58 protein-coding genes and 1 pseudogene (1 of these 59 only partly in view) are annotated in these 56379 nt (G+C 63.8%); 23 read left to right on the top strand and 36 right to left on the bottom strand.

What is annotated here, in order from left to right; all coding sequences use genetic code 11:
- The 3 genes from CQ14_RS35685 to CQ14_RS35675 form a co-directional block, all read left to right on the top strand.
- On the top strand, positions 1-367 hold the 3' portion of the coding sequence (locus CQ14_RS35685) for an outer membrane protein (protein WP_057862431.1). 359 nt of this gene lie to the left of the window's left edge; the window shows 367 of its 726 coding nt (coding positions 360-726); its start codon lies beyond the left edge, outside the window; it ends in the stop codon at positions 365-367.
- A gap of 222 nt (positions 368-589) precedes the next feature.
- Positions 590-2716 carry a methyl-accepting chemotaxis protein gene (locus tag CQ14_RS35680; protein WP_057862430.1) on the top strand — a complete coding sequence of 709 codons (2127 nt, stop codon included), beginning with the start codon at positions 590-592 and terminating at the stop codon, positions 2714-2716.
- A gap of 147 nt (positions 2717-2863) precedes the next feature.
- On the top strand, positions 2864-3925 hold the full coding sequence (locus CQ14_RS35675; RefSeq protein WP_057862429.1) for an MBL fold metallo-hydrolase: 1062 nt from the start codon (positions 2864-2866) through the stop codon (positions 3923-3925).
- Positions 3926-3941: 16 nt separating this feature from the next.
- On the opposite strand, the gene CQ14_RS35670 is transcribed toward CQ14_RS35675, so the two are convergent.
- Positions 3942-5258: a heterodisulfide reductase-related iron-sulfur binding cluster gene (locus CQ14_RS35670; protein WP_245320771.1), complete on the bottom strand. Its 1317-nt coding sequence runs from the start codon at positions 5256-5258 to the stop codon at positions 3942-3944.
- Positions 5259-5621: 363 nt separating this feature from the next.
- Between CQ14_RS35670 and hemA the strand changes: the two genes are divergently transcribed.
- Together hemA and CQ14_RS35660 are read left to right on the top strand one after the other, a co-directional pair.
- Complete coding sequence (hemA, locus tag CQ14_RS35665; RefSeq protein ID WP_057862427.1) at positions 5622-6851, top strand: 5-aminolevulinate synthase; 1230 nt, start codon at positions 5622-5624, stop codon at positions 6849-6851.
- Positions 6852-6970: 119 nt separating this feature from the next.
- Positions 6971-10475, top strand: a 3505-nt coding sequence (locus tag CQ14_RS35660; protein WP_156435808.1) for a PAS domain-containing hybrid sensor histidine kinase/response regulator, incomplete at its 5' end; no start/stop codon positions are given.
- Between the two features lie 28 nt (positions 10476-10503).
- On the opposite strand, the gene CQ14_RS35655 is transcribed toward CQ14_RS35660, so the two are convergent.
- From CQ14_RS35655 to CQ14_RS35635, 6 genes are all read right to left on the bottom strand, one after another.
- Positions 10504-12528, bottom strand: coding sequence for a DUF3857 domain-containing transglutaminase family protein (locus tag CQ14_RS35655; RefSeq protein ID WP_199805699.1), 2025 nt, complete (start codon positions 12526-12528; stop codon positions 10504-10506).
- Entirely contained in the window at positions 12525-12728 is a 204-nt protein-coding gene (locus tag CQ14_RS45020; RefSeq protein WP_199805698.1) for a hypothetical protein, read from the bottom strand. Before CQ14_RS45020 ends, CQ14_RS35655 begins: the two co-directional genes overlap by 4 nt.
- Positions 12729-13400 carry an HAD family hydrolase gene (locus CQ14_RS35650; RefSeq protein ID WP_057862424.1) on the bottom strand — a complete coding sequence of 224 codons (672 nt, stop codon included), beginning with the start codon at positions 13398-13400 and terminating at the stop codon, positions 12729-12731.
- 7 nt (positions 13401-13407) lie between these two features.
- Positions 13408-14082 (bottom strand): response regulator, encoded by a 675-nt coding sequence (locus CQ14_RS35645; protein ID WP_057862598.1) that lies wholly within the window; start codon positions 14080-14082, stop codon positions 13408-13410.
- Positions 14083-14317: 235 nt separating this feature from the next.
- Positions 14318-16501: a DUF294 nucleotidyltransferase-like domain-containing protein gene (locus CQ14_RS35640; protein ID WP_057862423.1), complete on the bottom strand. Its 2184-nt coding sequence runs from the start codon at positions 16499-16501 to the stop codon at positions 14318-14320.
- A 9-nt stretch (positions 16502-16510) separates the two neighbouring features.
- Complete coding sequence (locus CQ14_RS35635; protein ID WP_057862422.1) at positions 16511-17119, bottom strand: hypothetical protein; 609 nt, start codon at positions 17117-17119, stop codon at positions 16511-16513.
- A 343-nt stretch (positions 17120-17462) separates the two neighbouring features.
- Here CQ14_RS35635 and CQ14_RS35630 point away from each other — a divergent pair, with 343 nt between their 5' ends.
- The 6 genes from CQ14_RS35630 (at position 17463) to CQ14_RS35605 (ending at position 22859) form a co-directional block, all read left to right on the top strand.
- Positions 17463-17741, top strand: a complete 279-nt coding sequence (locus CQ14_RS35630) for a DUF4212 domain-containing protein (protein ID WP_057862421.1) — start codon at positions 17463-17465, stop codon at positions 17739-17741.
- A gap of 12 nt (positions 17742-17753) precedes the next feature.
- The gene (locus CQ14_RS35625; RefSeq protein WP_057862420.1) at positions 17754-19733 is read left to right on the top strand and encodes a sodium:solute symporter family protein; all 1980 of its coding nucleotides are present in this window, start codon (positions 17754-17756) and stop codon (positions 19731-19733) included.
- A gap of 170 nt (positions 19734-19903) precedes the next feature.
- Entirely contained in the window at positions 19904-20224 is a 321-nt protein-coding gene (locus CQ14_RS35620; protein WP_057862419.1) for a hypothetical protein, read from the top strand.
- Positions 20221-20544, top strand: a complete 324-nt coding sequence (locus CQ14_RS35615; protein WP_057862418.1) for a hypothetical protein — start codon at positions 20221-20223, stop codon at positions 20542-20544. Before CQ14_RS35620 ends, CQ14_RS35615 begins: the two co-directional genes overlap by 4 nt.
- A 95-nt stretch (positions 20545-20639) precedes the next feature.
- A complete protein-coding gene (locus tag CQ14_RS35610; RefSeq protein ID WP_156435788.1) occupies positions 20640-21008 on the top strand; it encodes a hypothetical protein in 369 nt (122 codons plus the stop codon).
- Between the two features lie 186 nt (positions 21009-21194).
- Complete coding sequence (locus CQ14_RS35605) at positions 21195-22859, top strand: MFS transporter (RefSeq protein WP_057862416.1); 1665 nt, start codon at positions 21195-21197, stop codon at positions 22857-22859.
- Between the two features lie 75 nt (positions 22860-22934).
- Here the strand turns inward: CQ14_RS35605 and CQ14_RS35600 are convergent, their stop codons facing one another.
- From CQ14_RS35600 to CQ14_RS35590, 3 genes are all read right to left on the bottom strand, one after another.
- The gene (locus tag CQ14_RS35600) at positions 22935-23408 is read right to left on the bottom strand and encodes a secondary thiamine-phosphate synthase enzyme YjbQ (RefSeq protein WP_057862415.1); all 474 of its coding nucleotides are present in this window, start codon (positions 23406-23408) and stop codon (positions 22935-22937) included.
- A 171-nt stretch (positions 23409-23579) separates the two neighbouring features.
- Positions 23580-24113, bottom strand: coding sequence for a hypothetical protein (locus tag CQ14_RS35595; protein ID WP_057862414.1), 534 nt, complete (start codon positions 24111-24113; stop codon positions 23580-23582).
- A gap of 65 nt (positions 24114-24178) precedes the next feature.
- A complete protein-coding gene (locus CQ14_RS35590) occupies positions 24179-24802 on the bottom strand; it encodes a 2-hydroxychromene-2-carboxylate isomerase (RefSeq protein WP_057862413.1) in 624 nt (207 codons plus the stop codon).
- A 275-nt stretch (positions 24803-25077) separates the two neighbouring features.
- Between CQ14_RS35590 and CQ14_RS35585 the strand changes: the two genes are divergently transcribed.
- The 5 genes from CQ14_RS35585 (at position 25078) to CQ14_RS35565 (ending at position 27671) form a co-directional block, all read left to right on the top strand.
- Complete coding sequence (locus CQ14_RS35585) at positions 25078-25449, top strand: AtpZ/AtpI family protein (protein ID WP_057862597.1); 372 nt, start codon at positions 25078-25080, stop codon at positions 25447-25449.
- A 69-nt stretch (positions 25450-25518) separates the two neighbouring features.
- A complete protein-coding gene (locus CQ14_RS35580; RefSeq protein ID WP_057862412.1) occupies positions 25519-26274 on the top strand; it encodes a F0F1 ATP synthase subunit A in 756 nt (251 codons plus the stop codon).
- A gap of 55 nt (positions 26275-26329) precedes the next feature.
- Positions 26330-26560, top strand: a complete 231-nt coding sequence (locus CQ14_RS35575) for a F0F1 ATP synthase subunit C (RefSeq protein ID WP_016847054.1) — start codon at positions 26330-26332, stop codon at positions 26558-26560.
- A gap of 57 nt (positions 26561-26617) precedes the next feature.
- Positions 26618-27181, top strand: coding sequence for a F0F1 ATP synthase subunit B family protein (locus CQ14_RS35570; RefSeq protein ID WP_057862411.1), 564 nt, complete (start codon positions 26618-26620; stop codon positions 27179-27181).
- A 4-nt stretch (positions 27182-27185) separates the two neighbouring features.
- Positions 27186-27671, top strand: coding sequence for a F0F1 ATP synthase subunit B family protein (locus tag CQ14_RS35565; protein WP_057862410.1), 486 nt, complete (start codon positions 27186-27188; stop codon positions 27669-27671).
- Positions 27672-27726: 55 nt separating this feature from the next.
- On the opposite strand, the gene CQ14_RS35560 is transcribed toward CQ14_RS35565, so the two are convergent.
- The 9 genes from CQ14_RS35560 to paoA form a co-directional block, all read right to left on the bottom strand.
- Positions 27727-28359, bottom strand: coding sequence for a hypothetical protein (locus CQ14_RS35560; protein ID WP_430650243.1), 633 nt, complete (start codon positions 28357-28359; stop codon positions 27727-27729).
- Between the two features lie 111 nt (positions 28360-28470).
- Positions 28471-29058, bottom strand: a complete 588-nt coding sequence (locus CQ14_RS35555; protein WP_057862409.1) for a GNAT family N-acetyltransferase — start codon at positions 29056-29058, stop codon at positions 28471-28473.
- A 60-nt stretch (positions 29059-29118) separates the two neighbouring features.
- Positions 29119-30408: a M16 family metallopeptidase gene (locus CQ14_RS35550; protein WP_057862408.1), complete on the bottom strand. Its 1290-nt coding sequence runs from the start codon at positions 30406-30408 to the stop codon at positions 29119-29121.
- Entirely contained in the window at positions 30405-31823 is a 1419-nt protein-coding gene (gene thrC, locus CQ14_RS35545; protein ID WP_057862407.1) for a threonine synthase, read from the bottom strand. The genes CQ14_RS35550 and thrC overlap by 4 nt, the downstream gene beginning before the upstream one ends.
- Positions 31824-32285: 462 nt before the next feature.
- A complete protein-coding gene (locus CQ14_RS35540; RefSeq protein ID WP_057862406.1) occupies positions 32286-33557 on the bottom strand; it encodes a lipoprotein-releasing ABC transporter permease subunit in 1272 nt (423 codons plus the stop codon).
- 129 nt (positions 33558-33686) lie between these two features.
- Complete coding sequence (locus CQ14_RS35535; RefSeq protein WP_057862405.1) at positions 33687-34082, bottom strand: (R)-mandelonitrile lyase; 396 nt, start codon at positions 34080-34082, stop codon at positions 33687-33689.
- A 140-nt stretch (positions 34083-34222) separates the two neighbouring features.
- Positions 34223-36427 carry an aldehyde oxidoreductase molybdenum-binding subunit PaoC gene (gene paoC / locus CQ14_RS35530; RefSeq protein ID WP_057862404.1) on the bottom strand — a complete coding sequence of 735 codons (2205 nt, stop codon included), beginning with the start codon at positions 36425-36427 and terminating at the stop codon, positions 34223-34225.
- A gap of 4 nt (positions 36428-36431) precedes the next feature.
- Complete coding sequence (locus CQ14_RS35525; RefSeq protein WP_057862403.1) at positions 36432-37382, bottom strand: FAD binding domain-containing protein; 951 nt, start codon at positions 37380-37382, stop codon at positions 36432-36434.
- Positions 37379-38032 (bottom strand): aldehyde dehydrogenase iron-sulfur subunit PaoA, encoded by a 654-nt coding sequence (paoA, locus tag CQ14_RS35520; protein ID WP_057862402.1) that lies wholly within the window; start codon positions 38030-38032, stop codon positions 37379-37381. The genes CQ14_RS35525 and paoA overlap by 4 nt, the downstream gene beginning before the upstream one ends.
- 226 nt (positions 38033-38258) lie before the next feature.
- Here paoA and CQ14_RS35515 point away from each other — a divergent pair, with 226 nt between their 5' ends.
- Entirely contained in the window at positions 38259-39152 is an 894-nt protein-coding gene (locus tag CQ14_RS35515) for a LysR family transcriptional regulator (protein ID WP_057862401.1), read from the top strand.
- A 63-nt stretch (positions 39153-39215) separates the two neighbouring features.
- Here the strand turns inward: CQ14_RS35515 and CQ14_RS35510 are convergent, their stop codons facing one another.
- The 3 genes from CQ14_RS35510 to CQ14_RS35495 form a co-directional block, all read right to left on the bottom strand.
- Positions 39216-39431, bottom strand: coding sequence for a hypothetical protein (locus CQ14_RS35510; RefSeq protein ID WP_156435807.1), 216 nt, complete (start codon positions 39429-39431; stop codon positions 39216-39218).
- Between the two features lie 116 nt (positions 39432-39547).
- A complete protein-coding gene (locus tag CQ14_RS35505) occupies positions 39548-39760 on the bottom strand; it encodes a hypothetical protein (protein ID WP_156435786.1) in 213 nt (70 codons plus the stop codon).
- 575 nt (positions 39761-40335) lie between these two features.
- The gene (locus tag CQ14_RS35495; protein ID WP_057862594.1) at positions 40336-40980 is read right to left on the bottom strand and encodes a response regulator transcription factor; all 645 of its coding nucleotides are present in this window, start codon (positions 40978-40980) and stop codon (positions 40336-40338) included.
- A gap of 84 nt (positions 40981-41064) precedes the next feature.
- Here CQ14_RS35495 and CQ14_RS35490 point away from each other — a divergent pair, with 84 nt between their 5' ends.
- Entirely contained in the window at positions 41065-42417 is a 1353-nt protein-coding gene (locus CQ14_RS35490) for a histidine kinase (protein ID WP_057862398.1), read from the top strand.
- Positions 42418-42603: 186 nt separating this feature from the next.
- On the opposite strand, the gene CQ14_RS35485 is transcribed toward CQ14_RS35490, so the two are convergent.
- From CQ14_RS35485 to coxB, 9 genes are all read right to left on the bottom strand, one after another.
- Complete coding sequence (locus tag CQ14_RS35485; protein WP_245320769.1) at positions 42604-42957, bottom strand: nuclear transport factor 2 family protein; 354 nt, start codon at positions 42955-42957, stop codon at positions 42604-42606.
- Positions 42958-43168: 211 nt separating this feature from the next.
- Positions 43169-43936, bottom strand: coding sequence for an SURF1 family protein (locus CQ14_RS35480; RefSeq protein WP_057862396.1), 768 nt, complete (start codon positions 43934-43936; stop codon positions 43169-43171).
- The gene (locus CQ14_RS35475; protein WP_057862395.1) at positions 43933-44322 is read right to left on the bottom strand and encodes a DUF983 domain-containing protein; all 390 of its coding nucleotides are present in this window, start codon (positions 44320-44322) and stop codon (positions 43933-43935) included. Before CQ14_RS35475 ends, CQ14_RS35480 begins: the two co-directional genes overlap by 4 nt.
- Positions 44323-44525: 203 nt before the next feature.
- A complete protein-coding gene (locus tag CQ14_RS35470; RefSeq protein WP_057862394.1) occupies positions 44526-45416 on the bottom strand; it encodes a cytochrome c oxidase subunit 3 in 891 nt (296 codons plus the stop codon).
- Between the two features lie 120 nt (positions 45417-45536).
- Positions 45537-46181, bottom strand: a complete 645-nt coding sequence (locus CQ14_RS35465) for a cytochrome c oxidase assembly protein (RefSeq protein ID WP_057862393.1) — start codon at positions 46179-46181, stop codon at positions 45537-45539.
- 5 nt (positions 46182-46186) lie between these two features.
- Positions 46187-46351, bottom strand: a complete 165-nt coding sequence (locus CQ14_RS35460) for a hypothetical protein (RefSeq protein WP_057862392.1) — start codon at positions 46349-46351, stop codon at positions 46187-46189.
- An 18-nt stretch (positions 46352-46369) separates the two neighbouring features.
- Positions 46370-47332 carry a heme o synthase gene (locus CQ14_RS35455; RefSeq protein WP_057862391.1) on the bottom strand — a complete coding sequence of 321 codons (963 nt, stop codon included), beginning with the start codon at positions 47330-47332 and terminating at the stop codon, positions 46370-46372.
- 59 nt (positions 47333-47391) lie between these two features.
- Positions 47392-49011 carry a cytochrome c oxidase subunit I gene (gene ctaD / locus CQ14_RS35450; RefSeq protein WP_057862390.1) on the bottom strand — a complete coding sequence of 540 codons (1620 nt, stop codon included), beginning with the start codon at positions 49009-49011 and terminating at the stop codon, positions 47392-47394.
- Positions 49012-49094: 83 nt separating this feature from the next.
- Positions 49095-49931, bottom strand: a complete 837-nt coding sequence (gene coxB, locus CQ14_RS35445) for a cytochrome c oxidase subunit II (protein ID WP_057862389.1) — start codon at positions 49929-49931, stop codon at positions 49095-49097.
- 511 nt (positions 49932-50442) lie between these two features.
- Between coxB and CQ14_RS35440 the strand changes: the two genes are divergently transcribed.
- Positions 50443-50982, top strand: a complete 540-nt coding sequence (locus tag CQ14_RS35440) for an invasion associated locus B family protein (RefSeq protein ID WP_057862388.1) — start codon at positions 50443-50445, stop codon at positions 50980-50982.
- A 20-nt stretch (positions 50983-51002) separates the two neighbouring features.
- Here the strand turns inward: CQ14_RS35440 and CQ14_RS35435 are convergent, their stop codons facing one another.
- The 4 genes and pseudogenes from CQ14_RS35435 to CQ14_RS35425 all read right to left on the bottom strand — a co-directional run.
- Positions 51003-51608 (bottom strand): TlpA family protein disulfide reductase, encoded by a 606-nt coding sequence (locus CQ14_RS35435; protein ID WP_057862387.1) that lies wholly within the window; start codon positions 51606-51608, stop codon positions 51003-51005.
- 16 nt (positions 51609-51624) lie between these two features.
- Positions 51625-52128 carry a DsrE family protein gene (locus CQ14_RS35430; RefSeq protein ID WP_057862386.1) on the bottom strand — a complete coding sequence of 168 codons (504 nt, stop codon included), beginning with the start codon at positions 52126-52128 and terminating at the stop codon, positions 51625-51627.
- A 72-nt stretch (positions 52129-52200) separates the two neighbouring features.
- A pseudogene (locus tag CQ14_RS47735) lies at positions 52201-52248 on the bottom strand (hypothetical protein); the annotation flags it as partial.
- A 1-nt stretch (position 52249) separates the two neighbouring features.
- A partial coding sequence (locus tag CQ14_RS35425; RefSeq protein WP_245320767.1) for a DoxX family protein occupies positions 52250-52525 on the bottom strand: 276 nt, incomplete at its 3' end.
- 136 nt (positions 52526-52661) lie between these two features.
- On the opposite strand from CQ14_RS35425, the gene CQ14_RS35420 reads away from it, so the two are divergent.
- A complete protein-coding gene (locus CQ14_RS35420) occupies positions 52662-53075 on the top strand; it encodes a winged helix-turn-helix transcriptional regulator (RefSeq protein WP_057862384.1) in 414 nt (137 codons plus the stop codon).
- 33 nt (positions 53076-53108) lie between these two features.
- Here the strand turns inward: CQ14_RS35420 and CQ14_RS35415 are convergent, their stop codons facing one another.
- Positions 53109-53603 carry a GNAT family N-acetyltransferase gene (locus CQ14_RS35415; protein WP_057862383.1) on the bottom strand — a complete coding sequence of 165 codons (495 nt, stop codon included), beginning with the start codon at positions 53601-53603 and terminating at the stop codon, positions 53109-53111.
- An 88-nt stretch (positions 53604-53691) separates the two neighbouring features.
- On the opposite strand from CQ14_RS35415, the gene tldD reads away from it, so the two are divergent.
- The 3 genes from tldD (at position 53692) to CQ14_RS35400 (ending at position 56334) form a co-directional block, all read left to right on the top strand.
- On the top strand, positions 53692-55116 hold the full coding sequence (gene tldD / locus CQ14_RS35410; protein ID WP_057862382.1) for a metalloprotease TldD: 1425 nt from the start codon (positions 53692-53694) through the stop codon (positions 55114-55116).
- Positions 55116-55886 (top strand): signal peptidase I, encoded by a 771-nt coding sequence (lepB, locus tag CQ14_RS35405; RefSeq protein ID WP_057862381.1) that lies wholly within the window; start codon positions 55116-55118, stop codon positions 55884-55886. The genes tldD and lepB overlap by 1 nt, the downstream gene beginning before the upstream one ends.
- A gap of 106 nt (positions 55887-55992) precedes the next feature.
- Positions 55993-56334 carry an MmcQ/YjbR family DNA-binding protein gene (locus CQ14_RS35400; RefSeq protein ID WP_057862593.1) on the top strand — a complete coding sequence of 114 codons (342 nt, stop codon included), beginning with the start codon at positions 55993-55995 and terminating at the stop codon, positions 56332-56334.
- Positions 56335-56379: the final 45 nt, after the last annotated feature.

The raw sequence follows: 56379 nt of genomic DNA, 5'->3' as shown, positions 1-56379 counted from the left end.
TCAGCGCGGCCTCGGCTCGATCACGGCCCGCTTCGGCTACACCTGGGGTCCGGGCCTAGTCTACGTCAAAGGCGGTTATGCCTATTCCGACAACAGCGAGCGGGTGACGCTTGGCGGCGTACCGATCGCCTTCCTGCTCGATGGTAACCACAGCAACGGCTGGACCGTCGGCGCCGGCCTCGAATACATGGTCGCCCCGAACTGGTCGGTCAAAGGCGAGTACATGTATTACGATTTCGGCAGCACCCGCTTCGTGAGCCCGACAGCGCTGGCGCCGTTCGGAAGCTTCCACAATGACGACCACACGCTGAAGCTCGGCGTCAATTATCGCTTCAACTTCGCAAGCCCGGTGGTCGCAAACTACTGAGCGCTTTCAACCGCGAATTGCAGAAGGCCGGCTTTCAAGCCGGCCTTTTTGTTTTTGCTCTACGCCTTTGGGTTTTCCGGTACGCGGAAAACCCGCAGAAAAACGCCGCACGGATAAAATTATGGCGAAAAAGGCTTCGTTTTTCCAAACTTGTTAACCGGGTATCGCGATACTGCCGCGCCAGGAAACATCCCAAGGTAGCGTGGACGGGGCAGCGGGCAGATGGCGGTACAATCGAAACTGCGAGACAAGGGTTTTCGCTTCGGCGTCAGGGGCAGTCTGTTTGCTGCATTCGCCGTCATCGCCGGCATGGCGATCGTCATCTCGGCCGGCGCCGGCCTGATGCTAGGGCGGCTCGGCGGGACCATGGTCGACTTGAGCGCACGCGACATTCCCCGCCTCGCCGCCAGCCTGCAACTTTCGGCGCAGAGCGCGAGCCTCGCCAGCCAGGGGCCGGCGGTGCTGGCCGCGCGCAGCGAACAGGCGCTGAGCGATCGCACCCGGAAAATGAAGGAGACCCAGACGGTCGCGCTGCAGAAGCTCGGCGAGATCGTCGAACTCGGCGCCGACAAGGCAGTGGTTGCCGCACTCACCGAGAACATGAAGAACATCGACGAGGTGATCAAGAGCCTAGGCGCGGCCGCGCAGGAGCGGCTCGAACTGGCCGCCCAGCACGAAAGACTGTACGAGGCGGTGCGCAAGGCGCAACGGCGCTTCATTTCCGCCGCCGGCCCCGCCGCAATCGATGCCCAGACCGAACTCTACAGCATCTACGCCGCACCCAGCTTCTCCCAGGCCGACGCCATCAAGGCCCACAAGACGGCCGATCAGCTCGCCGACATCGCCGCCAGCGGCAATATGATGGCATTCGACATGATCGCGGCGCTGTCGGCGACCAACGGCGATACGCTGGAGACCATCGGCAGGGAATTCCGCACCGCGCAGGCGCGCGTGAAGGCCAATGCCGAGCAGTTGCCGAAGACCACCGCGATGAATTTGGTCCGGCAGGCGACCCTGGACCTGCTGGCGCTTGCCGAGGGCAAGACCGGCATCTTCAAGGTCCGCCAGCAGGAGCTGGACGCTGACGATTACGGCCAGACCATTCTGGAGGAAACCCGCAAGCTCAATGTCGGCCTCGGCATTAGCGTGCAGCAACTGGTCGACGCCGTGCAGAAGGAAACCGACGCCGCGGCCTGGCAGGCGCGTCAGGAGATCTCGTTCGGGACCATGGTCATGCTTGCCCTCGGCATTGGGACGCTGGTCGGTTCGGTGCTGTTCGTCTGGCTCTATGTCGGCCGCAACATCCTGCGGCGGATCAGCAATCTGCAGCGCTCGATGCAACTGCTGTCCAGCGGCGATCTCGAAACGCAGGCCTATCAGACCCACCACCAGGACGAGATCGGCGTCATGGCGGATTCGCTGCAGGTGTTTCGCGAGAGCATGATCCAGAGCCGCGCACTGTCCGCCGAACAGGACAAGGACCGCATCGCCAAGAGCGAGCGCGCCAACCGCATGGAAGCCCGCATCGTCGAGTTCGAAACCACCGTTCGCACGGCGCTCGACAGCCTGCAGACTGCGGCGGGCTCGATGCAGTCGACCGCGCAGAGCATGTCGGCGACCGCCGATCAATCCAGCGCGCTGGTGACCGCGGTGGCCACCGCCGCCGAGCAGACCTCGGCCAATGTGCAGACCGTGTCGTCGGGCACCGAGGAACTGTCCTCCTCGATCGAGGAGATCGGCCGTCAGGTCATCACCTCGTCGGAGATCGCCCGCAAGGCAGTCCTGGACGCCGGTGCCACCGACGCCACGATGCAGGGACTTGCGGACAATGCGGCGCGGATCAGCGTCGTGGTCGATCTGATTCAGACCATTGCCTCGCAGACCAACCTTCTGGCGCTCAACGCCACCATCGAAGCGGCGCGCGCCGGCGATGCCGGCCGCGGCTTCGCGGTGGTCGCATCCGAAGTGAAGAGCCTCGCCAACCAGACCGCAAAGGCCACCGACGAGATCCGCCAGCAGATCGTCAGCATGCAGACGGTGACGGAGAGCGCGGTGTCCGCGATCCGCAACATCAGCAGCACGATCGCCGAGATCAACGAGGTGACGACAGCGATTGCGGCCGCGGTCGAGGAACAGGGTGCGGCGACGCGCGAGATCGCGCGCAACATCCAGCACGCCGCCGGCGGCACCAGCGAGGTTTCCAACAACATCGTCGGCGTCTCCAGCGCCTCGGCGCAGGCCGAAACCGCCGCCGACGAGGTTCTGACCGCCTCCGACGCGCTGCGCCGCGAGGCCGACGTGCTGCGCGAGGAAATCGACGCGTTCCTGTCGAATATCCGGGCGGCGTAGCCACAAACGCCGTCATTCCGGGATGGTGCGCCAGGACCAGACCCGGAATCTCGAGATTCCGGGTCTGGTCCTTCGGACCATCCCGGAATGACGGCCAAGCACTTTTTTCGGCTAGCGCGGGGCCGCCTCTACCGCTAAGCCGATAGCATGCATTCGAAATCCGATACGGTGCAGTCCTCGGCCGAGGCACTGCGATACCCCTGGGAAAATCACCCCGGCCACGACCAGGTCGTCGAGGTGGTGCCCGGCGTGCTCTGGGTCCGCCTCAAGCTGCCGTTCCGGCTCAACCACGTGAACATCTACCTGCTGGCCGATGGTGACGGCTGGGCGATGGTCGATTCCGGCTTCGGCAACGAGGAGTCCATCGCGGCCTGGACCACGTTGTTCGAGGGTCCGCTGCGGCATGTGAAGGTCACGCGGCTGATCGTCACCCATTCGCATCCCGATCACGTCGGCCTTGCGGGGTGGATCACCGAGCGCTTCGACTGCCCGCTGCAGATGTCGCAGGTCGAATATCTGCAATCGGTCTATCACCAGAACCGCGGCACCGAGGAGCGGCGCAACGCGCAGCGGCTGTTCTTCCGCCGCCACGGCATGGACGAAACGCTGACCGACAAGCTGCTTGGCCGGGGCCAGGATTATCTGAAGCGGGTCTCGGTGCTGCCGCCGTCCTATCACCGCATCTCGCATGGCGACGAGGTCGTGATCGGCACACGGCGCTTCAAGGTGATCACCGGCGGCGGACATGCGCTCGACCAGGTGATGCTGTATTGCGCCGCCGACAAGCTGTTCCTCTCCGCCGACCAGGTGCTGAGCAAGATTTCGCCCAATGTCAGCGTCTGGGCGGTCGAGCCCGACCAGAACTCGCTCGGCGAGTATCTCGCCTCGCTCGCCAGCCTCACTACCACGCTGCCCTACGACGTGATGGTGCTGCCCGGCCATGGCGTGCCGTTCTACGGGCTGAAGACCCGCATCAAGCAGCTCGCCGACCACCATGAGGATCGCTGCCGCCTGATCGCCGAGGCCTGCCGCGAAGTCCCGCAGACCTCCAAGGAACTGGTGCCGGTCGTGTTCCACAAGCACGTGCTGGACGAGCACCAGATGGGTTTTGCAGCGGGCGAGCTGGTCGCGCATGTCAATTACATGCTGGTCGAGGGTCGGCTGACCTGTGAGGTCACGGACGGGATATTGCGGTTCCGGACCACCTGACGCCGGAAGCCGGAGGCTATTTCAGCGGCAGCGGCTGGTCCGCGAGCATCCCCTTGGCGATGACGCCGCGGGCGGCGGCGACATCCAGCGAATGTTGCACGATCAGGTCCTGGCAGTCAGCGACGATCCGGTCGGCGTCCTGCATCAGCTTGAGCTCCTTGTAGCGGTCATGGCGGTGCAGGCCCATGCTTGCGCCGACGACTTCGAGCACGTTGATGATGCGGAACGGCCAGTCGCGTTCGTGCGCGCATAATTCGCGATGATCGGAATGATAGACGGCGACCAGCGCGTCAACGCCGGCATCGGAGGCGGCCCGAAGCTCATTCCGTTGCAGTTCACGCTTGAACTCGGGCAGGACCTTGAGATTGTTGCTCTGCAGGCCGACCGCTGGTTGCTGCAACTCGACGAGCTCGATGCCGGGGATCGCTTGCAGGATTTCTGCGGCGGCTTCCATGACGCCAGCCACGCCAGGATGCCGGTGCAGCGCGACCTGCATCTTGACCTCGCCGCGCAACAGCGGAGTCAGCTGAGTCATCCGCTCCCGGAGAAACAGCAGGAACGGCGTCATCTCGAACGGCCGCGCGCCGCTTTGTCGCTCGATAGCCGGAATGGTCGTCTCGGTGAACTGAACGTAACAGCTCGGACACCAGGAGATCACCTGGCCGGATTTCGAGTGCGACATCTTCTCGATCGAGTTTGAGCCCATGCGGCCGGACATCTCGACGTCGCCGTTCCTGAACTGTTTGATGCCGCAGCAATGGCTCGGCCCGCCCATCACTTGATACGTCACGCCGAGCGCATCCATGATATCGAGGGCAAGCAGCGCGATATGCGGCGTCTTCAGTACATTGCAGCCGGTGTAGAACACGAAGTCCGGCGCCTCGGCCGGTGCGGTGGCCGAGGCTGATTTCTGGCCGAGCCGCTCCAGCACCTCGCGATCGAGCTGCAACTGCGACAGCATGGTCGCATCGCGGCTGTCGTCGCGAAATAGCGTCAGGGCCCGGCGGCGCCGTTCGGGCAGTTCACTCTGGCGCTTGGCCATGGCGACGTTCGTCATGGCAAGCAGGAAACGCGGATTGACGCCGTAGTCGCACGCCTTGATGCACTCGCCGCTCAGCATGCAGGCGGCCGCCCATTTGCGCGATGCCTCGGGGCCGTCACCCCCGCGCAGGATGTCGAGGATGCCGCCGATGATGTCCCTGGAACTCGCGTCTGCGATCCCCGCGGGGGCCACGCTTGGGCAGGCTTCGACGCATTTGCCGCAGCGCGTGCACGCGTCGAGCATCTCGTCGACGCGATTGGCCAGCGCCGTCTCGAAAGAGGTGTCGCTCATCCGCCGCGGCTCCGCCATTAGCCCATCGACATGGGAACCATAGCCCAAGGTCGGTCAAAACAGATATGCGAAAACCAACGGGGCTGGCCATCAACGGCGATCCGGGCTGGGCGGGCGTGCTTGGCCTAAAGCAGCGGTCTGTGGTCGGAATGCATGGAGGAGCGTGCCGCCGTGCATGCCTGCCGGTCCCCGCGATACCGAGAACGTAAATCCAACCTAGCGCCTTGATCCCGATCAACATTTGCGCCGGCTAAGTAGCATCCCGGAGCCGCGCTCAAATGTGGGATTTCGCATGGACAGCAAAGCTGGAAAGGCTCTAAAAAGGCCCGAGCCAATCCGGCCGGTTCCGTTCCAGGTCTTGTGATGGATTACAGCAAATTTTTCCAAACCGCCCTCAACCGCCTGCATGACGAGCGGCGCTACCGCGTTTTCGCCGATCTCGAGCGGATCGCCGGCCGTTTCCCGCATGCAGTCTGGCACTCGCCGAAGGGCAAGCGCGATGTCGTGATCTGGTGCTCGAACGATTATCTCGGCATGGGCCAGCATCCCAAGGTGGTCGGCGCCATGGTGGAGACCGCGACGCGTGTCGGCACCGGCGCGGGCGGTACCCGCAACATCGCCGGCACCCATCACCCGCTGGTGCAGCTCGAACAGGAACTGGCCGATTTGCACGGCAAGGAAGCCTCGCTGCTGTTCACCTCGGGCTATGTCTCGAACCAGACCGGGATCTCGACGATCGCAAAGCTCATCCCGAACTGCCTGATCCTGTCTGACGCGCTGAACCACAATTCGATGATCGAAGGCGTTCGCCAGGCCGGCTGCGAGCGGCAGATCTTCCGCCACAACGACCTCGCGCATCTCGAAGAACTTTTGATCGCGGCAGGTCCTGACAGGCCCAAGCTGATCGCCTGCGAGAGCCTCTACTCTATGGACGGCGACGTCGCGCCGCTCGCAAAGATCTGCGATCTCGCCGAGAAGTACGGCGCCATGACCTATGTCGACGAGGTCCATGCGGTCGGCATGTACGGCCCGCGCGGCGGCGGCATCGCCGAGCGTGACGGCGTCATGCATCGCATCGACGTGCTCGAGGGCACGCTGGCCAAGGCGTTCGGCTGCCTCGGCGGCTATATCGCTGCCAAGGCCGAGATCATCGACTCGATTCGTTCCTACGCGCCGGGCTTCATCTTCACCACCGCGCTGCCGCCGGCGATCTGCTCGGCCGCGGCGGCCGCGATCCGCCACCTGAAGGCCTCGAACTGGGAACGCGAGCGTCACCAGGACCGCGCGGCCCGGGTCAAGGCGATCCTCAACGCCGCCGGCCTGCCCGTGATGTCGAACGATACCCACATCGTGCCGCTGTTCGTCGGCGATCCCGAGAAGTGCAAGCAGGCGTCCGACCTCCTGCTCGAGGAGCACGGCATCTACATCCAGCCGATCAACTATCCGACGGTGGCCAAGGGCACCGAGCGCTTGAGGATCACGCCCTCGCCCTACCATGACGACGGCCTGATCGACGGGCTCGCCGAAGCGCTGCTGCAGGTCTGGGACCGCCTCGGCCTGCCCGTGAAGCAGAAATCGCTCGCGGCCGAGTAACCCTACCCCTGCTAATCCCGACGAATTGGGCCGGTAGCGCGGTGCGCTGCCGGCCCAAAGCGTTTNATACTCTCCTTACGGCTAAAGGCCGTGAAGGGAGATATGCAGCGATGCTGCANCGACTGGGGCGTAATCGCCGCCGCGTTCGCCTATATCGGATTGCTGTTCGTCGTCGCCAGCTATGGCGACCGCCTGTCGCCGAGCCAGCGCGGCCGCGCCAGCATGCTGATCTACCCGCTGTCGCTGGCGATCTACTGCACCTCCTGGACCTTCTTCGGTTCCGTTGGCTTCGCCACCCGCACCAGCGTCGACTTCCTCGCGATCTATGTCGGCCCGATCCTGATGATCGGGCTTTGCACGCGGCTTCTGCGGCGCGTGATCCATCTCGCCAAGTCGCAGAACATCACCTCGATCGCCGACTTCATCGCCGCCCGCTACGGCAAGAGCCAGGCGGTCGCCGGCACGGTGGCGATGATCGCGATCGTGGGTTCCGTGCCCTACATCGCGCTGCAGCTCAAGGCGGTGGCGTCGTCGCTGGAGACGATCCTCAGCGAGGACAAGGTGTTCTCCTCGATCCCGATCATCGGCGACATCGCACTGGTCGTGACCCTGGCGATGGCGGCATTCGCGGTGTTGTTCGGTACCCGCCAGAGCGACGCCACCGAGCACCAGCACGGCCTGATGCTGGCGGTCGCCACCGAATCCATCGTCAAGCTGGTGGCGTTTCTCGCCGTCGGAGCGTTCGTCACCTTCTGGATGTTCACGCCGGTCGAGCTGATCGAACGCGCGATGAAGACCCCGGAGGCGGTGCGCGCGATCGACTACGTGCCCTCGCTCGGCAATTTCCTCACCATGACGCTGCTGTCGTTCTGCGCGATCATGCTGCTGCCGCGGCAGTTCCACGTCAGCGTGGTCGAGAACTCCAGCCCCGAGGAGGTCAGCCGCGCCCGCTGGCTGTTCCCGCTCTATCTGGTCGCCATCAACCTGTTCGTGATTCCGATCGCGCTCGCCGGCCTCGTTACCTTCCCGTTCGGCGCCGTGGACAGCGACATGTACGTATTGGCCCTGCCGATCGAGGCGGATGCCCCGCTGCTCAGCATTGCCGTCTTCGTCGGCGGCCTGTCGGCCGCGACCGCGATGGTGATCGTGGAATGCGTCGCGCTCTCCATCATGGTCTCCAACGACATCATCCTGCCGCTGGTGCTGCAGCGCGGTCCCGCGACGCGCGACGGCAGCAAGGATTTCGGCGACTTCCTGCTCAGTATTCGGCGCTTTGCGATCTTCGCCATCATGGCGATGGCGTATTTCTACTATCGCGCGCTCGGCAATGCGCAACTGGCAGCGATCGGCCTCTTGTCGTTCGCAGCGCTTGCCCAGCTTGCGCCGGCCTTCTTCGGCGGCCTGTTCTGGCGCCAGGGAACGGCACGCGGCGCCATGACCGGCATGCTGGTCGGCTTTGCCGTGTGGGCCTATACGCTGTTCCTGCCGAGCTTTCTGGAGGGCAATCCCACCGGCCTGCTGCTGTTGCAACACGGACCATTCGGCATCGAGGCGCTGCGTCCGCGGGCGCTGTTGGGCGCCGATCTGCCGCCGCTGATGCATGGCGTGCTCTGGTCGCTCTCGCTCAACATCCTGACCTACATCGTGATGTCGATCGCGCAGCGGCCGTCCTCGATCGAACGGCTGCAGGCGGACCTGTTCGTGCCGAACACGCTGACGCCGATCGCGCCGACATTCCGGCGCTGGCGGACGACCGTTACCGTGCATGACATCCAGAGCACGGTGGTGCAATATCTCGGCCCCGAGCGCGCTGCGCAGGCCTTCGATAAATTTGCCGCCGATCATCCCGGCCATCTCGATCCGGCTGCGCCGGCCGATTTCGAGCTGCTGCAGTACGCCGAACGCCTGATCGCGTCCTCGATCGGGGCGGCGTCCTCGCGCCTGGTGATGTCGCTGTTGCTGCGCAAGCGCACCGTCTCCGCCAAGGCCGCGCTGAAGCTGCTCGACGATTCCCACGCCGCGCTGCATTTCAACCGCGAGATCCTGCAGACCGCGCTCAACCATGTGCGCCAGGGCATCGCGGTATTCGACGCCGACCTGCAACTGATTTGCTCGAACCGCCAGTTCGGCGAAATTCTCGCGCTGCCGCCGCAGCTCATGCAGCTCGGCATTCCCTTGCAGGAAATTCTCGAATTCATAGGCGCGATCAGCGCGTCCGGCGCCGGCGATCCCGGCGTGTTGCTGCATCGGCGTCTAAAGGCCTACACCACCGAGGGCGAGTCCTATCTGGAACGCCTGACCGACCGTCACATGGTGATCGAGGTTCGCTCCAACCGGATGCCGGGCGGCGGCGTGGTGATCACCTTCTCCGACGTCACCCCGAGCTTCGAGGCGGCTGAGGCGCTGGAGCGCGCCAATGCGACGCTGGAAAAGCGCGTGCGCGACCGCACCGAGGAACTGACGCGCCTGAACTCCGAACTGGCGCAGGCCAAGAGCACCGCCGAGGACGCCAATATCTCGAAGACGCGATTTCTGGCCGCGGCCAGCCACGACATCCTGCAGCCGCTCAATGCGGCGCGGCTGTATGTGACGAGCCTCGTCGAACGGCAGAACGGCGGCGAGGATTCCCGCCTGGTCGAGAACATCGACGACTCGCTGGAGGCGATCGAGGAAATCCTCGGCGCGCTGCTCGACATCTCGCGGCTCGATGCGGGGGCGATGACGACGGCCATCACCAGCTTCAAGATGGCCGACCTGATGCGCTCGCTCGAGATCGAGTTCGCGCCGATCGCGCGCGCCAAGGGGCTGGAGCTGACCTTCGTACCCTGCTCGCTGCCGGTGGAATCCGACCGGCTGCTGCTGCGCCGGCTGTTGCAGAATTTCATTTCCAACGCCATCAAATACACCCCGCGCGGGCGCGTGCTGGTCGGTTGCCGCCGCATCGGGCAGTCGCTGCGGATCGGCGTGTACGACACCGGCGTCGGCATCCCCGTCGGAAAGCGCGGCGAGATCTTCAAGGAATTCCACCGCCTCGAACAGGGCGCGCGGATCGCGCGCGGCCTCGGCCTCGGCCTTTCCATCGTCGAGCGGCTGGCGCGGGTGCTCAAGCACGGCATCGCGATCGACGCCAACGCCAGCGGCGGCTCGGTATTCTCGGTGACGGTCCCGATCGCCAAGGGAATCAACCATACCGCCGCCGTCACCAGCGCGACGCCGCTGTCGAAGACGCCGATGAGCGGCGCCCTGATCGTCTGCATCGAGAACGATCCTGCGATCCTCGACGGCATGAAGACGTTGCTGACCGCCTGGGACGCCGAGGTGATCGCGGTTGCCGACCCGGAAGCCGCGATCGCCGCGATCGAAGCTTCCGGCAACAGCGTGACCGGGCTGTTAGTCGACTATCATCTCGACCGCGGCAACGGCGTCGCCGCGATCCGCGAGATCCGCCGCCGCTTCGGCGAAAACATTCCAGCCATCCTGATCACCGCCGACCGCAGCCCGAACGTCCGCGCCGCCGCGCGCGAGGAAAACATCGCGATCCTCAACAAGCCGGTGAAGCCGGCCTCGCTACGTGCCCTGCTCGGCCAGTGGCGGGCGCAGCAGATGGTGGCAGCGGCAGAGTGACGGAGAAGATGCAATCCGCCGGCACGAACTAGCGCAGCACAAATACGATGACTTTCAAACCGATAATGAGCAGCCAGGCGATCCAGATCGCATGCCAGACATTGCGGATCCCGTTGAACAAACGTCCCTTGATTCCGATCCACGGACGTATCTTGCCGAACCGTTCACGCGCCCAAATGATCAACAGGTCTTCCTGGAGCTTCTTGGCGACGCCGTTGTAGGCTTCCGTTTCCTTGGCCGGCAGCATCCAGGCATCAACGGTCAATTCCCGGGAATTGGTAATCGTTCGCCCATCGACCCGAAAGCTGTCCGAGTACTGTACACAGGACGCTTCAAAGCGGCGCAACCAGCCATCGCCTTTCCAGCTACCCGGCATGTTGAGGCGAAGATAGCTCGTGAACTTTCGCGGACGCCCGAGATAGATCGCACTTTCGCGCTGCACTGGCGGCAGCGGTTGAAGCTCCCGACTGTGACCACTCGCGATGCCGAAGTCCAGACGCGATCCATCGTCGCCGGGCTTCCAGCAATCGGGAATTTCGTAACTTAACACCAGCGTGATGTTGTTGCTGGCCGTGTCGTCGCGCACCTCGATTGGCGATGTCTCCACGGCGCCTGGCCATAGGGACCGCATTTCCTTCAACGTCGCCTGCGAATACCCGCTCGTCCCTTCATTGGCGATGGCATTGCGGACCCCATCGGCAGCCCAGAATGAACAGTCGATCCGCCGCCGCAGAATTGCGGGCGAGTCCCGCCTTGGACCGAATGTTACCTCGTCTTCCTGGTGCAGGATATGCAGGGGCTCATCGCCGCCCATTTTTTCCAGATCGGTTGTTTCCGGTCGCAACACCAGCGCCCAACCGGCATGCGGCTGAAAGACATTTTGCAGAGTGCCTGACTGGACCGCCATCGTCGGATCGAGCCAGTAGCTGACTTCGTTCAAACGCAAGCGAACGATGCAATGATTGAAGGCGTCGGAACTGGGGATCATTTCATCGAGCGCAAACCCCTGCGTCGTCGAGACCAGCGCAGCGCACGCCTCCAGTCCCAGCCGTCGCGCGCCCGCTGCATAAAGCGTAGCCGCATCCTTGCAATCGCCAAAACGCGCGCTCCAGATCGCTTCGAGGGCGCGTGGCGTCAACCCGCCTTCACCCAGCGAGAAGGCAAAATACCGCAATTCCCGCTGCACGAACCGAAGCCACTCGATGGCTCGCTCGGCAGGATCCTGATGCGCCACGGCAAGACGATCGACCTCCGCGGCGAGTTCGTCGGGAAGACGATCACTTTCATAAAATGGCGCCAGGAGGCGAGCGACCTCATTCCAGCTCGCGAATTCGCTAAATTGCAGGGACGGATGCAGGATGGACCATGGAGGAGTAAGGGCCTCGGCCTCACGCCGGCGTTGTCCGACAATTTGCCAGCGTGAATCTTCCACGTCGGCATTTGTGGCGACGGCGCATTCCGGCGGGCCGTTATACTCCTTCATGAAGATGCGGCGCGCACGCGGCCGCACCAGCCTCTGGCGGGATTCGAACCAGGGATGGAAGCCATCGAACGTTGCCCATCCGACATATCGCCCGCCGAGCACCGGCACGCTTCCGTAGACGGTCACGCAGACTTCCACGATGTCGCCGATGCGCACGTCAGGAATCAGCAGCGACGCCGTCAACCGTCCGTCGAAGACGAGACGTTCCAGATTGGTCTCACGACGGAGTAGCTGGAAGACCTCCGGTTTTGCATGCTCGATGCGTTCGTTGCCGCGTATCACGCGGATAAAATGGACTTCGATGCGCTGGAATCCGGGATCGAACTCCGCGACGACATGCGCGACGCGCTCTGCTCCCTCTCGTGTCAGCACACGCTGGACGGTGCGGCAATGCCAGGCCTGCTCCGGCGAACACAGACTGACCTGGATGTCGTTGAGCAAGCGGCAGGAGCCGTTCGCGATGCAGGAAGCCTCTGCGTCCGGAATTTCCGAAGGATAAGGCTGGTGATCGACCCAATCAGGCAACGCCGCGCAAAGGACAAGGTCCTGCGCAATTCGCTCTAGCTTCACAACCCTGCCTCGACAAAGGTGACTATCCCGGAGGTTGTAACAAAAGCATCCCACATCGCAAAACAAATAGCTGCGGCGAAGAATAACGCGGGATTGTAAGTTGCCGGATCGCCACATTCCGAGCAGGGGCGCGGCGCATCTCTTGCGACGGAGCCAATCACCCCATCGAGCGCATCATCTCGCCGCAGATTCAGTGCCACTCACCAGTTCATGGTCGCGCCGACCAGTCTGATCAGATCGGGATCCTCAATGCTTTCGGCCGTGCAGACCGCCCCCTCAGCGGCCAGTTCGCCGTGGCCGAGGCTCGTTCGCATTCCAATCGTCGCGATGCCGGCGGCCGAAGCGGATTGAACGCCGGACCGGGAATCCTCGAATGCGAGCGACCGGTCGGGCGCGGCGCCCACGGCGCGTAAACCCTCCAGATATGGCAGCGGGTGCGGCTTTCCGTAGGGAAGCTCGTCGCCGATGATGACAGCCTTGAACCGCTGCATGATGCCGAGGCCGGAAAGCATCATTTCCGCGTTCAGCCGAGGCGCGTTGGTTACCGCCACCATCGGGACATCGGCGCGATCCGCCAGCGCAAGCAGGTTCATCAGACCGGCGACCGGTTTGATCTGCCCCGACGCGAGCTTGCGGAACGCTTCTTCCTTCTCCGCCATGATGGCCGCCTGGCGCTCCGGCGATTGGCCCGGCAAGAACCGTTCGCTGATCGAAATATTGGAGAACCCCATCAGCTCTTTCGAGGCGCGGTCGCGATCGAAGAAATGGCCATGGGGCGCGAACACCTGATTGAACGCTTGCAGGTGAAGCGCATCCGTATCAGCCAGCGTGCCGTCGATGTCGAACAGCAGCGCCCTTCCGGACCCGGACATGGCAGCGCTACCCCGTCGGCGTGCCCTGGCGCCACTGGCCGCCGGAGATCTTTGCCGCCGCGATCACGGCCTGGGTGCGACTTTCGACGCCGAGCTTCTGCAGGATCGCCGAGACGTGCGCCTTGATGGTCGCTTCGGAGACGCCGAGCTCGTAGGCGATCTGCTTGTTGAGCAGGCCCTCCGACAGCATCATCAGCACGCGCACCTGCTGCGGGGTCAGCGTGACCAGCCGGTCGCGCAGCCGCGCCATGTCGGGATCGTCGGCCGACGACAGGTCGGTGTCCGGCGGAACCCAGACATCGCCCTCCATCACCTTCATGATGGCGTCGCGCAGCGTTTCGACGCCGAAGCGCTTGGGGATGAAGCCCGAGGCGCCGAAATCCAGCGACCGCCGGATCGTGCCGGCATCGTCGCTGGCCGATACGATCACCACCGGGATCGCCGGATATTGCGCGCGCAGATAGATCAGGCCGGAGAAGCCCGATATCCCGGGCATGCTGAGGTCGAGCAGGATCAGGTCGACGTCGGAATCCCGCTCCAGCAGCGCGGTGAGATCGTCGAACGATCCGGCCTCGCTGATCGTGGCCGATGCCACGACGCTCGCCACCGCCTGCCGCAACGCATCGCGGAACAGCGGGTGGTCATCGGCGATAACGAGGTGGGTATTGGCAGCAGCAGTCATCTGATCCAGGCGCCGACAAAAGGTCGGAAAGCGGGCAACTCGTTGCTGATCGACAGCAATTTGATTGTCCACCGTCGGGGGGCGAGTTGCAAGGCAACCTTGCCCGCGTTGCGCAAAAGCAGTTAATCCGCGCCGATTTCCTGCAAATGGTGCAGCGCAAAAAACCAACTCCGGGAGCGCCTTGCCTCGCCATCCCGACAACAAGGAACTCCAGGAAGAATGCAGGCGCCTTGCGTCAATCCTTGAACAGCAGGTCGCGGCCCAGTTCATCGATGGTGGAAACCGCATCGAGCGCCCCACGCAGCCGATCGAGGTCGCGACCCGACAATCGCTTTACGGCGACGGCGTTGGTGGGCGGGATACCTTGGGCGATGTCATCAAGCTGCTGCGACAGGATGAGATCGAGAAAGGCCCCCTGCGCTTCGTCCAGCGCGTCGAGATCGCTCTCGCTGGCCCGAACCCTCGCCTTCACGCCTGCCAGTCGCGCCGACGTCGACCGTTCCATGACGTGATAGCGGATCGCCATCGCGCGCACCCATGAAACGAGGCTAATCAGTCCAGCCGCCTTGAGATCGATGCGGCCGGCGACCGTACGGATGCCGCCGAAAAATTTCAGGCTCGAGGGAACACTGACGTTCTCGACCAACAGCTTGGCGAACGCGACCTGGCCTTCGGCCGCCGCGAAGGCCGCGTGACGCACCGAGACGGCAAGGCTGCCGTTGCCATGAACCGCCCGCAGGTCGAAGAAGATATCGACGGACAACAGATCGGCGGGACGCGAACGCGTGATCCACTCGTCGATCCGGTCGCGCCATGTGGCCGCCGAGCCGCGCCAGGGCGGATTCTTCGCCATGACGCCTCCGCGGCAATAGGGCACACCGACCTCGTGCAGGATATCGGCGACATGCGTGCCCAACGCTGCAAACCAGCGATCCTCCTCGCCATCGGGCTCGCCCTGCGCGAAGATCAACGCGTTATCCTGATCCATCGCCAAAAGGCTCTCGCCACGTCCGGCCGAGCCGAGCACCAGCAGCGCATAGTCGCACGGCGGCTCGCCCCGGCCGTTCTCCCGCATGATTCGTTCGGCGATCACCGCGGCCTGGCGGGAAAGGGCGCCCAACTCCCGGGAAATCACTTCGGCGATATCGCGTCCGGACAAGCCCTCCGCCAGAAGCATTTGCGCGACGCGAGGCAACTGCGCCCGGGCCGCCGACAGCGCATGTGCGTCGGCGGCATCGTCGATCTCGTCGCCGAGCGATATGGCATCGCCCGCGCGCAGGCGTAGCAGATCGCGCGCGGACAACGCACCGATCACACAGCCCTCCTCGTCGACGACGCCGAGATGGCGGGTCTTGAGACGATTCATCCGGCCGATGGCGCGATAGACAAACGCGTCCGCGGGGACCGCCGCCAGCGGCTGGCTCATGATCTCGGCGACCGGCTGCCGTAGCGCCGGGGCGCCGTCCCGGGCCAGCGCGCGCAGCACGTCGCGCTCCGTGACAATCCCCGCGTCAGCCGCCTTGACCTCCGGCTCCGGCTGCGGCCCGTGGACGTAGACCGCCGATATCTTCTCGTTCGTCATTCGCACCAGCGCCTCGCCGACCTGGGTATCCGGTGAGACGAAGATCACGGGTGTCCGCATGATGCCGCGGATGCGGTGGCGAAACGCATAGCTGTCGAAGCGCTTCAGCGTTTGCTCGGTATCGACGCGGGCCGTGGCCTCGACCGCCTCGATCCACCCGCTGCGCACCTGATCGTCGAGCACGGCAGTAAGCGCGCGGCAGGCGCGTTCGGCCTCGGCAACGGTGCGGATGCCGTGGTCGCGCAGCTTCGGCACCAGCGCCACAAACACCCGCGCCGCCGTTATGGCGTCGCCGAGCGCAGAATGCCGGTCGACGACGCCGACACCCAGCCAGGCGGCGAGTTCGTCCAACGAATAGCCGGCCAGTTCCGGTGCGGCAATCTGCGCGAGCTGCCGCGTATCAAGCGTGCGCGGACGTATCCACGGCAGGCCGGCGAGATCGCATTCGCGCTTGAGCACCGCAAGGTCGAACCCGACCGCGTGCCCGATCACCGGTGCTTGGCCGAGAAACGAACGCAAGCCCGGCCAGACATCGGCAAACAACGGCGAGCCAGCGACCATGGCGTCGTCGATGCCATGAATGCGCGTCGTCTCGGCGGGGATCGGCTCATCGGCCGGCCGCAACAATTGGCGAAACGAGTCGTCGGCAACCAGCTTTCCGGCCAAGAGTCGCACCCCGGCAAGCTCGATGACGCGCGCCTTGCGTGGATCGAGCCCCGTGGTTTCGGTATCGATGACAACGGCGTCGAGCGACAAAAGCGGGGCGCCGCCAATCGTCCTGTCCATCGCCTCCCTCTCGCGCAGCGGCCGTGCGATGCCGCGCAGCCAACCCGGCACGCGCGCCCCCTACCTCAGTAGCGCAGCAGTAAACGCGGGCGCATCGATCCTGTCGACCAGTTCGTCATGAATGTTGCACAGGCTGACGCGCAGATAATTGCGCGTCGTGTCGAAGTCTCGCCCGCGCAGCTTTTCGTGGATCGGCATCATGGCAAAGTAGCTCTCCGCCAGGGGGTCGGGGATGTCCATCACCCGCTTGGGCGCGTGCCCCCCGACCAGGTCGAGCCGGTGCTCCAGTTCCCGCCGCGCCTCCTGCCATCCGGCCTCGCCGATCGATGGCGGTACCGGATAACGGTCGAAGACAGACAGGACGACCGTGATGATCCGGTCGAGAACCGCCCGGCGATCGGCGCCGGCATGCGGACGCAGGACCACGTCTACCATCTCGCCGACCATCGCGAGACCCAACGGAAACGCCCGCCAGCGCGCATGTTCGACCGACCCGGCAAACCCCTCCTCGGCAAACAGCACCTTCGCGTAGTGCCCCGCCCGAGCCCGCGAATATTCGAAGATTCCCTTCTGCACAATGAAGGCGGATTGGGCATCGATGAAGTCCGCAAGCGCCTCGCGGTCCCGAACAGGTGGACGCGGTCGAAACAGTTTTTCGAACAGCTTCATTGCGGTCTCATCCTGCCTGATCGGCGCGGGGCGACTTGGCCACCTTACCTTATCCGATCCCGCAAGGTTCAAGGTTCTCAGCATCGCGTCGTTAGCAGTTGCGGCAACTCCTATCCGAATTGCTTCGCTTCCCTTCGCAAACGCAACAAAAAATACCCCCGAAAGTCTAATGAAGGGCCGACGATTCGTAGTGTTACCCTGCGTTGTCTCCAAAAGCCGGCACAAGACCGGTAGAGCAGCGGCAAAGGGGGGACGCCGCATTGAAGGGATTGCATTCCCCTCGATCATTTCATCCCGGCGCTTTTTTTGCGCCGGTCCATGCTTTGAAGGAGGAATGCAAGCCATGCCTGACTCTACAAGCATCAAACAGAAAGAAGACGCTCACTGGCGCAAGACATCGCGCCTGATGTTTACGCATCTCGCAATCTGGTTCTTCTTCGGCTTCGTCATCCACATGTTCGTGAAGCCGCTCAACAATATCGTCATTCCGATCGTCGGCTTCCCACTCGGCTTCTACATGGCCGCGCAGGGGTCGCTCATCGCGTTCGTCGTCATGCTGTTCGTCTTCGCGAAGCAGCAGGACAAGATCGATCGCGAATTCGGCTTCGCCGAGGAAGATTGAGGGGATGAGATCATGGCCACGCAAGCTTCTGCCAGCACCTCGGACTTCATCAAGAATCTGGGGAGAATGTACGGTACTTATACCGGCGGCTTCATAGGATTCATCCTCCTGCTCGCGGTTCTCGAGCAGGTTGGCGTTCCGAACAAGATCCTCGGCTACCTGTTCGTTTTCTTTACGCTCGCCGTCTACGCCATCATCGGCGTGATGACGCGGACCGCGGAGGTCTCTGAATATTACGTTGCCGGACGACGTGTCCCGGCTTTCTATAACGGCATGGCAACCGGCGCCGACTGGATGTCGGCGGCGTCGTTCGTCGGCATGGCCGGCACCCTGTTCCTGCTGGGTTACGACGGCCTCGCCTGGGTGCTGGGTTGGACCGGCGGATTTGTGCTGGTGTCGATCCTGATCGGGCCATATCTGCGCAAGTTCGGCGCCTATACCGTGCCCGACTTCCTGTCGTTCCGATATGGCGGCAACTTCGCTCGCTTTCTCGGCGTGATCGTGCTCGTCGCCTGCTCCTTCACCTATGTGACGGCGCAAATCTACGGCACCGGGATTATCGCATCGCGATTCCTCGGAATGCAGTTCGAGCTTGCGGTCTTTGCCGGCCTTGTCGGCATTCTGCTCTGCGCGATGCTGGGCGGCATGCGGGCGGTGACCTGGACGCAGATCGCACAATACATCGTGCTGATCATCGCCTATCTGACGCCGATCGTGATCCTGTCCACCATGAAGTACGGGCTTCCGGTGCCCCAACTCACTTACGGTCAGGCAATCGCGGATATTACCGCGCGCGAGCAACAAATGCTGGCGAACGGCCTGTCGACAGCCGCGGCGCTGAAGCCGCATATCCAGCCATTCATCAACTATAGCCCGCTAAACTTCTTCGCAATCATCATGTGCATGATGGTCGGCACCGCCTCGTTGCCGCACATCCTGATGCGTTACTTCACCACCCCGTCGGTACGTGAGGCACGCCAGTCGGTCGCCTGGTCGTTGCTGTTCATCTTCCTGTTATACTTCTCCGCGCCGGCCTATGCGGCGTTCTCCAAGCTGGAAGTCTACACCAACATCATCGGACGAAATTTGTCGGCGATTCGCCCCTGGTTGTTCAGTTGGGGTGAACTCGGGCTGATCAAGATCTGCGGCAAGGACGCAAGCAGCATCGATGCGGTTATCGCAGCGTGCAAGGCCATCGCCGATCACCCGGGCGTCGTCCGGCTGCAGGACTTTGTCATCAATACGGACGTGATCGTGCTCTCCACACCGGAGATCGCGGGACTTCCCTATGTGATCTCGGGCCTGGTCGCGGCCGGCGGTCTCGCCGCCGCGCTGTCCACCGCCGACGGCCTGCTGCTCGCCATCGCCAACGCGCTGTCGCACGACATCTACTACAAGATGATCGATCCGAACGCTCCGACCATTCGCCGGCTCACGGTGGCGCGCGCTCTCCTCGTGGGCGTCGCCGTGGTCGCGGCCGCGACGGCCGCAACCAAGCCGGCGGACATCCTGGCCATGGTTGGCTGGGCGTTCTCGCTCGCGATGGCGGGGAACTTCCCGGCGCTGGTGATGGGCGTCTGGTGGAAGCGGACGACGGCAACCGGCGCCATCTGCGGCATCATTGCCGGCTTCGGCCTCTGCCTGTTCTATCTCGTGACAACCCGGTACTTCCCGGGTGCAGGCGTGAAGTATTTCGGCATGACCTCGCTGCTGAACCCCCTGACAGGGGCTCCCGTGGTCGACATCGCGAAGGCCATGGCATTGCCCAATGCCATGGAAAGCTTCCCGACATTGGCTCACCCGCTGGCCAACAAGGTCGGGTGGTTCGACCTCAACAACATCGCCTGCGGACTGTTGGGAGCGCCGCTCGGCTTCGCTGTCATCTACATCGTCAGCAAGCTCGGCAGGGAGCCATCGGCCCAAATGCAGGCCTATGTCGACGAAATCCGGAAGCCGCGCGGCAGGACGGTGCTGGAGGAGAAGACCACTTAAGAAGCGCAGCAAGGCGTTTCGGCGAACGGGGCCTCACAAGGCCCCGTTTTGTTTGGGCGGAAGCTTGAGTGACTTCGCTTGCCCGAAAGGTCGCCGCTTGCCATTGTTGTGTCGTGCTTCTCGCGGCGTGCCAATCCGTCGATTGATCGAGCCTCCAGGAGAGTCCTACCTTGGGTATTTCAACATCGCTGGCCACCTACTGGTATTTCCACCTGCCGAATTTCGTTCTGGCCGCAGTGATGTACACCATGCTTGGCCGCGTCCTGCTCGGCCTGATGGTGGATGCGGACTCGCCGAACTACATCTGGCGATTTTTCTGCCGGATCACCGATCCCGTCGTCGCGGCCGTCGCGATCGTGACGCCCAAGGTTACCCCGCCGGTCGTGATTTGGCTGTTAAGCTTTGTCTGGCTGTTCTGGCTGCGCGTCGCGCTTCACTACACATTGCTGCTGTTCAATCTCGCGCCCCGGTTTGGCGGAGCCGCATCATGAACCGCAATTTCTATTTCATCGGAATCGCATTCTTCGGCATGATCAGCGGAATCTTCAATCAGCTCGCGCTGATTTTCACGCTGCTGTACGTCCAGTTGCTCGCCGGCCCGCTGCTGTTTGGCAGCCTGTCCCTGACGCTGATGTTCGCATCGCTGATGGTTTCGACCGCGACCGTCATCCTGGGCGGGATTCCGGCGGCGATCTACGAGCGGATCACCGGAGCCTCGGAATCGAGCGACGCATCGCTCTGGATATGGCTTGCGGGAACCGCCCTTTTGGCGCTGCCCGCCGCCGGTAACTTTCTCAAGATCGGCCTCTAACCGCCGATTCGCGGTGTTGAGCACGGGCCGCGCTGCCGCTACCCTGCGGCCGGCTTTCAACCGGCATGCTTCCTTGATTGATGGGGTGGCGGATCGTGGAAGAGATACGCCGTATCGCCTATGAAACCGTGCTTCGCGCCTGCGGCTTCGCCTCGCTCGCCATCTTCTGCGTCATGATCGGATTGTCATTCCTGCCGCGCTCCGCCTTCCAGGCGGGCGGCTTTCTCAGCATCCTGATGACACTGATTCTGGTGTTGAAAGCCTGGGAAGCCCGGACCAAGGATCATCGCCGGACCGAGATGTGGCTTTATCTTCCCAAGGAAAGCCGTCCGCCCCAGGCCTCTGCGCAGCGGACAGTTTCGACGGTCATGCGCGAGACCTATCTGCTGTTCGCACTCTGGAGCGCGATGATCTCCATCGTGATGTGGAGCATTGCGCTCGTCTTCTCGGTCATTGGACTTTAGTCCGAAGCTGAACCGATAAATGGCGAATCAACGATCGCGGCACCCAAAACGGCGGGAAAACGCGGCCAGTCCCACCGAAAGTACTATTGGGCCAATGCTCCCGAACATGTAGTGGAGTTAATAATTGCGCGTCGATCTGACGCAACGCACATCTGCGCGATCATAAAAAAGGGGAGCGAATCGGAAATGTCGACAATTACTGCCACATCCGGCAAGGCCGGTGGGATGACGAAGGACGAACGTTTCGTCATTCTCGCCTCCTCGCTCGGCACCGTCTTCGAATGGTACGACTTCTACCTCTACGGATCGCTCGCCAGCATCATCGGCGCGCAATTCTTCTCGGCCTATCCGCCGGCCACCCGCGACATTTTCGCGCTGCTCGCCTTTGCCGCCGGCTTCCTGGTCCGTCCGTTCGGCGCCATCGTGTTCGGCCGCGTCGGTGACATCGTCGGACGCAAATACACCTTCCTCGTCACCATTCTGATCATGGGCCTGTCGACCTTCATCGTCGGCCTGCTGCCCAATGCGGCGACCATCGGCATCGCGGCCCCGATCATCCTGATCGCGCTGCGCCTGCTGCAGGGCCTCGCGCTCGGCGGCGAATATGGCGGTGCAGCAACTTACGTTGCCGAGCATGCGCCAATGGGCAAACGCGGTTACTACACCTCGTTCATTCAGACCACCGCGACGCTCGGCCTGTTCCTGTCGCTGCTGATCATCCTGTTCACCCGAACCATCCTGGGCGAACCTGAATTCGCCGCCTGGGGCTGGCGCATTCCGTTCCTGCTTTCGGTCGTGCTGCTCGGCATCTCGGTCTGGATCCGGCTGCGGCTGAACGAGTCGCCGGTCTTCCAGAAGATGAAGGAAGAGGGCAAGGGATCGAAGGCTCCCCTGACCGAAGCCTTCGCCAACTGGAGCAACGCCAAGCTCGTCATCATCGCCCTGCTCGGCGGCGTGATGGGCCAGGGCGTGGTCTGGTATACTGGCCAGTTCTACGCGCTGTTCTTCCTGCAATCGATCCTTCAGGTCGACGGCTACACCGCCAACCTCCTGATCGCCTGGTCGCTCCTGCTCGGCACCGGCTTCTTCATCGTGTTCGGTGCGCTGTCCGACAAGATCGGCCGCAAGCCGATCATTCTGGGAGGCTGCCTGATCGCAGCGCTGACCTTCTTCCCGATCTTCCGCATGATCTCGACCAACGCCAACCCGACGCTGGAAAAGGCCATCGAGTCGGTGAAGGTTCAGGTCGTGGCCGATCCTAAGGGCTGCGGCGATCTGTTCAACCCGGTCGGCACCCGCGTGTTCTCTGCGCCTTGCGATCTCGCCCGCGACTTCCTCGCGAAGTCCTCGGTGAAGTATGAAACCGTCGCAGGCGCGGCTGGCTCTCCCGTGCTGATCCGCATCAATGGCAAGGACGTGCCCTACACCAAGCCGGCGGATTCCAACGCCGGAGCGACGGCCGCCCTGCAGGAAGCGGGCTATCCGAAGCGTGGCGCCAACCCGACGCTCGTGAAGATGAACCACCCGTTTGACATCTTCAAACCGCAGGTCGCCGCCATCATCGGCCTGCTGTTCATCCTGGTGATCTACGTCACCATGGTGTACGGGCCGATCGCCGCGATGCTGGTTGAGCTGTTCCCGACCAAGATTCGCTACACCTCGATGTCGCTGCCCTATCACATCGGCAACGGCTGGTTCGGCGGATTGCTGCCGGCGACCTCGTTCGCGATCGTGGCCGCGACCGGCGACATCTATGCCGGCCTCTGGTACCCGATCATCTTCGCGTTGATCACCGTGGTTGTCGGCTTCTTCTTCCTGCCGGAAACCAAGGACGTCGATATCACGAAGTAACCGGTTTCGTTCAGCGGAACGAAGTCACGAACCGGCCGCGGAGCGCTCCGCGGCCGGTTTGCTTTTGCGGGTACCTCAATCGGTCACGCCGGCAAACTGCAGCACGATCTCGCGGCGGTGCGGCCGCGCGCGATGCTCGACCAGATAGATCGCCTGCCAGGTGCCCAGCGCGAGCGCGCCCTGCAGCACCGGCACGTGCAGCGAGGTCGCGGTCAGCATGGTCTTGATGTGGGCCGGCATGTCGTCCGGCCCCTCGGTGTCATGACGCCAGCCGGCGTTTTCCGGTGCGAGCCGGTTCAGCGCCGTGGTCAGATCGACGAGCACGGTCGGATCGGCATTTTCCTGGATGGTCAGCGACGCCGAGGTGTGGCGGATGAACAGCGTCAGCGCGCCCTCGCGCGAGCGCGCCTCACGCAGGAATTTTGCGACTTCGGCGGTGAGGTCGGTGAAGCCTGTGCCTGATGTCTGCACCGTCAGCAGCGAGGACACGATGGTGTTGGCGGCGACGGTGGAGGCAGCCGTGCGGGAGAGGGATTTTGGCGATGTCACGATTTTCTCTCCACCTGTCGTCCCTGCGAAAGCCGGGCCCCATAGCCACGGGCTTTCATTATTGCGAACGATATCGACTTCGGCCGTGCCAATTCCAGAGGCCGCGGCGTATGGGTCCCTGCTTTCGCAGGGACGACGGCGAGAGTGCCGAAAGCCGAAAGGATCAGCCCGTCAAATCTTGCCGTTGACGTCCCGCTGGACCCGGTTGGCCATCTCGATCAGGCGCCGCCAGGCCTTCTCCAGGAACGACATCATGCGATCCATGTCGCGGTCGCTCGGCAGCGGGATCTCGATCTTGCGTTCGTTCTCGGCAGCCTTCGGGGGCTTCAGCGAGTCCGCTTTCGGCAGCGGCTCCTCGATCTTGCCTGACACGGTGGGTTCGCGCGAGGCGAGCTCCGACTTCAACTTCTCATTCTCGGCCTGCAATCGGCCAATGTCGGACTGCAGACGGCCGATCTCCGAATCCATCGCCGTGCGCTCGTCGGGCACCGCGTAGCAGGCCCAGCCGGCGCCCGAATTGGTGCAGGTCGAGACCGCGCCGGTTCTGGTGTCGAGCCGCAATACGCCGTCGCCGGCTGGCGACAGCGAATAGCGCCCGTTCTCGGTCTCCGGCATCGGCCCGGCGAACGCGTGGCCGCCCGCTGCGAGACAGAGCGCGAGCGCGACGGGGCTCAAAAATTTCGAGGACGATTTTGCTGTGCGCATGGGCTTGCTCCCGCCTCAGGAGTTGCCGGTTTCCCCGACCGACGGGGCGCTTTCAAGGCGCGCCCTCACACCTTTGAGCTATAGGCCGCCCGTCCCGACTTCAACGCGTCTTCCAGCAATTCGATGCGGTCCTGGCCCCAGAAAACTTCGCCATCCAGCACATAGACCGGCGAGCCGAACACGTCGGCGGCCAGCGCCTCCTGCCGGTTCTGCTCATATGCGGCCGTGATGTCCTCCGAGCCGGAGCGCTCCACCAATTGCTTGCCGGGCAGCCCCGATTCGTCGGCAAGTTTTGCGATCGTTGCGGGATCGGCGAGATTGAGCTGATCTTCCCAGACGCCGGCGAAGGCGCGGCGCAGATACCGGTCGGGGTCGAGGCCGATCTCGAGCGCCGCGATCACGACGCCGTCGGCCAGCTGCGCATTGAATGGCCAGTGGGCCGGTTGCAGATTGAATTTCAACCCGCGCTTGTCGCGCCAGCGCTGCAGTTCGACCATCCGGTAGCGCTGGCGTACCGGATGGCGCTTCATCAAGGGCAGACCGCCGGTCTCCGAGAACAGATCGACCAGCACCACCGGCTTGTGATTTACCTTGAGATCGTAAGCACTTACAAGGCCGCGAAAGGCTTGATGCCCGATATAGGCCCAGGGCGATTGGATCGAGAAATAGTAGTCGACCTGACGGGGCATGCGCCCTCCGGGAACGAGGATTTCCGTCTCGCGCGAGGCATCCCAACAGACCACCCAGACGGGCGCAAGATCGATCCTTGCAGGATTAGCTGCTGCACTGCGATGACAGTCCACAGTGTCGCAGGCAACCCTCGAATAATTCCAATTAAATCAAGGCGCTAACTGGTTACGGCCTAATCTTGACTTGAATAGACGCGGTAAGTATGGTCCGCGCGGCTTTCAAGGGTGACGGGCGTAATTTCCATCGACCGTTGGCATCGTTTAATGTCTTGGGCATGGCCGAAGACAAGAACGACAACGCAAGTGGCAATCGCGACCAGCCGTCTTCCGACGAAGCTGCGCTTTCCGCAAGGCTCGGAAGTCTGGATCAACGGTTGTCCGAAATTCGCGACGGCCGGAAACTAAGGACTGATCAACCCGGTACTGAAAGCGGAGATACGGCTGCCAGAGCATCTGCGATGGCGCTGGGTTTCCGGCTTTCCTCGGAGTTGGTCGCGGGCGTTGTCGTCGGGGCGGCGTTGGGTTGGGGGTTCGACCGTTTGTTGTCGACATCGCCGTTCGGTTTCATCGTGTTTCTTCTGCTCGGCTTCGTCGCCGGGGTGGTCAACGTGGTGAGATCTGCAGGCGTAGCTTCCCGCAGGCGCTGAGCACCGACGGAAAGTCACGACATTTGAAATTCGATTGCCGGCCAGGCCGGTGGATAAAGAGCCGCGCGGATGAAAATCGACCCGATCCACCAGTTCAATATCGAGCCCCTCTTCACGATCGGCCATATCGGCAACCACACGATCGCCTTCACCAACTCGTCGCTGTACATGTTCCTGGCAGTGGCCGTGATCTCGATCCTGATGATCGGCGGCATGGCGGGGCGGCAACTGGTTCCCGGACGGCTGCAGTCGATCGCGGAAATCTCCTACGAGTTCGTAGCCTCGACGATCCGCTCGACCGCCGGCGCGGAAGGCATGAAGTTCTTCCCGCTGATCTTCTCGCTGTTCATGTTCATCTGCATCTCGAACCTGATCGGCATCATTCCCTACACCTTCACCGTCTCGAGCCACATCATTGTCACCGCGGCGCTGGCGCTACTGGTCTTCTTCACGGTGCTGATCTACGGCCTCTACAAGAACGGCCTGAAATTCTTCAAGCTTTTCGTCCCCCACGGCGTGCCGATCTACATCCTGCCGCTGGTCATGTTCATCGAAATCCTGTCGTTCTTCCTGCGGCCGGTTTCGCACAGCGTTCGTCTGTTCGCCAACATGCTGGCCGGCCATATCGCGCTGAAGGTGTTCGCGGGCTTCGTCGCCATGCTCGGCGTCTCGCTCGGCGCGATCGGCTGGGTCGGCGGCGTGCTGCCGCTGGCGCTCACGGTGGCGCTGACCGCGCTCGAACTCTTGGTCGCATTCCTGCAGGCCTACGTGTTCGCGATCCTGACCTGCATCTACCTCAACGACGCCATTCATCCGGGACACTAAGCGGTCCGGGGAATTTCCACCCACACTTTGTCATACCTCTCAAGGAGCTCTAGAAATGGAACCGGCAGCAGCTAAACTTATCGGCGCGGGCATCGCATGCATCGGCATGGGCGGCGCAGGCGTCGGCGTGGGCATCATCTTCGGCAACTACCTTGCCGCAGCGGTGCGTAACCCGTCGGCCGCGCAGGGGCAGTTCGGCAACCTGATCTTCGGCTTCGCCGTGACCGAAGCGCTCGGCATTTTCTCGCTGCTGATCGCGCTGCTGCTGCTGTTCGTTCCGCTCTGAGCTGGACCCACTCGCGCCGCCTCCGGGCGGCGCGGCTGACTGCAACAGGAGAACCCCGTGGCTGAAAAAAGTCATGGTACCCCGGCCAAGGGCACCGGCGCCCACACCGAAGCCGACGGCGGACACGGCGGAGGATTTCCTCCGTTTGAGTCGAGCACGTTTGCTTCGCAACTGGTCTCGCTCGTCATCGCGTTCGTCGCGCTCTACGTCATCGTCTCTCGCATCGCGCTGCCGCGCGTCGAAAGCGTGATCGATGCTCGTCAGAACGCGATCGAGGGCGATCTTTCGGCGGCGCAGAAGTTCAAGGACGAGTCGGACGCGGCGCTAAGGGCGTACGAGACCGAGCTCGCCTCCGCCCGCACCCGCGCGCAGGCCATCGGCAACGAGACCCGCGAGAAGCTGAATGCGGCTGCGGAAGCCGAGCGCAAGACGCTGGAAGACCAGCTCACCGCCAAGCTTGCCGACGCCGAGAAGCAGATCGCGGCGACGCGGGAAACCGCGATGAGCAATGTCCGCGGCATCGCCGCGGATGCGGCCGGCGCGATCGTCCAGCGTCTCACCGGCGTGCTGCCCGACAGCAAGGCGGTGAGCAAAGCCGTCGACGCTTCGTTGAAGGGATAGACCGATGTTCACCCAACCGGAAACCTGGGTCGCAATCGCCTTCGTCATCCTGCTGGTGCTGTTTGCCTATCTCGGCATCCACAAGACGGTGCTGACGGCGCTCGATCATCGCAGCGAGCGCATCAAGGCCGAACTTGACGACGCCCGCCGTCTGAAAGAGGAGGCCGCCAAGCTGCTCGGCGAGTACCAGACCCGCCGCGCCAGCGCCGAGCGGGAAGCCGAGGAAATCGTCGCCAACGCCAAGGCCGAAGCCGAGCGCATCGCGACCGAAGCCAAGGCCAAGATGGAAGACTTCGTCGCCCGCCGCACCAAGACCGCCGAAGGCAAGATCGCACTTGCCGAGGCTCAGGCTTTGGCCGACGTCCGCGCCGCTGCCGCCAACGCCGCAGTCGAAGCCGCCTCGACCATCCTGTCGCAGTCGGTCAAGGGCTCGGTCGCCGACGACCTGCTCACCAAGGGCATTGCTGAAGTTCGCGCCAAGCTGAACTGAGCGCTCTTCGCCACCAATCAAAAGCCGGCGCGAGACGATCGCGCCGGCTTTTTTATTACTTCTTCTTTTTCGGTGCCGGACGCTCGGGCTTCAGGGACTGCGGGTCGAAGCCGATATAGAAGATGTAGCTGTCGCCGGCGGCGCCGGGGGGCACCGGATAGGTGAGGTCTTCGGCGACCAGCGTAAACGGTTCGCTGCCGGATTCGGTCATATTGACGGTCGTCTGATAGGCCTTGGTGGCGATGGTCTTCTCGGACACGCCGCCGTGTACCACCGCAACGCGGATCGGAACCTGGACCGCAGCCGGGGCGCCAGCGGGACCGGCGATGACGCGGCCCTGAATGCCGATCCGTGCCGTGATCACGCCGCCATTGACGCTGCATTCGCGGGCCATCTTGCTGATCGTCGCCTGGAAGCGCAGGTCGTTGCCGACCGGCTGCTTGCCGGGCGCCCCCACGGCGTAAGTGGATGCCCCCGCCCTGACCGTAACAGGCGGACAGGTCAGATCGCCCGTATCCTGCGGAACCGCCGGCGCAGCGGCGGCCGGCTCCTCGTCCGACTTGCCGCCGAACAGGCTCTTGAAACGATCAGTCAGCGATTGCGCCGATACCGGCGCAGCCGTCAGGCACGCCAGCCCACCCGCGACCGCGGCCATGACCGCGATCCTGGCCAAACGATTGTCACCCATGCGACGTCCCTGACATCCCATCGTCATTGTTTCCGGCGGCGTTATAGCAGCCCAATGGCGGCGAACCCAAGGCACCTGATAAGGCACCAAAAGGGTTTAGAAATCAGCGGTTCAGCCGCGGAAATCCTCGTGCAGCAGGCCGAACAGCAGATGGTCCTGCCAGACGCCGTTGATGCAGAGATAGCGCCGCGCCAGCCCCTCGCGGGTGAAGCCGCACTTCTCCAGCACCCGGATCGAGGGCGAATTGGAGGGAATGCAAGCGGCCTCGATGCGGTGCAAATTGAGCTCGCCAAACAGCGTCGGCAGCAGCACCCGCAGCGCCGTCGTCATGTAGCCGCGATCGGCGTGGGGTTCGCCGACCCAATAGCCGATGGTACCGGCCTGCACGATGCCGCGGCGGACATTGGCGAGCGTGATGCCACCGATCATGGCTCCGTCCGACTCGCGGAAGATGATGAACGGATAGGAGCGGTCGGCGGCGATATCCTCGGCGTAACGGCGGAGCCTGCGGCGAAAGCCGGCGCGGGTCAGATCATCCGACGGCCAGATCGGTTCCCACGGCGTCAGGTAGGCGCGGCTCGTTTCGCGCAATTGTGCCCATTGCGGAAAATCCGACATCTGCGGCGCGCGCAGCAGAAGACCGCGGCCGCGCGGCACAAGCGCGGCAGGTCCGCTGGTTGGCAAACGAAACAGGGCCATGCCCACTCTCTCCCGCCCGAACTACTCCCCCGCCCCGCCCTTGCGGGGAGAGGTCAGGACCTAATGCAGAAGCGTCTTCGCCTTCGACCGCGTCAATCCTTCCGCAAAAGATACCGCCGTGTCCAGACCCCTGCCACTGCCAAGTGCTACGACCGCCGGCCGGCTGCGCGACAATAGCGCGTGGGCGGCGCTTTGGGTGGATTCGACGCTGACGGCGTCGATCCGCGTCACCAGTTCTTCCACCGTCAGGGGACGGCCATAGGCCAATATGTGCCGCGCCAATTGTTCGGCGCGCGACGAGCAGCTTTCCAGCGCCATCAGCAGCCCCGCCTTCATCTGCGCCTTGGCGCGGGCGATTTCGGCTTCGCTGAGGGTTTCCACCGCGTCATTGATGACGTCGACGATCACTTCCATCATCTCCGGCGCGTCGCCGGGATCGGTGCCGGTGTAGAGGCCGAAAAAGCCGGTGTCGGTATAGGGCGCGTGGAAGGTGTAGATCGAGTAGCACAGGCCGCGCTTCTCGCGCACTTCCTGGAACAGCCGCGACGACATTCCGCCGCCGAGGATGTTGGTGAAGACCTGCAGCGAGAACAGCGACAGGTCGGTCTGCGGCACGCCTTCGAGCGCCAGCGTTAGATGGGCCTGTTCGAGGTCGCGGTGCACCACGCGCGAACCGCCCTTGCCGAACATCGCAGCCTGCGGCTTCGGCCCGGGCGCGGCGTCGAAGCTGGCAAATTTCTGCGCCGCTTCCTCCACCACGCGCTTGTGATCGACCGCACCGGCGGCGGCCACCACCATGTCGGGCCCGCGGTAATGCGTGGAGAGATAGCTGCGCAGCATGTCGCGATCGAATTTCTTCAGCGTCTTGGCAGTGCCGAGCAGCGAGCGGCCCATCGGCTGGTCCGGAAAGCAGAGTTCGTTGAGGTGCTCGAACACGACATCATCGGGCGTATCCTGCGCCGCGCCGATTTCCTGCACGATCACGCTCTTCTCGCGCTCGAGCTCATCCGGCACGAAGGAGGGATTGGTGAGGATGTCGGAGAGCACATCAAGCGCCAGCGGCACGTCGGCCTTCATCACCCGCGCATAATAGGCCGTGGTCTCGGTCGAGGTCCCGGCGTTGAGATCGCCGCCGACCGCCTCGATCTCCTCGACGATCTCGCGTGAGGAGCGCCTGGTCGTGCCCTTGAAGGCCATGTGTTCGAGAAGATGCGAGATGCCGTGCTCGTTCGGCTTTTCGTCGCGGCCGCCGACCCCGGCCCAGACGCCGAGCGCCGCGGTTTCGAGATGCGGCATGGTGTCGGTGACGACGGTCAGGCCGGACGGCAACTTGGTCACGTCGACACTCATCCGGCTACTCCCTGCTTCGCGGCACGGCTCACCGAGCGCACGAATCGCTCCACTTCGGCTGAATCGTTCTTCATCACCGTGATGTGTTCGGATTTGGTCATCAGGCCGTCGAGCCAGGCCGGCAGTTGCGGCCGCACGCCGCAGGCGGCTTCCACCGCATCGGGAAACTTGGCCGGATGCGCGGTCGACAGCACGATGTTGGGGATCCTCGAATCCGAGGTGTCGCGATCGGCCACTGCCAGCGCCACCGCGGTGTGGGGATCGACGAGTTCGCCGGCCTCGCGCCAGGCGGTGCGGATCGCCGCCGAGGTTTCGGTCTCGTCGGCACGGCCGGCGTCGAACTCCTCGCGGATCGCGGCCAGCATGGCATCCGGCAACACGAAGCGGCCGGACTGCTTGAGCGAGCCCATCAGGCGGCGGACGCTGTCGGCATCGCGGCGGCTCGCCTCGAACAACAGCCGTTCGAAATTCGAGGAGACCTGGATATCCATCGAGGGCGAAGCGGAGGCGTGAACCTCGCGGACCTCGTAGATGCCGGTCTTGAGCGTGCGCGGCAGGATGTCGTTGACGTTGGAGGCGATGCGGAGCCAGCGGATCGGCAGCCCCATTTTCTTCGCGACGTAGCCTGCAAAGATGTCGCCGAAATTGCCGGTGGGCACGGTGAAATCCACCGTACGCGCGGGCGCGCCGAGCGCCACGGCAGAGGTGAAGTAATACACCACCTGGGCGACGATCCGTGCCCAGTTGATCGAGTTGACGCCCGACAGCGAGACCGCATCGCGAAAGCCGTGATGGTTGAACATCGCCTTCACGAGCGCCTGGCAATCGTCGAAGGTGCCCTCGATCGCCAGCGCATGCACGTTCGCAGCGCCGGTCGTCGTCATCATCCGCCGCTGCACGTCGGAGATGCGCCCGGTCGGAAACAGCACCACCAGATCGACATTGTCGAGACCCGCGAACGCATCAACCGCGGCGCCGCCGGTATCGCCCGAGGTCGCAACCACGATGGTGGTACGCTGGCTGCGCTTGGCCAGCACGTGATCCATCAGCCGCGAGATCAACTGCATCGCGACGTCCTTGAACGCCAGCGTCGGGCCGTGAAACAGCTCCAGCACGAACTGATTGGGGCTGACCTGGTTCAGCGGCACCACTGCGGGATGGCGGAACGTGGCGTAAGCCTCATTCGCCATGCGGCCGAGATCGGCGTCGGAGATTTCGCCGGCGGCAAATGGCCGGATCACGTCGACGGCGACTTCCCAATAGGGCCGGCCGAAGAAGGAGGCGATGGTCTCGCGCGATAGCTGCGGCCAGACCTCGGGCACATAGAGGCCGCCGTCGCGGGCGAGCCCGGTCAGCATCACATCGCAGAAACCCAGGACGGGGGCCTCCCCCCGCGTCGAAATATAGCGCGTCAAACCACCCTCCAAAGGCGCCAGCCCTATGCCAAGCCTTTGATATTGATCATGAATTAGATTTCGCCAAGCGCGAAGCGAGGGGTCACCATAAAGCGTTTTTGTGCCGAGGGGAAATGGCCCGTGGGCGAAAAGAAAGGGCGCAGCTATCGCAAAATGCGCAATTCTACAGATACCGAGCAGTCATACCGCTCGAGGCGGGGCCAGTCCGCTTCCGGTAGGCCGTGGCCCATCCGCGTCATTGCGAGCGCAGCGAAGCAATCACCTCTCCGCTTGCGGCGCTATGGATTGCTTCGCTGCGCTCGAAATGAGGGGTTATGGCGCCACGTGCACTGCCGTCGTCCCCCGCGCATGCGGGGGATCCAGTACGCCGCCGTTTCTGGGTTCGATCGCTGCTGTCTCTGGAATACTGGGTCACCCGCTTTTCGCGGGTGACGACAACTTTGTGCGGTCCAGCGTCAGCCCTCACCCATATCTCAGCGCTTCGACCGGATCGAGCCGCGCGGCGCGCCAGGAGGGATAGAGTGTGGCGAGGAATGACAGGGTCAACGCCATGGCCACGACCGCGGCGGTCTCGCCAAAATCGATCTCGGCCGGCAGCTTCGACAGGAAGTAGAGTTTTGGCGGAAACAGCTCGGTATTGGTGATCCAGGACAGGAATTGCCGGATCGTTTCGATATTCAGGCAAACCAGCATGCCGACGAGCAATCCGGTTATCGTGCCGAGCACGCCGATCGCGGCACCTGCGATAAGGAATACCCGCATGATCGCGCCGCGCGAGGCGCCGACGGTGCGTAGAATGGCGATGTCGCTCCCCTTGTCCTTCACCAGCATGATCAGGCCCGACACGATATTCAGCGCGGCGACCAGCACGATCAAGGTCAGGATCAGGAACATGACGTTGCGTTCGACCTGAAGCGCCGCGAAGAAGGCCGAGGTACGCCGCCGCCAGTCGACCAGGAACACCGGCCGTCCCGCGGCGTCAGTCACCGGCCTGCGGAAGCTGTCGACCTTGTCCGGGCGGCCTTCGATGAAAACCTCGATGGCGCTCACGTCATTGCCGCGGTTGAAATAGGCCTGCGCCTCGGCGAGCGGCAGAAACACCATGACGGAATCATATTCCGACATGTCGATGCTGAACACCGCCGCAACCTTGTACGGCTTGATGCGGGCCGCCGTGCCCTTCGACTTGATGGCTCCATCCGGCGCGACCAGCGTGATGTTGTCGCCGGCACGGAGCGACAATTGATCGGCAAGCCGGCGACCGATCGCGACCCCCTGCCCCTGTTCGAATGCGTCCAGCGAGCCCTGCTGGATATTGCCGGCGATCGCGGCGAGTTTGTTGAGATCCTCGGAGCGAATGCCGCGAATGAGGACGCCGGAGGCGTTCTGCGCCGACGATGCCAGCGCCGGGCCGTCCACGACGGGAGCGGCGAGCCGGATGTCCGGAACCCGACTGATGCGCTCGGTGACGTCCTCCCAGTCCGTCAGCGGCGACTCCAGCGGTTGCACCAGAAGATGGCCGTTCAGCCCGACGATCTTGTCCACCAGCTCCTTGCGAAAGCCGTTCATGACGGCCATCACTATGATCAGCGTCGCAACGCCGAGCATGATGCCGAGAAAGGAAAAACCGGCGATGACGGAAATGAAGCCTTCCTTGCGCCGCGCCCGCAGGTAGCGCCCGGACACAAGCCATTCGAATGCCGAGAACGGCAGGGGACGCGGGACCTTTTCCATCGTCCATTCATAGCGCGTTTTCGGGACGATTCGAGCGCCCGCTGCAAANCCCCCGCCATATCCCCGCCACTCGAGTGGCGGCAGCGCAGCGAGCGTGAGCGGCGCTGCGTCAAGCTCTTCTTCGGGATATCAAGTCCGATACTGTTCGTCGCTGACCTTTTCCATCCAGTCGACGGCCTTGCCGTCGAGCCGCTCCTGAATGGCAATGTGCGTCATCGCCGTCGCCGGCGTCGCGCCGTGCCAGTGTTTTTCGCCTGGCGGAAACCAGATGACATCGCCGGGGTGAATTTCCTCGACACGTCCGCCCCAGACCTGCACCCAGCCGCGGCCGGAGGTGACGATCAGGGTTTGGCCCAGCGGGTGGGTGTGCCATGCCGTACGCGCGCCGGGCTCGAACGTGACGTGGGCGCCGGCGACGCGCGCGGGATCTGCGGCCTGGAATAGCGGATCGACGCGCACACTGCCGGTGAAGTATACCGCAGGCCCCTTACCCGACGGCTGTGAACCGCTTCGCTTGATTTCCATCGTTACGCTCCTTGCTTGCGCCCGGACAGGGGGCGTGGCGCCTGCCGCCAACACGGCGAGGCCGGTGGCTGCGACGAGGCCTCGTCGCGTGATCATGGCGCTCCCGGAATAAATATCGGCGGTTCGAGATGGCTGGCAGTTCAACCCACGTCCGGCATCCGCTCCAAGAGCTTGTCGAGCGTGATCGGATAATCGCGCACCCGGACGCCGGTCGCATTGTAGACCGCGTTGGCAACCGCGGCCGCGACGCCACAGATGCCGAGTTCGGCGACGCCCTTGGCTTTCATCGGCGACGACATCGGATCGGTCTCGTCGAGGAAGAACATCTCCTGATGCGGAATGTCGGCATGAACCGGCACCTCATAGCCGGCGAGGTCATGATTGACGAAGAAGCCGGCGCGCTTGTCGACCACGAGTTCCTCCATCAGCGCTGCACCGACGCCCATCGTCATCGCCCCGATCACCTGGCTGCGGGCCGTCTTCGGATTGAGGATGCGGCCGGCGGCGCAAACCGCGAGCATCCGGCGCACGCGGATCTCGGCGGTGGCGGCATCGACACCGACTTCGACGAAATGCGCGCCGAAGGTCGATTGCTGGTACTTCTTGGCGAGATCACCGTACTCGATGCCGTCTTCGGCCGCGATGCCGGCCTCGCCTGCAGCCTGGGTCAGCGGCACGCGGCGATTGCCGGCGCGAACCTCGCCCTCGGCAAACTCCGCCTCAGTGGAGTTGAAGCCGAGTTTCTGCGCAATCGCCTCGCGCAGCTTGACGCAGGCGGCATAAACGCCCGCGGTAGAGTTGTTGCCGCCCCATTGGCCGCCGGAGCCCGCCGATACCGGGAAAGCGGAGTCGCCGAGACGCACCTTCACCCTTTCGAGCGGCACGCCCATCATCTCGGCCGCGGTCTGGGCGATGATGGTGTAGCTGCCGGTCCCGATGTCGGTCATGTCGGTCTCGACGGTCACGATGCCGCTGCCGTCGAGCCGCACCCGCGCCGCCGATTTGGTCAGCAGATTGTTGCGGAACGCGGCGGCGGCGCCCATGCCGACCAGCCAGCGCCCGTCGCGCACCCGGCCCGGCTGCGGATTGCGCCGGTTCCAGCCGAAACGCTCCGCGCCGTTGCGCAGGCACTCGACCAGCTGCCGCTGCGAGAACGGCCGCTCCGGCTTTTCCGGATCGACCTGGGTATCATTGAGAATGCGGAATTGGACCGGATCCATCCCGAGCTTCTCGGCCATTTCGTCCATGGCGATTTCCAACGCCATCATGCCGGTCGCCTCGCCCGGCGCGCGCATCGCATTGCCTTCCGGCAGGTCGAGTGTCGCGAGCCGCGTCGCGGTCATGCGATGCGCACCGGCATAGAGCAGCCGCGTCTGGGCGACCGCGCCATCCGCCTTGCCGCCCACCAGATCGCCCGACCAGCTTTCATGACCGATCGCCGTGATCTTGCCGTCCGCCGTCGCCCCGATCCGGATGCGCTGGATCGTGGCGGGACGGTGCGTGGTGTTGTTGAACATCAGCGGACGCTGCAGCGCGACCTTCACCGGCCGTTTCGCGGCCCGCGCGCCGAGCGCGGCGAGCAACGCGTCCGCGCGCGGAAACAGCTTGCCGCCGAAGCCGCCGCCGACGAACGGCGAGTCGAGACGGACGTTTTCCTTCGGGACATCCAGGATCGTGGCCATCTCGGCGGCGTTCCAGGCGATCATCTGGTTGGAGGTCCAGAGCGTGAGCTTGTCGCCCTGCCATGCGGCGATCGTGGCATGCGGCTCCATCATCGCATGCGCTTCATCGGGCGTTGAATAGCGCGCGTCGAGCCGGACCGGAGCTGCCGCGAACGCCGCGGCGAAGTCGCCGACCGCGGTATCGCCGGGACCGCTGGTGATCGGATTGGGCTTCGCCTTGTCGGTCAGCGAAGCCAGATCGAACGCGCCCTGTTCGCGGGCATAGTCGACGCGGATCAGCGCTGCCGCGGCGCGCGCCTGCTCAAAGGTGTCCGCCACGACGACGGCGATGGCCTGATGATAATGCTGGATCTCGGGCCCGCCGAGCAGCTTTGCGGTGTTGAGCCTGCCCTTGCCGAGCTTGCCGGCGTTTTCGGCCGTGACGATCGCGAGCACCCCGGGCGCCGCCTTGGCCTTGCCGAGATCGATGCCGGCGATCCGTCCCTTGCCGATCGCGGCGCCGACCACATAGCCATAGGCCTGGTTGGGCGCGACATCGTGCCGCTCATAGGCGTAAGGCGCGGTGCCGGTGGTCTTGAGCGGACCGTCGATCCGGCTGAAGGGTTGACCGACGACCTTCAACCGGTCGATCGGGTTGGTCGTCGCGGGGCTATCGAATTTCATGGGTTCAACCCTTCGCTTCGCTCAGCGCCGCGCCGATGGTGCGCTCGGCCAGCGCCAGCTTGAATGCGTTGTCCTTTGTCGGCCTGGCATTGGCGAGCAGTTGCGCCGCAACGGCGCGCGCGCCACGCGGCAGCTCGGCGTCCGCGGCCTCGACCCGCCAGGGCTTGTGGGCGACGCCGCCAAGCGCGACACGCCCGGTGCCGTCGCGCTGCACGATCGCGGCGACCGAGACCAGCGCAAACGCATACGAGGCGCGATCGCGCACCTTGCGATAGACATGCGCACCGCCGACGGGCTTGGGCAGCGTCACCGCGGTGATCAGTTCGCCCGGCTGCAGCGTCGTCTCGATATGCGGGGTGTCGCCGGGCAGACGATGAAAATCAGCGATCGGGATGGTTCGCTGCGTGCCGTCCGGCCGGACCGCCTCAACTGTCGCGTCGAGCGCGCGCATGGCGACCGCCATGTCGCTCGGATGGGTGGCGATGCAAGCTTCGCTGGCGCCGATGACGGCATGCTGGCGGCTGAAGCCGCCAATCGCGCCGCAGCCGCTGCCGGGCCGGCGCTTGTTGCAGGGCTGGTTGGTGTCATAGAAATAGGGACAGCGTGTCCGCTGCAGCAGATTGCCCGCGGTCGTCGCCTTGTTGCGCAACTGGCCCGAGGCGCCCGCCAGCAACGCGCGCGACAGCACGGCATAGTCGCGCCGCACGCGCGCGTCCGCGGCAAGATCGGTGTTACGTAGCAGCGCGCCGATCCGCAATCCGCCCTCCGGCGTCGCTTCGATCTTGTCGAGCGCAAGGCCGTTGACGTCGACGAGATGCGCCGGCGTCTCGATCTCGAGCTTCATCAGATCGAGCAGATTGGTGCCGCCGGCAATGAACTTGGCGTCCGGCCTGCGCAGGGCGGAGGCTGCAGCCTCGGCCGGCGTGCGGGCGCGCTCATAGCTGAATGACTTCATGCGGGCCTCCCGGCGACTTCAGAAATCGCCTCGGCGATGTTGGAATAAGCGCCGCAGCGGCAAATGTTGCCGCTCATGCGCTCGCGCAGCTCGGCGTTTGTCAGTTGCAGCGGCGCGTTCAGATCGGCGCTGACATGACTGGGGATGCCGGCCCTGATTTCATCGAGCACCGCGACCGCCGAACAGATCTGCCCCGGCGTGCAATAGCCGCATTGAAAACCGTCATGCTTGACGAAGGCAGCCTGCATCGGGTGCATGTGCTCGGGCGTGCCCAACCCTTCGATCGTTGTGATGCTGTCGCCCTGGTGCATGACGGCGAGCGTCAGGCAGGAATTGATCCGCCGCCCGCCAACGATCACCGTGCAGGCGCCGCATTGGCCGTGATCGCATCCCTTCTTGCTGCCGGTGAGATGCAGATGCTCGCGCAGCGCATCGAGCAGCGTGGTCCGGGTGTCGAGCGCGATTTCGCGCAGGCTACCGTTCACGTTGAAAGAAACCTTCGACATGGAGACGGCCTCGGCGACGTCAGCCTGCGCAGGAACCGCAGAGGGTTGCGCATAGGCCGTGGGCGCTGCGCCGAAAGCCACCGATGCGGCGGTTCCCAGCAACAATTTCCTTCGTGATAGTTCGAAGTCGCTCGGACCTTGCATGGAGTGTTCCCGTTCTGCTGTCGCTCTGGAAGAGTTTCGGCGCGCCCGTGCCGGCGTCCGCCTCAAGCATCCTGTAACTGCGCCACGTTTCGGCTGTTCCTGCCCGGCGTTCACGTTTGGAAGAGCGTGAGGTGGGCTGCGCCTTGCGGTGCTTCGCAAGTTAACGGCTGCGCTGAGCCGCGATTAGATGGTACAATCAGCTTGTACTTATGAAATGGATTCATGAATGGCGCGGCAGAACATCAACGACCTCCTCGCCTTCCTCGTGGTGGCGCGCGAGCGAAGCTTTACGCGGGCGGCGGCGCAACTCGATGTTTCCCAGTCGGCGCTCAGTCACACGATCCGCGGGCTGGAGGAGCGGCTTGGCTTGCGGCTTCTGACCCGAACCACCCGCAGCGTCGCCCCGACGGAGGCGGGCGAGCGGCTGATGCGAACGGTGGCGCCGAAACTGGAGGAGATCGACGCCGAACTTTCGGCGCTCACCGAGCTGCGCGACAAGCCGGCCGGCACCATCCGCATCACCGCGGCCGAGCACTCGGCCAGCACGATTCTCTGGCCTGCGCTGTCGAAACTGCTGCCGCGATATCCCGACATCAAGGTGGAAGTGAACATCGACTACGGCCTGACCGACATCGTCGCGGAGCGTTACGACGCCGGCATTCGCCTCGGTGAACAGGTGGCCAAGGACATGGTCGCGGTGCGGATCGGGCCTGATTTCCGCATGGCGGTGGTCGGCGCGCCCAGCTATTTCGCCGTTCATCCCAGGCCCGGCAAGCCGCAGGATCTGACCAGCCATCGCTGCATCAATATCCGCCTGCCGACCTATGGCGGAATCTATGCCTGGGAATTCGAGAAGCGCGGGCGCGCCCTGAAGGTCCGCGTCGAGGGTCAACTGGTGTTCAACAACATGGCGTTGCGGATGAACGCCGTTCTTGCCGGGCTCGGGCTTGCCTATCTGCCGGAGGACCAGGTGCAGCCGCATCTCGCCGACGGCCGCCTGATCCGGGTGCTGGCGGACTGGTGTCCGCCGTTCCCGGGTTATCACCTCTACTACCCGAGCCGCCGCCAGCCGGCCCCGGCCTTTGCCGTGCTGGTCGCGGCGCTGCGCTACAGGGGCTGATATGGCTCACAACGAAGAGGGCCGCAGGGGAACCTGCGGCCCTCTCTCCTGGAAGGGTCTGTCTTAGTTGCTTGTGCAGACCTTCATGGTTTTCATGCCGGTTTCGGCCTCCGTCTTGGTCTTGAACGTGCCGTTGTCGACGATGGTGGTGGTCGTCGAGGTCGGCTTGGTATCGACTATCGTGCACTTCTTGGTGGTGGCGTCGCGCACGACGTAGAACTCGGCGGCAACCGCGCTTCCGGCGACCGCCGATGCGGCAAGGACAAGCGTTCCGATCATCAGAAATTTCTTCAAGGCGTCCTCCTCGGGATCCTCCAATGATGCAACCGGCAACGCGCGAAGAAACCGCTTGTTCCTGTTTTTCCCGGGACGAGACGGGGTGAGGTGGCAGCGAGTTAATCCTCCGGGACCCCCTCCAGTCCCTTGAGATATTTGAGCCCCTCGACCGCCAGCAGCTCGGTGTCGGTTTCGCCGGCCTCGCAACGCTGCCGGATGAAGCGCTGGAGCCCCGCACGGCGGGCGTCATCGTCGTCGATACCGCTGTGGATCAGCCGGTAGACACTCCATGCCCGCGCAAAGGCGGTTGCTGCTATGTCCGGGCTGTCCATCCAGCTCTCCTTGGCAATCATCAAGGGTTACATTGCCAGTTTTTCCCGATACTAGCCAAGCCGATTTTGGCGATACCGTCCGGCTGTCCGGCGATGCCGAGGCATCATGCCGCGGGCTTTCCGCCGATCGCAGGCCATGCGATCACGGCATGGAACAAAGTCGACCCTCATGAACTTGTGTCTGACATCGCGGTCAAGCGATTGGGAGGACCCCCCTGCATGAGACGTATCGTTCTGATTGGCGCGGCATTGATTGCTTCGCTGGCAATGACCCTGTCCGCGTCCGCCAGAATAGGCATCGCGCCCCTGGCCGCCGAGGACGGCGCCGTGATCCAGGTCAAGCACGGCCGCGGACACGGCCACCACGGTCGCGGACACCGAGGTCGCGGTCATCACTATGGATGGTACAGGGGTCGCGGTCATCACAAATGGCGCCATCATCGTCGGCATCACTGGTAGGTCTTCGCTGAATTCGCCGATCGTCATCCCATTGCCCGGACGACAGGCGAATTACAGCGGCACGAACAGGTCGCGCCGCGTGGCGCGACCGGTTCAGCGGTCATCGCAGACGGCGCTCAACCCAATCCCATTTCGACGGCGATCCGGATCAGGTCCGAGTGGTTCTTGGCGCCGAGCTTCTGCTTGAGCAGCGAGGTGGTGTTGGCCACCGTCTTGTAGGAAATCTCCAGCGCATCGGCGACTTCGACGATCTTGTCGCCACGGCCCAACAGCCGCAGGATTTCCAGTTCGCGCGCCGTCATTTGCGACGCCGGATTGGCCTTGATCGAAGCCCCCGAAAAGGTCACCGCCTCAGCCAGTTGCGGCGAGATGAAATTGTCTCCGGCGGCCACCTTGCGGACGGCCTTCACCAGCATCCGCGGATCGTCGCCCTTCGCGACATAGCCCTGCGCGCCCATCTCGATGGCGCGAACCACGAACGCCGGATCGTCATTCATGCTGAACATGATGATCCGGGCGTCCGGATCGTCCTTGCGGATGCGCCGCATCAGCTCGAAGCCTGAAACGTCGGGAAGCTTGATGTCGATCACCGTGACGTCCGGCTTCCGGGTAACATAGGCGCGGTGGCCGGATTTGGCGTCGGTGGCCTCCTCGATCTTCACGGAGTTGTCCGACGCAAACAGCGACCGGCAGCCCGACAGGACCACCGGGTGGTCGTCGACGATCAGGACCTTCGTTGCCGATTTGGCGGAATTTTGCATCATCCATCCCCTTGAGGAATAAATAGGCGGTTGGCGGTATTTGAAAAGAGAAATCTTGGGTTGCGGGAACTTAGAATAACGAAAATGTGGGAAAGACTTTCTCTACGAACGCGGTTGCTGCTGCCGCTCGGCCTGACATTCGTGGCCGCGCTGCTGGCCGGAGCGGTTTCGCTCCAGATCTTCGCCACGGCGCAACTTATAGAGGAAACCGAGCCGGCCGCTCGCTCGGCCAGAGCCGTCGCGGCCGCACTCAACGGCGCCCTTCGCACCTCGGCCAATCCGCAAGAAACGCTCGATGCCTTCGTGCAATCGCTGGGCGCCTCCGAAACCATCCGCTTTCGCGGCCTCGGAACCGGTCCCGATGCTCCTCCTCCGGAGGCGCAGCCCCCCCTGGAAAGGGTGCCCGGCTGGTTCATCCGCCTGCTCGTCATACCGGAATTCAGGGCCGCCTTCCCGGTGACGATCGAGGGCAAGCAGGTCGGCAACATCGTGTTTACACCCGACATGTCTGCCGACATCTACGAGAAATGGATCGGATTTCTGGCGATCGCATGCTCGGGATTTGGCCTGATGCTGCTGACGGGGGTCATTGCCCACTTCACCGCGCGCTCCGCCCAGAGACCGCTGCAAAATCTCGGCGACGGCCTGACCCGCATGCGAACGGGCGCTTACGATCAGCTCATAACCCCATCCGGCCCGCCCGAGATCCGCAGGAGCGCGCAGGAAGCCAACGAACTCGCCCGCACCCTGCATCGCCTCAGCCAGGATAATCGCAGCCTGCTGCGCCGGATCGTATCGCTGCAGGATGACGAGCGACAGGACATGGCGCGCGAGCTTCACGACGAGCTCGGCCCACTGTTGTTCGGGATCCGCGCCAACACGGTGGCGCTGCTGGAATCGATTCCGTCCGGCGAGGCCGAGTTGAGGGGCGCGGCCGAGGGAATCCTGCAGTCGGTCGAAACATTGCAGCAGGCGAACCGCCGCATCCTCGACCGGCTGCGGCCACTCTACATTCAGGAGCTTGGCCTGGAGCGGAGCATCCAGACGCTGTTGCAGAATGCGAAGGCGCAGGCGCCCGATCTCAAGGTGACCTCCGAGATCGATGCCACGCTGAACGAAGTCGACGGCCTGCTGTCGCAGACGGTCTACCGCGTGATCCAGGAGGCGGTGACAAACGTGCTTCGCCACGCCAAAGCGAATGCAATGCACGTCGCAACGAGAATCACCGATCGCGAAGTGATCGTGGAAATCTTCGACGACGGCATCGGCTTTCCGGTGGATCGGATGTTCGGCCGCGGATTGACCGGAATGCTGGAGCGTGTACGGGCGCTGAGCGGGACGCTCGAACTCTTGCGCGAGGCAGGACGCACCTGCGTTCGTTGCCGGCTTCCGGCAGGCGACGCCGCTTCCAATGCGCGCGGCGCAAAGCAAGCCTGACCGGACTTTCCAGTCAGGCTCGCTTCAGTTCGGTGCGCTGTAAACAGAGGAACGAGAACTTGGGCGTGATGACGTTTCTTCGAATTGTCATCACGCCCTAGCCCTTTGATTTGAGCATGATCTCCGCGTAAACGCGTTCGCGTTTGTCGCGAGGGAAAACCGGTACCCACTTTTCCGGATCATGCTCTAGCCGGCATAGTCCTGCATGCAAGCCGCGCGCTGCTGCGACTCCGCCACCGGCATGCAATGGGTCGCCCGAATTTTTCCGTCTCGCGTGAAGCTGAAGGCGATGCGCACCGGCTCACCTTCGTGACTGAGATAGTCGAGGACGACGCCCTCGGCGGTCGGCGTAATTTCTTCCAGCCCGAAGGCAGTCGGTGCGAGCTTGTCCAGGCGCGGCCGCCAGTAGGCCTCCAGTTCGGCGCGGCCTTCGCTGACCTTGGCCTCGCCGCACTGGCATTTGAGCATCGCGTCGTCGGCATGGAGATCGAGCAATGTCGCCAGGTCGCGATTCCGGCATGCATCCAGCCAGTCGACCACCAGGCCTAGTTCATCGAAATCCTCAGCCAAATTCGCAATCCCACCCACGTCGCCATAGCTGCCGGGTGCCGACGCGGGCGATGGCGTATGACGATCGTCATGAATAGATACTGAACGACCCATTGTCCGATACTCTCACTGTGGAACCGCAACGATTGTGCTGAACAAACGTTCCGACAGGCTAGACCGGTACACTACGGGGGGTTGGCTATCAGGCGCGGCGCTGGCCACGCCACCACACACCGAAGGCAATGACGACTGCGAACGCCAGCGTGAACCAGGTGATGGCGTATTGCAGGTGATCGTCCTTGAGATGCACGGAGAGCGGCCCAGGCTTCGGGATTCCGTTTTCCGGCACGGGCGTTTCCAGATCGATGTAAAACGGCGCGACGGCCTTGCCGCTCTCGCCCCAGCCCAACGTGCGCGCCATCGCGAGATGATCGCGGGTGAACCACAGTCGTTTTGCAACGCTCTCCGCCGGCGTCAGCGCGCCCGCGTTTTCGGGAAAGCGGATGTAGCCGGTGAGCTCCGCAGGATCACCGGTGATCAACCGGCGCACGGCGCGATCCTGCTGATTGCGATCCTGCATCGTGTTCTGGACGAAGCCGGCATTCACCACGATGGTGTTGCCGTCGGCCAGTTGCACCGGCAGGAAAGCCCAGGTGCCGGGGCCCGAGACGTCGTCACGAACCGCAGAGCCGGCACTGTAGACCATCGCGTCCGGCAAGGGCGCGTAGGTCGCGGTGAAGCTGACGCGGCGGAATTCATCCCTGGCCGGGGTCAGCGAAGGCCATTGCGCCGCAGCCGGCAGGGCTTCGGGCGCGGCCGCCAGGCGCTCGTTGAGCCGTGCGATCAGCGCGTGCTTCTCGACGCGGCGCTGCAATTGCCAGATGCCAAGCCCGCTGAAGGCCGTCACCATCAGCAGCGTGAAGATAGCAAAGCCGGCCACCGCCGGCCGCCGTGACGACAACGCGCTCATTTCGGCTCGCGGTCGATCAGCCGGCCGGGCGCGGCCTTATGATGGAATTGCAGCGCGATCAGAAGCGACTTCATCGAGCGCAGCGGCAGCAGCGTGGTTGCCGCGATCAGCGGCAGCCAGAGCGCCGCATGCAGCCAGAACGGCGGCTGATATTTGACCTCCACGATCAGCGCGGCGGTGACGACGATGGCGCCCGCCAGCATGATGATGAAGATCGCAGGCCCGTCGCCGGCATCGATGAAGGCATAGTCGAGCCCGCATGATTCGCAATTCGGGCGCAGGTCGAGGAATCCCGCATAGAGCTTGCCCTTGCCGCAACGCGGGCAGCGGCAGGCGATGCCGCGGAGTGCGCTCTGGGTGAGCGTGGGTGATTGGTCAGGCGTCATACTCGTTCCTTCCCCTCTCCCCTTGTGGGAAAGGGTGGATCGAATGAGCGGAAGCTCATTCGAGACGGGTGAGGGGTCTGCGTCCGCGGAAAGAACCCCTCATCCACCTTGCCTTCGGCAAGGCACCTTTTCCCACAAGGGGAGAAGGGAAGAAAGAAAAAGGGCGGCCTTCCGACCGCCCCTTCTAGCACGTCAAATCTGTATCAGTGCCCGGCGACCGGCCCTGCGCCGCGGAACCAGACATAGATGCAGATGAACAGGAACAGCCACACCACGTCGACGAAGTGCCAGTACCAGGCGGCGAACTCGAAGCCGAGATGCTGCTTCGGCGTGAAGTGGCCGGCATAGGCGCGGAACAGGCAGACCAACAGGAACACGGTGCCGACCAGCACATGGAAGCCGTGGAAGCCGGTCGCCATGAAGAAGGTCGCGCCGTAGATGTTGCCGGAGAAGCCGAACGTGGCGTGGGCGTACTCATAGGCTTGCACGGCGGTGAAGGTGGCGCCGAGCAGCACGGTGAGGATCAGGCCGTACTTCAGGCCCTGACGGTCGTTCTCCAGCAGCGCGTGGTGCGCCCAGGTGACTGTCGTGCCCGAGGTCAGCAGCAACAACGTGTTGAGCAGCGGCAGATGCCAGGGGTCGAAGGTCTCGATGCCCTTGGGCGGCCAGGTGCCCGGCACGCTGCAGGCGCCCATCGCCGTGCCCGGGCCGCAGCCGAACACCGCATCGCGAGTGGCGTGGACCGCATCCGCCGGGAACAGCGCGGAATTGAAGAACGCCCAGAACCAGGCGACGAAGAACATCACCTCGGAGGCGATGAACAGAATCATGCCGTAGCGGTGGCTGATCTGCACCACGCGGGTGTGGTCGCCCTTGTACTGGGCTTCGCGGATCACGTCGCCCCACCAGCTCGCCATGGTGTAGAGCACGCCGATGGTGCCGACGCCGAAGATGACCGGGGCCGCAGCGGTCATGTGATGCATCCAGGTGATCGCACCCACCGCCATGATGAAGGCCGAGATCGAGCCGACGACCGGCCACGGGCTCGGATCGACGAGGTGGTAGTCGTGGTGCTTCGCGTGCGCCGTAGCCATTGCGGTCTCTCCGTTAGATGTGCCGTTCCCTTCGGCACATATTCGTCTCAAATTTCAAAGCCGACATTCCCCAAAGATACGGAAGCCGGCGGTCACAGGTTTCTCGTCACAAGCTTCCCATCACAAGCTTCCCTTGCGCTTGTCGCCTTCGCCGGCCGCCACAGGCTTCGGCGCCGGATCGCGCACGGGATAGAAGGTGTAGGATAGCGTGATGGTGTTCAGGCCGTCGTTCTCGCTGTCCTTGGCCAGCGCCGGATCGACGTAGAACACCACGGGCATTTCGCGCTTCTCGCCCGGACCCATGGTCTGTTCGGTGAAGCAGAAGCAGTTGATCTTCTGGAAATAGGCGCCGACGGTCAGCGGCGCGACGTTGTAGGCGGCGACGCCTGCGGTGGTGCGCGCGGCCTGGTTGGTCACGGTGTAGAAGACGGTAACGACCTCGCCGATCCGGACCTCGATCTCGTTCTGCTCGGGCTCGAACTTCCAGGGCAGGCCGGGGCCGACATTGGCGTCGAACCGCACGGCAATCTTGCGGGCAAGCGGTCCCTCCGCCGGCGCCGAAGTCGCGACCTGGGTGGTGCCGTTGAAGCCGGTGGCGCGGCAGAACCAGTCGTAGAAGGGGACGGCGGCGTAGGAGGCGCCGACCATGAACACCACGACAAATCCGCAGATCGACGCCACCACCGCGTCGCGCGTCAGGGTACGGCGCGAGGCGATCTTTTCGCCTTCCGCCCCGCCCTCGCTGATCTGCGGCTCGTTCTGCATCTCAATCACATCGGCCGGACGAGAACCGCCGGCCCCTTGACCATGGTGACTGCGAAGAACAGCACGACGAGGACGCCGAGCGCGAGCGCAATGGCGATCGAGCGGTGACGGCGGCTTCTTTTCTGCGCCTCGGTGAGGATGATTCCATCTGGCTGCTGCTTGTCGTCCATGGGCTCGCCATACGCCCCCTACCCGAACAACAAAGGCATGACGGCGCGGATCGCCGGTGCGACCGCGCGAACGACGACCTCGAGCAGCAGGGTCGCAAACAACGCGAACAGATAAAGGATCGAGAAGGCAAACAGCCGGCGCGTCGCGCGCACCGCTTGCTTGCCCTCGCGGCGGCGGTAGACCTCGATGGCCAGCCACATCATGCCGGCGCCGAGCACCAGCGAGACGACGCCGTAGACCGCATCGAAATAGCCAAGCGGCCAGGGCGCGAAAGCAGTCGCAACCAGCACGACGGTGTAAAGCAGTATCTGCAGGCGCGTCGCGTCGGGACCGGCGACGACGGGCAGCATCGGCACGCCGGCACGGGCGTAGTCGTCGGAACGGAACAACGCCAGCGCCCAGAAATGCGGCGGCGTCCAGAAGAAGATGATCAGGAACAGGAGCACCGGCTCCATCGACAGCGAGCCGGTGGCCGCGGCCCACGCCACCACAGGCGGCAGCGCGCCGGCGGCGCCGCCGATCACGATGTTCTGCGCGGTCCAGCGCTTCAGCAACATGGTGTAGATCACGACATAGAAGAAGATCGTGAACGCCAACAGCGCGCCCGCCAGCCAGTTGACGAGGACGCCGAGCGTCATCACCGAGAAGAACGACAGCGTCAGGCCGAACGCCATCGCTTCGCCCGCCGTGATGCGGCCGCGCGGGATCGGCCGGTTCGCGGTGCGCGACATCTTGGCATCGATGTCGCCTTCCAGGGCCATGTTCAGCGCGCCCGAGGCGCCGGCCCCGACCGCGATGCAGAGGATCGAGGTGAACGCCAGGATCGGATGGACGTAGCCGGGCGCGATCACGAGGCCGACCAGCGCGGTGAAGATCACGAGTGACATCACCCGCGGCTTCAACAGCGCGATGTAGTCGCCGACTTCCGCCTCGGAGACCCGAGGCCGAACATCGATGGCGTTATGGTCGACTACCGACAAGATTTATCTCGCTTCATCAAAGCCGCGGCGCGCAACGGACGCGCGCCGCGAATAAGTGTTTACTGTACGCGCGGCAGCACTTCGAACTGGTGGAAGGGCGGCGGTGACGTCAGCGTCCATTCCAGCGTGGTGGCACCCGCACCCCACGGATTGGCTTCCGCCACCCGCTTCTTCGCGAAGGCATCGACCACGCCGTAGATGAAGATCAGCACGCCGAAGCCCGAAATGTAGGAGCCGACCGAGGACACCAGGTTCCAGCCCGCGAACGCGTCCGGATAGTCGACATAGCGGCGCGGCATGCCCGACAGGCCGAGGAAGTGCTGCGGGAAGAACACCAGGTTGACGCCGATGAAGGTGACCCAGAAGTGCGCCTTGCCGATGGCTTCCGAATACATGTAGCCCGACATCTTCGGGAACCAGTAGTACCAGCCGGCGAAGATCGCGAACACGGCGCCGAGCGACAGCACGTAGTGGAAGTGCGCGACGACGTAGTAGGTTTCCTGCAGCACGCGGTCGACGCCGGCATTGGCCAGCACGACGCCGGTGACGCCACCGAGCGTGAACAGGAAGATGAAACCGATCGCCCACAGCATCGGCGTCTTGAACTCGATCGAGCCGCCCCACATCGTGGCGATCCACGAGAAGATCTTCACGCCGGTCGGCACCGCGATCACCATGGTGGCGGCGACGAAATAGGCCTGCGTCGCCGACGACATGCCCACCGTGTACATGTGGTGCGCCCACACCACGAAGCCGATGCCGCCGATCGCGACCATGGCGTAGGCCATGCCGAGATAGCCGAACACGGGCTTGCGGGAGAAGGTCGAGACGATCTGGCTGATCATGCCGAAGCCGGGCAGGATCAGGATGTACACTTCGGGGTGACCGAAGAACCAGAACAGATGCTGGAACAGCAGCGGATCGCCGCCGCCGTCGGCGGAGAAGAAGGTGGTGCCGAAATTACGGTCGGTGAGCAGCATGGTGATGGCGCCGGCGAGCACCGGCAGCGACAGCAGGAGCAGGAACACCGTCACCAGGATCGACCACACGAACAGCGGCATCTTGTGCAGGGTCATGCCCGGCGCGCGCATGTTGAAGATCGTGGTGATGAAGTTGATGGCGCCGAGAATCGACGAGGCGCCGGCCAGATGCAGCGAGAGGATCGCGAAGTCCACCGCCGGTCCCGGATGGCCCGAGGTCGACAGCGGCGCGTAGATCGTCCAGCCCGCACCGACACCGTTGGCGCCCGGCTCGCCCTCGACGAAGGTCGACATCAACAGCAGCGCGAAGGAGGCCGGCAGCAGCCAGAACGAGATGTTGTTCATGCGCGGAAACGCCATGTCGGGCGCGCCGATCATCAGCGGCACGAACCAGTTGCCGAAGCCGCCGATCATCGCCGGCATCACCATGAAGAAGATCATGATCAGGCCGTGCGAGGTCACGAACACATTGTAGGTATGGGATTCGTGGAAGAACTGGACGCCGGGATACATCAGCTCGATGCGGATCGCGATCGACATCGCAGCCCCGATGATGCCCGCGCAGATCGCGAAGATAAGGTACATCGTGCCGATGTCCTTATGGTTCGTCGAATAGACCCAGCGCCGCCATCCGGTCGGATTGGCATGCGCATGGTCGTCATGGGCGTGATCGTGATGTGTCGCAGCGGTCGTTGCCATTTTGAAATCCTGCCTTGCAGTCCCTTTTCGGACCTTGTTCAGGTCCCGTCGCCCTTGTCCCTTGCTTGGCCTTCGGCCGCGCCTTACTGCGCGGCCTGGCCACCAGCCGAGGCGAACGTGTTCGCCGGGTTGGTCGCATACTTCTTCTTCGCCGCCTCAACCCAGGAAGCAAATTCCTGGTCAGTCACCACCCTGACCGCGATCGGCATGAAGGCGTGATCCTTGCCACACAGCTCGGAGCACTGGCCGTAATACATGCCGACCTTGGTCGCCTTGAACCAGGTCTCGTTGAGCCGGCCGGGGATCGAGTCGATCTTGATGCCGAACGAAGGCACGGCGAACGCGTGGATCACGTCGGCGCCGGTGGTCTGGACCCGGATCACCTTGTTGACCGGCACCACCATCTCGTTGTCGACGCCGAGCAGGCGCGGCTGCTTGTCCTGCGCCAGCAGCGAATCGAACTCGAACTTGCCGTTATCCGGGTAGGCGTAGCTCCAGTACCACTGCTTGCCGGTGACCTTCACCGTGAGGTCGGCCTTGGGAATGTCGAGCTGCAGGAACAGCAGGCGGAACGACGGCACCGCGATACCGACCAGGATCAGCACCGGGATCAGCGTCCAGGCCACCTCGATCAGCGTGTTGTGGGTGGTCTTGGAGGGAACCGGATTGGTCTTGGCGTTGAACTTGACCACCACGATGACCAGGAGCGCCAGCACGAACAGGGTGATCAGCGTGATCAGCACCAGCAGCAAATTATGGAAGCTGATGATGCTTTCCATCACAGGGGTCGCGGCTTCCTGCAGCGTGATTTCCCACGGCTTGGGCTGTGCCGCAAACGCCGACCCACCGGCGACGAGCGTCATGCCCGCTACCGCAAACCCCAGCAACCGCCGGCCCATCTGGCCACTCGACATCTTCATGCCGCTCGCGCTCCCTTAGAAAAAATCCCCAAAGCATTCCCACCGGATGGCCGGGAATGCCGCACGATCCGCCCTCACAAACGGCCTACCGGAGGTACGGTACCTCGGGCCAGATCGTTAGAACGCGTCGAAATCCAGCCTCTCAAACCATAATTCTAAGGCTCTCGCAATGCAGTAGTGGGGCGCAAAGCCATGCGTCACCTGCTATTCGCCGGATGCCGGATTTTCCAGCTAAATCAGCAAAAACCCGCCGTTTCGCAAGCCCGCGCCGCTTGACAGCCGGATTGCCCGATGTACGCACAGATACGGCGATCCTGGACGACCTGATTCGCGTGGGCCCGGCCCAGTCCTTGACGGCGTGGCAAGTCCTTGACGGCGTGGATTGGCTCTCGGCTGCCTTTAAGGCGCCGTCATTGCGTATCAGTCCGGATGAACCCAGTTACAATGTGTGCTGCCAGCTAGGGCCGGAAACGTTACCGGCCGCTGCCGGAAACCAAGAGGATCGACCCGGATGGGGCGCTCAAAACATCAGGCAGGATTTGACCTGGAACCGGCCCGCCGCTGGCTCGGCGGCCTGCTCGCCGCGGCTCTCCTGCTCGGCCTGACCCAGGCGGCGAGCGCGCAAGGCGCGGTGCGGTCAGTCCATGGCGACTGGCAGATCCGCTGCGACACCCCACCGGGCGCCCAGGGCGAGCAATGCGCGCTGATCCAGAGCGTGGTCGCCGAGGACCGTTCCAACGCCGGCCTCACCGTGATCGTGCTGAAAACCGCCGACCAGAAGAGCAAGCTGATGCGGGTGGTCGCTCCCCTCGGCGTGCTGCTGCCCTCCGGCCTCGGCCTGAAACTCGACAACCAGGACGTCGGCCGCGCCGGTTTTGTCAGATGCCTGCCCAACGGCTGCGTGGCGGAAGTCGTAATGGACGAAAAACTGCTCGGGCAGTTCCGGACCGCCAAGACCGCGACTTTTATTATTTTTGAGACGCCCGAAGAGGGCATCGGCTTCCCGCTCAGCCTGAACGGGCTCGGCGAGGGATATGACAAGCTTCCGTAGGGGCGAGCCGCCAGCTCTGTTCAACCGGCGCTGGCGTAATAATCGAGCAACCGGCGCGCCTCCGTGGAGAGCCAGTCCGCTTCCCCGCTGATATAGCCTTCGACCTGCCCGGTGACGCCGATCAGGAAGGTGATCGGCATGGCGTACAGCGCGAACGGCGTGTCGGCCTGCCCGCTTGCGCCGGCTCTTGCCACGAGGCCATCAGGATCGAGCCCGATCGCGAGGCGGCGAAGCTTCAGCCCTTTCACAAACGGCGCAACGACGGATCGGTCGCGATCCGTCGCCACGGCGATCACCTCAAAATCCCTGCGGTCGCTCGCCGCCAGCCGGTCCAGCATCGGCAGTTCGGTCCGGCAGGCGGGGCACCAGGTCGCCCAGAAATTGACGAGCACCACCTTGCCTCGCAGGGACGTCAAATCGATCGCGCCGCCGGAGAGACGCGGAATCGGTACTGACGGGACCGGCCTTGCGCCGCGAAGCTGGATGAACTGATGCCGGACGGTTGCGAATGGCGGCGGGCCCGCGGCTTGGGCGCGATTGGATGCGGCCGACATAGCGACTGAGGCGCCAGCGCCGAGCAGCCCTGCAACGACGGTGCGACGCGTTATTCCGCGATGTGGCGTCATGGCTGATGTCCGCTTGTCATGACCGGATGTAGGACCAGCCGGCTTCCTGTAGTTCGATGATGCGCCCGGGCCCGCTCGGTACGAGATCGACATTGTCGATCAGCGTGACCGGACGGCCCTCCTGGCGCTCCATGCCGAGCTTGGTTGCCTCGCAGACCACGAATCGGATGTTCGAATTGACCGCCCTCAATACGCGCAGCATGTCTTTCACCGGAGAGGTATCGGCGCGCAACATGTGAACGCCGGCATTATAGGCGACGACCTCGATCGTGAACGCTTCGTTCCGTTCCTGATAGTATTTCGGAAGGTTCAGCGAGGTCGAGATCAAGGCCCGCATGGTCGTGGGATCGTCGGTATTGATCGGCAGCACCAGCCGATGCACCGGTGGCGGAGCGGGCTTCGCCACCGGTTTCGAGACGGCGGAGCCCGGATCCGTCAGCAGCAGGGTCACGCCCAGCGGCACGACGAAGGTCAGTGCCAACCCGACCCATTTTGCAGTTTGGCGGAACGACGGGCGCATTGCCGCAGGCTCAAAAGGCTTTGGCGACGGAGGCAATCTCCTCACGCTGCGAGTAGGCAACGAGCGCGTTCNCCAGCAGGACAATTGCCGGGATAGGCGATCCGCCGATGACGAACAGGTNGATCACGGCGCCGATCATAATGCATATCAACAGCAGCGCACCGAAGGCCGCCTTCCGCGGAAGCAGCAGCAGGATTGCGCCTGCGACCTCAAGGCCGCCAGTCAAATAGCGAAACCCCTGCCCGAGCCCGATGTGATGAAACTCTTCCACCATCATCGGCACGCCGTAGAGTTTTGCGCCCCCGGCCCCCAGAAAGGCCAGCGCCAGCAATCCCCTGACAATCCACACGGCAATATGGGTCCAACGGCGCCCGGCAGGCATAGCAACGTCCGACATCGAAAACTCCCGAAAGTTGAGAAACGGCCCCCCAGCCGCGAATGCGCCCGGGGCGTTTGAGGCGCCCCAAGGCTTTCAAAACCAAAATTCGGTACTAAGATGAAATTGACAAGTAGGATGGATTTTCTGGTGTAGTATGAAAAAGCAGACTAATGGGCCCGACCACGCCGATTGCACCGCTGCGCCGCAGCTTCAGCGCGCGCTTCGGGTGCTCTCCGGCAAGTGGAAGGGCGAAATCCTGTGGCAGCTCGTCGGCGGCAAGCGACGCTTCGGCGAATTGCGGCGCGCCATTCCCGACGTGACGCAGCACATGCTGACCACCCAATTGCGCGATCTCGAAAACGAGGGTCTCGTGAAGCGCACGGTGTTTCCCGAAGTGCCGCCGCGCGTCGAATACGAGATGACGCCTGCGGCGAGGGACTTAAGACCCGTGTTCGACGAGCTGTCGCGCTGGGCCAATGCGCATGGCAGGCTGGAGCCCGCTTCGCCTGTTGCGGACGACGACGCCGATGGCCGACGCGCCGGTTCATCCGACCGCCCCGCGCGATAAGAGCATGAGAAGAAGCCGCGAAGGCGCCGGCTGCTAGAACAGCAGCCCCATCAGGACCAGGTTTTCGTAACCGCCATCGACCAGAATGCGGTTACGCTGCAGCCCTTCGACTGCAAAACCGAATTTCTTGTAGAGCTCGATCGCGCCCGTATTGCTCTCCCGAACCGTCAGCTCGACCCGCCGCAGTCCAAACTCCCGCGCCGCGCCGAGCGTCTGCCGGATCAAACGCCCGCCCAGTCCCTGCCGCCGGAATTCCGGCAGCAGTGCGACCCCGAGAACGCCGACATGGGCGTAGATCGGCCTTGGGTTGGGCACGACGTCGCACCAGCCGATAACCCGGCCGGCCGAAATCGCGACCAGTTGCGGATAGCCATGCGCGATATTGTCGAGAACGAAGGCCCGCGTCGCTTCGAACGGCGGGGCTTCCAGAAACGCGAGATAGCGCCGCTCCCGCGCGACCAAGTCGAGGGCCCCGTGAAAGCTTTCGATATGGTCTTGGGTTATCGGAACAATTTCGACTGAAGCCATCGTCTCGGCAACGTGTTGATCCCGCCCCTCGCGGAATGGCGGGGAAACAACTATCTTGGATGCGCCCCACCGACAACGGACTGATTTGATGACCAATCCCGCTACAACCTCCCTCCTTGACCGCGCCAATCTTGATCGCGATGCCGTCCGGCGCGAGATCACGAGGGGCCTCCAGGGAGCCGACGACGGCGAGCTGTTCCTGGAATATGGCCAGACCGAAGCGCTCGGTTTCGACAATGGGCGCTTGAAGCAGGCGACCTATGACACCAGCCAGGGTTTTGGCCTTCGCGCGGTGAAGGACGACGCCGTCGGTTACGCGCATTCCTCCGATGTCTCGTTGCCAGCGCTGATCCGCGCGGCGGATGCGGTCGCGGCCGTACGCGGCGGCTACAGCGGCAATTTTGCCGCAGCACCTGCGCATACCAACGTCCGGCTCTATGGCGACGAGAATCCGCTGGATGCGCCGGGCTTCGAGGCCAAGGTGAAGCTGCTGGCCGAGATCGACGCCTACGTCCGCGACAAGGATCCGCGGGTGCGGCAGGCCTCCATCAGCCTGGGCGCCACCTGGCAGGTGGTGGAAATCCTGCGGCCTGACGGCGAGAGCTATCGCGACATCCGCCCGCTCGTTCGCGTCAATATTTCTGTCGTCGCAGGCCAGGGCGACCGGCAGGAGAGCGGCAGCAAGGGCTATGGCGGCCGCGAGGGCTATGCGCGCTTCATCGAGACCAAGGCATGGCGCGAGGCGGCCGACGGCGCGATCCGCGAGGCGCTGGTCAATCTGGAATCGGTCCCCGCCCCCGCCGGCGAAATGGACGTTGTGCTGGGCGCCGGCTGGCCCGGCGTGATGCTGCATGAGGCTGTCGGTCACGGCCTCGAAGGCGACTTCAACCGCAAGCAGACCTCGGCCTTTGCCGGGCTGATGGGCAAGCAGGTCGCGGCCAAGGGCGTCACCGTGGTCGACGACGGCACCATGGCCTCGCGGCGCGGTTCGCTCTCCATCGATGACGAGGGCACGCCGACCAATCGCACCGTACTGATCGAGGACGGCATCCTGGTCGGCTACATGCAGGACCGCCAGAACGCGCGGCTGATGAACATGAAGCCGACCGGCAACGGCCGCCGCCAGAGCTACGCCCATGTGCCGATGCCGCGCATGACCAACACCTACATGCTGGCCGGCGAGCGCGATCCCGCTGAAATCATCGCGTCGGTGAAGAACGGCGTCTTTGCCGCCAATTTCGGCGGCGGCCAGGTCGACATCACCTCCGGCAAATACGTGTTCCAGTGCACCGAGGCCTACAAGATCGAGAACGGCAAGCTCGGCGCGCCCTTGAAGGGCGCGATGCTGATCGGCAACGGGCCGACTGACCTGCACAGGATCACCATGGTCGGCAACGATCTCGCGCTCGATACCGGCATCGGCACCTGCGGCAAGAACGGCCAGGGCGTGCCTGTCGGCGTCGGCCAGCCGACGCTGCGGATGGAACGGATCACGGTCGGAGGAACGGGTTAGTGAGCGAACAGAAGCAAGCATCACCGGCCAAGCCGTTCAGCTGGCGCGCGCAGGCCGTGCAGCTCGCGGCGATCGTCGCCGTCGTGTTCGTTGCCAAGGGCGCGGTCGCCGAACAGTTTTACGTGCCGTCCGGCTCGATGGAGCCGACGCTCCTGATCGGCGACATGCTGCTGGCGTCGAAATATCCCTACGGATATGGCGCAGCGTCATTGCCGATCCAGGTCACGCTCCCCGAGACCGGACGCGTGTTCGGCGACACGCCCAAGCGCGGCGACGTCGTCGTGTTCCGCTGGCCGGGCGACCGCTCGCAGGCCTGGGTCAAGCGCGTGGTCGGATTGCCGGGCGACCGCATCCAGTTGCGGCAGGGCCAGCTCTTCATCAACGACCGCGCGGCAACGCTGAAGGCTGATGGCGTAGGCGCGGCCGAAGACGAAAACGGCAACAGCGAGCGCGCCTACCGCTACATCGAGACGCTGCCGAACGGCGTCAGCCACGCGATCTTCAAGGTGCGCGACAATGCAAGGCTCGACAACACGCCCGAGGTGACGGTGCCGCCGGGCCAACTGTTCGTGCTCGGCGATAACAGGGACAATTCCGCCGACAGCCGCGTCGCGGTGCGCGACGGCGGCGTGGGATTGTTGCCGATCGACAATCTGATCGGCCGCGCCGATGCGGTGGTCGGCTCCTGGGACCTCGGCATGCGCAGCCAGCCGGTGTGGACCTGGCTGTCGGGTTTCCGGCTGGCGCGGTTTTTCACCTCCGTGCAGTGAGGCCGACGTAGCCCGGATGGAGCGAAGCGCAATCCGGGAAACTGCATCCGCCACGAAAGCTGTCCCGGATTTCGCTTCGCTCCATCCGGGCTACATTCTTCGCCAAATGACCTTCGACGACGTCAGAAAGATCGCGCTTCGCTGGCCTGAGGTCGAGGACGGCACCTCCTACGGCACGCCGGCCCTCAAGGTGCGCAAGAAGATGCTGGTGCGGCTGAAGGAGGATGGCGACAGCCTGGTTATGCCAGGCGTGCCGAAGGACGAGCGTGAGATGCTGGTGGAAAGCCGGCCGAAGACATTTTACTTCACCGATCACTACCGCGATTATCCGATGGTGCTGATCCGCCTGTCGAAGGCGAAGAGCGCCACCGTCGAGCCGTTCCTGCGCCGGCACTGGCGCACGCTGGCATCGAAGAAGGCGGTGAAGGAATTCGACGCGAATTCGTAGCAACCATTAAGCGCTGAGCGGTGTTTCGGTCCAGGGGGTGCCGCG

This window comes from Bradyrhizobium lablabi (assembly GCF_001440475.1).
GTDB classification, from domain to species: Bacteria; Pseudomonadota; Alphaproteobacteria; order Rhizobiales; family Xanthobacteraceae; genus Bradyrhizobium; species Bradyrhizobium lablabi.
The sequence above is the reverse complement of the archived record's forward strand: the minus strand, read 5'-3'. Positions and strand labels throughout refer to the sequence as shown.

Coding starts and splice junctions, on each gene's coding strand:
- CQ14_RS35680 (WP_057862430.1), top strand. CDS start 590: ATGGCGGTACAATCGAAACTGCGAGACAAGGGTTTTCGCTTCGGCGTC.
- CQ14_RS35675 (WP_057862429.1), top strand. CDS start 2,864: ATGCATTCGAAATCCGATACGGTGCAGTCCTCGGCCGAGGCACTGCGA.
- CQ14_RS35670 (WP_245320771.1), bottom strand. CDS start 5,258: ATGAGCGACACCTCTTTCGAGACGGCGCTGGCCAATCGCGTCGACGAG.
- hemA (WP_057862427.1), top strand. CDS start 5,622: ATGGATTACAGCAAATTTTTCCAAACCGCCCTCAACCGCCTGCATGAC.
- CQ14_RS35650 (WP_057862424.1), bottom strand. CDS start 13,400: ATGTCCGGGTCCGGAAGGGCGCTGCTGTTCGACATCGACGGCACGCTG.
- CQ14_RS35645 (WP_057862598.1), bottom strand. CDS start 14,082: ATGACTGCTGCTGCCAATACCCACCTCGTTATCGCCGATGACCACCCG.
- CQ14_RS35635 (WP_057862422.1), bottom strand. CDS start 17,119: ATGAAGCTGTTCGAAAAACTGTTTCGACCGCGTCCACCTGTTCGGGAC.
- CQ14_RS35630 (WP_057862421.1), top strand. CDS start 17,463: ATGCCTGACTCTACAAGCATCAAACAGAAAGAAGACGCTCACTGGCGC.
- CQ14_RS35625 (WP_057862420.1), top strand. CDS start 17,754: ATGGCCACGCAAGCTTCTGCCAGCACCTCGGACTTCATCAAGAATCTG.
- CQ14_RS35615 (WP_057862418.1), top strand. CDS start 20,221: ATGAACCGCAATTTCTATTTCATCGGAATCGCATTCTTCGGCATGATC.
- CQ14_RS35605 (WP_057862416.1), top strand. CDS start 21,195: ATGTCGACAATTACTGCCACATCCGGCAAGGCCGGTGGGATGACGAAG.
- CQ14_RS35595 (WP_057862414.1), bottom strand. CDS start 24,113: ATGCGCACAGCAAAATCGTCCTCGAAATTTTTGAGCCCCGTCGCGCTC.
- CQ14_RS35590 (WP_057862413.1), bottom strand. CDS start 24,802: ATGCCCCGTCAGGTCGACTACTATTTCTCGATCCAATCGCCCTGGGCC.
- CQ14_RS35585 (WP_057862597.1), top strand. CDS start 25,078: ATGGCCGAAGACAAGAACGACAACGCAAGTGGCAATCGCGACCAGCCG.
- CQ14_RS35580 (WP_057862412.1), top strand. CDS start 25,519: ATGAAAATCGACCCGATCCACCAGTTCAATATCGAGCCCCTCTTCACG.
- CQ14_RS35575 (WP_016847054.1), top strand. CDS start 26,330: ATGGAACCGGCAGCAGCTAAACTTATCGGCGCGGGCATCGCATGCATC.
- CQ14_RS35565 (WP_057862410.1), top strand. CDS start 27,186: ATGTTCACCCAACCGGAAACCTGGGTCGCAATCGCCTTCGTCATCCTG.
- CQ14_RS35560 (WP_430650243.1), bottom strand. CDS start 28,359: ATGGGTGACAATCGTTTGGCCAGGATCGCGGTCATGGCCGCGGTCGCG.
- CQ14_RS35555 (WP_057862409.1), bottom strand. CDS start 29,058: ATGGCCCTGTTTCGTTTGCCAACCAGCGGACCTGCCGCGCTTGTGCCG.
- CQ14_RS35550 (WP_057862408.1), bottom strand. CDS start 30,408: ATGAGTGTCGACGTGACCAAGTTGCCGTCCGGCCTGACCGTCGTCACC.
- CQ14_RS35540 (WP_057862406.1), bottom strand. CDS start 33,557: ATGGAAAAGGTCCCGCGTCCCCTGCCGTTCTCGGCATTCGAATGGCTT.
- CQ14_RS35535 (WP_057862405.1), bottom strand. CDS start 34,082: ATGGAAATCAAGCGAAGCGGTTCACAGCCGTCGGGTAAGGGGCCTGCG.
- paoC (WP_057862404.1), bottom strand. CDS start 36,427: ATGAAATTCGATAGCCCCGCGACGACCAACCCGATCGACCGGTTGAAG.
- CQ14_RS35525 (WP_057862403.1), bottom strand. CDS start 37,382: ATGAAGTCATTCAGCTATGAGCGCGCCCGCACGCCGGCCGAGGCTGCA.
- paoA (WP_057862402.1), bottom strand. CDS start 38,032: ATGCAAGGTCCGAGCGACTTCGAACTATCACGAAGGAAATTGTTGCTG.
- CQ14_RS35515 (WP_057862401.1), top strand. CDS start 38,259: ATGGCGCGGCAGAACATCAACGACCTCCTCGCCTTCCTCGTGGTGGCG.
- CQ14_RS35510 (WP_156435807.1), bottom strand. CDS start 39,431: ATGATCGGAACGCTTGTCCTTGCCGCATCGGCGGTCGCCGGAAGCGCG.
- CQ14_RS35505 (WP_156435786.1), bottom strand. CDS start 39,760: ATGGACAGCCCGGACATAGCAGCAACCGCCTTTGCGCGGGCATGGAGT.
- CQ14_RS35495 (WP_057862594.1), bottom strand. CDS start 40,980: ATGCAAAATTCCGCCAAATCGGCAACGAAGGTCCTGATCGTCGACGAC.
- CQ14_RS35490 (WP_057862398.1), top strand. CDS start 41,065: ATGTGGGAAAGACTTTCTCTACGAACGCGGTTGCTGCTGCCGCTCGGC.
- CQ14_RS35480 (WP_057862396.1), bottom strand. CDS start 43,936: ATGAGCGCGTTGTCGTCACGGCGGCCGGCGGTGGCCGGCTTTGCTATC.
- CQ14_RS35475 (WP_057862395.1), bottom strand. CDS start 44,322: ATGACGCCTGACCAATCACCCACGCTCACCCAGAGCGCACTCCGCGGC.
- CQ14_RS35470 (WP_057862394.1), bottom strand. CDS start 45,416: ATGGCTACGGCGCACGCGAAGCACCACGACTACCACCTCGTCGATCCG.
- CQ14_RS35465 (WP_057862393.1), bottom strand. CDS start 46,181: ATGCAGAACGAGCCGCAGATCAGCGAGGGCGGGGCGGAAGGCGAAAAG.
- CQ14_RS35460 (WP_057862392.1), bottom strand. CDS start 46,351: ATGGACGACAAGCAGCAGCCAGATGGAATCATCCTCACCGAGGCGCAG.
- ctaD (WP_057862390.1), bottom strand. CDS start 49,011: ATGGCAACGACCGCTGCGACACATCACGATCACGCCCATGACGACCAT.
- coxB (WP_057862389.1), bottom strand. CDS start 49,931: ATGAAGATGTCGAGTGGCCAGATGGGCCGGCGGTTGCTGGGGTTTGCG.
- CQ14_RS35440 (WP_057862388.1), top strand. CDS start 50,443: ATGGGGCGCTCAAAACATCAGGCAGGATTTGACCTGGAACCGGCCCGC.
- CQ14_RS35435 (WP_057862387.1), bottom strand. CDS start 51,608: ATGACGCCACATCGCGGAATAACGCGTCGCACCGTCGTTGCAGGGCTG.
- CQ14_RS35430 (WP_057862386.1), bottom strand. CDS start 52,128: ATGCGCCCGTCGTTCCGCCAAACTGCAAAATGGGTCGGGTTGGCACTG.
- CQ14_RS35420 (WP_057862384.1), top strand. CDS start 52,662: ATGAAAAAGCAGACTAATGGGCCCGACCACGCCGATTGCACCGCTGCG.
- CQ14_RS35415 (WP_057862383.1), bottom strand. CDS start 53,603: ATGGCTTCAGTCGAAATTGTTCCGATAACCCAAGACCATATCGAAAGC.
- tldD (WP_057862382.1), top strand. CDS start 53,692: ATGACCAATCCCGCTACAACCTCCCTCCTTGACCGCGCCAATCTTGAT.
- CQ14_RS35400 (WP_057862593.1), top strand. CDS start 55,993: ATGACCTTCGACGACGTCAGAAAGATCGCGCTTCGCTGGCCTGAGGTC.